We start from the raw sequence: 57,671 nt of genomic DNA, 5'->3' as shown, positions 1-57,671 counted from the left end.
TTCAGTGCAAGAGATTCTAAGATCATTCTTACATGACCACCCTGGCTTTGAGGCACAGGTTGATGTGTATCGGTGCAATATTGCTGAATTGCGCCACACATACTTTCGGGGTTTAAAAACATTTTATCATCCGTATCTATAAAAGCTGTAAAAGGCGTAGCTGCGGCAGCTTGCTGCAACAAGGCCTTGATGCCGGTTTCAGCCCCGTCTCTTCGCCATTCTTCTATGGCGCATTGCAGCATCCACATACCGGTAATGTTTTTCAGCAAAAGTATTGTATCTGCAATACCTCCTTCATTAGTGAGCTCAGACTCCATAGCGCTTCTGGTGAGAACAGGTGCATCAAGATGCACGCCCATCAAAGACCAGGTACCTGAACTCAGGTAAGCTGTTCTGTTGCCCGAACCGTATGTAACGGCTGCTGCGGAAGCCGTATCGTGAGAGCCTACTGCATACACATCTATAGGATAGCAATCCAGTTCCTTACAAAGTACGTCTGACAGCCGTCCGATTTTTGCTCCGGGGAACACCATCTCGCACATGATTGCTGCAGGCACTCCCAAAGCGCTGAATATTTCATGGTCCCAGCTTTTTGTCTGTGCATTCAGCAGCGATGAAGTGGACGCAATGGTATATTCATTTTTCTTTACACCTGTGAGAAAATAGTTGAAAAGATCAGGCATGAATAAAAGATGTGCAGCTTCATTCAGATGCGCATCATTATTAAGCTTCATGCTGAGCAGTTGAAAAGCAGTATTGATCTCCATGATCTGTGTACCGGTGCGGGCATATAGATCTGCTTTATCTATTCTTTTAAAAGCTTCGTCAAGTATGCCTGCCGTACGCTTATCCCTGTAGCAAACGGGGTCTGCGAGCAGCTTTCCATCCCGGCCTATCAGGCCGAAATCCACGCCCCAGGTATCAACTCCGAGAGCTACGATGTCGCTATACTTTTGTGTAGCTTTTTTTATACCTTTTTTTAATTCTTTAAAGAGATAAGTAAAATCCCAACGTAAAGTATTTCCAGAGGTGTATTGTTTATTGGCAAATCGATGGATATCTTCTAACTGCAAAGAACCATTCTCTATATGCCCGATGATCACACGCCCGCTGCCGGCCCCAAAATCTGCTGCCAAATAACGCATAACATAAGATTAATAAACTAAGACATGGTTTTCTTTTCTTTGCCTTTTACGTAGTAATCCAGGTCGTCCACCGCATCCTGGTTAAGCACTTCATAGTCGCCTTTGCTTTGTACGATGATGCGGCAGGCAAATTCAAAAAAAGTTGCTTTTTGAAATGCATCGTCCAGGTCCTTGCCTTTAACAACAATGCCATGATTCAGCAACAGGGCTACGTCATTATCTTTGAGCGCCTCCATTACTTTTTTAGCCAGTTCAGGCGAGCCCGGGCGTGTGTATGCAATCTCTTTGATGCCTACGCAATAACAGGGCACTTCCGCTATCACGTTATAATTCTGCGGCCTGTTTTTCATAGCCGCGATGGTGGTGGCATATAACGGTGAGCAATGGAGCACCACGTTCACATCCGGGTTTTCGCGCAGCACGCCCAGGTGAAATCCGCTTTCCATAGAAGAGCGGATCTCATTTAAAGGCTGGCCTGTTTTAATATCTGCAATGCATATTTGCTCTTTCCTGAGTTTCGGCAGCCAGGAACCGGTGCCAGATACAATCGCCACGTCTTCACTGATGCGCATGGATAAGTTTCCCGAACTGCAAAGCGTTAAGCCGCTACTGCCTACTGCATGCGCTGTTGCCAAAAATTTCTGATAAATCTCTTCGCTAATTTCAATCATAAAATATTATTTATATAAAGGTCCGTAATTTTTACAGGCTCTGTAATCAGCACCTTCGTCGTCCATACCAAAAGCATTCCATGCACTCGGCCTGAAAATATCTTCTTCCCCAACGTTGTGCATACAAACAGGGATACGCAACATGGAAGCCAGCGTAATAAGATCTGCGCCTATGTGGCCATAACTGAAAGAACAGTGATTAGCTCCCCACTTATTCATTACCGAATAAACGTTTTTAAAAGGTGTGGCATCTGTAAGCCTTGGCACAAACCAGGTTGTAGGCCAGGTTTTATCTGTTCTTTCATTCAGTACTTTATGCACATCTTCCGGAAGGTCTATGGTCCAGCCTTCGGCAAGTTGCAATACGGGTCCCAGGCCTTTTGCCAGGTTTACACGCAATATGGTTACCGGCATGCTGCCTTTGGTTAAGAAGTTGGAGGAATATCCCCCTCCTCTGAAATACTCGCGTATAGCCGGATACCAGGTTGTAGCTTCCAGGCAGGCGTGCATCTCTGCATCAGCTATCTCCCAGAAAGGTTTCATAACAGGCTGCCCGTCCCTGGACTGATAGCCGCTGCCATCAAGGCTTGCGGCGCCTGAGTTAAGCAGGTGTATAACGCCATCGGCAGCTACGCCTTCTAATTTTTTACCTGTAACACGCTCTACAGCTTTGGGGCTCCAGTAAGTTCTTACATCTGCAAAAACCTGCGGCGTATGTGTAAGTAAATGTCCGAAAAGCATGGCCACAGCATTCAGGGAATCGTTTTCCGTGGCCAGGATGTATGCCTTGCGAATGCCGTTCCAGTCAAAAGATGAATTGAGTATCGCTTCGGAAAAATCTCCGTTGGGCATAAAATCTGTCCACTGCCGTTGCCCCTGGAAGCCCGCTGCTATTGCGTTGTGGCCGAGCGCTTCCTCTTTGTAGCCGAGCGTTCTTAATCTTGGGTTGCCCACCATCAGGTCGCGCATGATGATGGTCATCTTCACTACAGTTTCCCAATCCTTATCTTTTTCTTCCCTGCTCTTACTATTTCCTACGTTGTTGAAATCGTTGCCTTCTTTGCAATTCGCTTTTGTCCAAGCGAGCGCTTTTTCAAATTCATCTTTATCATAAATTCCCTCCTGCATTCTCCTGATCAGTTCGGTAGAATCAACTGATTCGTTGCGCATACCCAAATATTGCTGGAAGAAGTCTGCGTCTACCATAGAGCCCGCTATGCCCATAGAGACAGAGCCTATGGACAGGTAAGATTTGCCGCGCATAGTTGCCACGGCGATGCCTGCTCTTGCAAAACGAAGTAATTTTTCCTTTACATCTTCAGGTATGGAAGTATCTGAAGCATCCGTTACGTCATTGCCATAAATACCAAAAGCAGGAATACCTTTTTGGGTATGACCGGCCAAAGCTGCTGCCAGGTATACAGCGCCTGGCCGCTCGGTGCCATTGAATCCCCAGATAGCTTTCGGCATATGCGGATCCATATCAATGGTTTCTGTACCATAGCACCAGCATGGCGTTACGGTAATTACTACTCCTACATTTTCTTTTTTAAATTTTTCTGCACAAGCCGCAGCTTCAGCCACACGGCCAATGGTGGTATCGGCAATTACGCATTGTACAGACGCGCCATCTGCATAAGTAAGGTTTGAAGTGAGCAGGTCAGATAAGGATTTTGCCATGTTCATTGTTTGCGCTTCCAATGATTCTCTTACACCTTGCTGGCGGGCGTCAATTGTAGGCCTGATGCCGATCCTGGGATGCGGCCAGGAAAAATTTGTTTGCATAAAGATTTAATTTTTAAATAAATTGATTGAAGTGGTAATTACCGGAATCAGCCTGTGCGCCGTAGTCAAGGCCGTAAAACCATTCCATAAAAACTGCTACTTTAATCATCAGCATATGTCTTATAAAATTAAATATTTAACAGGCAGTTTGATCCTTTCAGTTTCCTACAGAATTTATAACTTATTGGCCATCAACATAGTTAAACGTTAATCCTCGTACAGAAAAACTACGGTAAATTTTTAGTAATTTGCCATGGTTATGCAGAAACCCATTACAATCAAGGATATAGCAAAAGCAGTAAAAGTATCTATCACCACGGTATCTAAAGCTTTGAACAATGATCCTGTGATCAGCCAAAGGACGCGGGAAATGGTACAGGCCTATGCAAAGGAGCATAATTATGAAAAAAACCGCGCAGCGGTAGGATTTAAAACAGGAAAGCATTATACCATTGGGGTGATTCTTCCTGAAATTTCCGAAGTGTTTTATTCTTTGGCTATCAGCGGCATCGGGCAGGAAGCGATCAACAGCGGGTATAATGTAATCTTCTCTGAAAGCCACAACAACATGACTGAAGAGCAGAAGATCGTATCAATGCTCAGCAAAAGCAGTATAGACGGTCTTATCATTTGCCTTACAAAAGTATCGGGCTATTCTATCAAAGACCTTATGAGGCTGCAAAGATCTGGCCTGCCGGTTGTTTTTTTCGACCGTGTACCCAAAGACGATATGTTCTATACTGTTTCTGTTGATCTCTTCCACGCGTCCATGGAGATCATTGATTATTTGTGGGCACAAGGCCATAAGAATATCGCTCTCATCAAGGGGCCGCAATCTTTGTATACCAGCGTAGAAAGAATGAAAGGCTTTATGGAAGGGCTTCACAAAAAAAGAATTAAAGCCAACGGAATGCTGTTTGCTACAACTGACCTGACCATTGAAAGCACCAGGAAGGCCATGCAGGAAATTCTTTCACAGGAAGTAAAACCCACGGCTGTGGTCGCTTTCAACGATTATGTAGCTCTGGATGCCATACAATATATTAAAGAAGAAACACCGCTTGAGATCAACAAAGACATTTGTTTTGTAAGCTATGGCAACCTGCCTTTTACCAATTATATTGAAAATTTAAAGCCTGTAGCTTCCATTGAACAGTTTCCAGTTGAGCAGGGACGGCTGGCCACACGTATGCTCATCGATATTTTGAATAAAAAGGAAATTCCTGAAAAGAAAATTCTTATTAAAGGAAAACTCATCAATCATCTGTTATAAACCAGCGCATGCCGGCTGACAGCTTATTAAATTTCCTGTTTCTGCATCCAGTAAGCCGGCACACGGTTTATGTTCACTTATGCCGGTTTCTTTTTAATAAATAATTTATGCAGCTCTGCCAGCAACAACGGCACCAGCCCGAGCCCGATGGCCATCAGCCAGCCTTTGCTATCGAGCATCTGCAGTTTGAAAGCATCGCGCATAAATGGAATAAGCATCACCAATAGCTGCAAGCCAATGCCCGCCACGATTGCACCGATGAGCACTTTATTGCTGAATACGCCGATCTTTACAATTAACTTGGTACGGCTGCGGATAGCAAGTGCATAAAACAGTTGTGAACAGACTAACACCATGAAAGCCATAGTGCGTGCGTATTCCAGCACGTCAGCAGGAACATCGGCATCATGCGGGGCATAGCCGTGCTCGTAATAGCCGTACCAATAAGCCACAATTGTGAGGCCACCGATAAGTAAGCCCCCCAGGATAGCCTGTAAACCTGCACCGTTAGCGAAGAAGCTTTCCTTCGGCGGGCGGGGCTTATCCTTCATCACATCCGGGTCTCCGGGATCCATACCCAAAGCAATGGCAGGCAATGAATCTGTGATGAGGTTTATCCACAATAATTGAGTAGCTATCAAAGGCGCCTGCCAGCCGATAAGCAAAGACACAAACATGGCAATTACTTCGCCAAGATTACAGGTGAGCAGGAAGATTACGGACTTTTTAATATTGTTATAAATGTTCCTGCCCTGTTCTATTGCCTTTACAATGGTGGAGAAATTATCGTCTGTCAATATCATGTCGGCAGCGCCTTTGGCCACATCCGTACCGGTGATGCCCATCGCTACGCCAATATCAGCTGCATTGAGTGATGGCGCATCGTTGACGCCGTCGCCGGTCATGGATACAATGTTGCCATTGGCTTTCAGGCCGCGAACAATTTTTACTTTATGTTCCGGGGATACACGTGCGTAGATTCTATAGTCTTTTACTTTTTCTGCCAGTTCGGCTTCAGGTATTTTGTCGAACTCCTTTCCGGTGATAGCTGTGTTGATATCATCTGCAATACCCAGATCTTTACCGATGGCAAAAGCCGTATTTTTGTGATCGCCTGTGATCATAATAGTTGTAATACCCGCGCTTTTTGCCAAAGCTATGGATGGTTTTACTTCTTCCCGCGGCGGATCAATCATGCCCACAAAGCCCACGAATGTAAGGTCTCTCTCCAGCTCATCGCTTTCCTGGTAGCTGCCGGCTTCTCTGTAAGCCAGCCCCAATGTTCTGAGCGCTTCATCAGACATTTTGCCTGCCTCCGCCTTTATTTGCTTTTTGTAATCTTCGGTCATCGGCACATGCTCTCCGTTAACCAGGTAATGTGTAGAAATATCCAGCAGGCTACCGATAGCTCCTTTAGTAAATACCCGGTATTTATTGCCGTTTTTTACCAGTGTGGACATGAGTTTCCTGTCTGAATCAAATGCCAGCTCGTTTTCGCGGCTATATTGCTCATTTAATTGCTTCCTGTCAATCTGTAAAGTATCGCCCATTGCGAGCAAGGCTATTTCTGTGGGATCGCCGGTACCTTTGCCGTCTTCGTAAGTGGCATCTGAAGCCAGTATCATGCCGGTGGTTAATAACGCTGCTGTATTACTGACACGGTCACTATGCCGGTCAATTTTTACCACGCCTTCGGAAGTAAAATATTTTACAACAGTCATTTTATTTTGAGTAAGCGTACCGGTCTTGTCGGAGCAAATAATATTTACCGAACCCAGGGTTTCAACAGCAGGCAATCTTTTAATAATAGCATTTCTTTTAGACATCTGCGTAACACCGATGGATAGCACCACAGCTACAATAGCCGCAAGGCCTTCGGGAATGGACGCTACGGCCAGCGATACGGAGGTCAGGAACATCTCAGCAAGATCCCTGCCCTGTACCCACGATAAAATAAAGATCAGCACACATATGCCAATAGCAATGAACCCAAGCGTTTTGCCCAATTCATCCAACCGTTTTTCCAGCGGCGTTTTCTCCTGGGCTTCATTTTCAATGATATCGGCAATTTTGCCAATCTCTGTATTCATACCGGTTTCCACTGCTACGCCAGTCCCTCTGCCATAAGTGACCATGGTAGACATAAAAGCCATATTCTCACGGTCGCCGAGCGGTGTTTCAGGATCTTCAGCTACTGCATGCGCTTTTTTTTCAGCGGGCACAGATTCGCCTGTTAAAGCAGATTCTTCAATCTGCAGGTTGGCATCTTCAATCAGCCGCAAGTCAGCACCAACAAATCTTCCTGTCTCTAAAATAATAATATCACCTGGTACAATGTTGTCTGCTTCTACTTCTACTACCTGTCCGTTGCGACGCAGCAGGCTTTTAGGCGAGCTCATTTTTTGCAAAGCTTCAATGGCTTTATTGGCTTTCAGTTCCTGGTATACACCCAACACCGCATTGATAATGATCACAGCCAGGATGATAACCGCATCAATATACTCTGATAAAAATATCGTGATGATCACGGCAGCCATGAGCACATAAATGAGCCAATCGTTCATTTGCTCTAAAAACATCCTGATAACGGATTTTCTTTGCTGAGCTTTGAGTTTATTGTGCCCGTATATCTCCAAACGCTTTGATACCTCAGCATCAGACAAACCGGTTGCTGCATCTACATTCAATTCCTGCAATACATTTTCTATATTTTTGTTGAACCACATAGCGTGTAAAAATTTTAAGTGATATATGCAAATGTAATGAAAGGAACACTGCACAAGGCGGTTTCCATAATTTTAGAATAAAATTATATCCTGTTGATTAACAGAGGTGTTATGCTAATATTCTTTAGGCAAAACCTTGCCAAGCAGCACGTTGAGCGCGCTTTGCGCCAGTGCTTTCATTTCATCTTCTCCGGGCATTACTACTATTGGCGCTATAAAGCTGATCATCCGGCTGATGTATGCTACAATCTTTTCGTCATATGCCACGCCGCCAGTAATGATCACTGCATCAACCTTGCCGTGCAAAACGGTGGCGGCTGCGCCTATAGATTTACCGATGTTGTATGCCATAGCATCTAAAAGTAAGGCTGCGTGTGCATCTCCGTTGTCTGCTTTATCGCGCACATCCTGTATACGTGTAGTACCTTCATGAGCCACTATACCACCTTTGCCTGTGATCTTGCTGCGCATTTCATCGAGTGAATACTTTCCCGAAAAACATAAATCTATCAGATCTCCGCAAGGCAGCGTACCGGCGCGTTCCGGCGCGAATGGGCCGGTTCCGTTGAGCCCGTTGTTTACATCAATCACCTTTCCATTTTTATGTGTTCCTACCGTGATGCCGCCACCCAAATGTGCTACGATCAGGTTAAGGTCTTCATATCTCTTGCCGATACTTTCAGCATAGTTCCTGGAAACAGACTTCTGGTTAAGTGCATGAAAAATGCTGGCATTGGGCAGTTCAGGCAATCCGGAGATCCTGGCTACATCCTGCAGCTCATCTACTACCGGCGGATCAGCGATATATGCTTCTGCGCAGCCCGAAGCTTTAGCAATATCATTGGCGAGTATACCTCCGAGGTTGCTTGCATGCTGGCCTTTTGTACCGAGGTGCAGATCGCGCAACAGTGCGGATGAAACCTTATAAACGCCGGATTCTATTGGTTTCAGCAAGCCACCTCTGCCGATCACAGCATCAATATCTTGTAAAGCAATGCCCGCTTTGCCGAGTACAGTTAAAATTGTTGTTTTCCTGAAATCGTGTTGATCGGCAATGGACGCAAAAGCTGCAAGTTGATCTTTTGGATGAAAAATATTTTCGGACAGCATACACAATTCACTATCAAAGACTGCAACTTTTGTAGAAGTTGAGCCGGGATTTATCACCAGTATTTTATAATTTTTCAATGATAGATTTAGTTAAATGCGGCTAATAAAATACTGTAATACTTAGAGTCCTCCGAATCGCTCCTGGAAGATAAAACAATAGGCGCTTTGGCTCCGAGCACTACGCTGGCCACCTGGGCTTTTGCAAAAATCACCAGGCTCTTGTAAAGCACGTTGCCAACTTCAATATCGGGCATCAGCAGCAGATCGGTATCTCCTGCCACTTCGCTTTTTATGCCTTTATAATTGGCGCTTTCAATGCTTACGGCATTGTCAAACGCAAGCGGGCCGTCGATTACACATCCTTTGATCTGTTCGCGCTGATTCATTTTAGAAAGCAAGGCAGCGTCCAGGGTTGCCTGCATGTTTTCATTCACCATTTCTATAGCGCCCAATACCGCCACTTTCGGGTTAGGCACACCGATCTTGTGCAGGTACTGTACAGAATTGTTGATAATGCTGATCTTATCCTGCAAATCGGGGGCAATGTTCATAGCCACATCAGTGATAGCAATAAGTTTGTGGTAAGTAGCCACTTCAAACAATGCAAAATGTGATAAGAGCCTGCCTGTACGCAAGCCCCATTCTTTGTTCAGCACACCTACCAGCAGGTCATGCGTAGAAACATGGCCTTTCATTAAAATATCGGCTTTGCCTGAACTCACAAACCGGATGGCTTCAGCCACAGCAGCATCCCTGTCCTCGATATTGACAAAAGCTGCATCTGTAAAATCAAAACCATTCTCACGGATGATGCTGCGTGTTTCTTTTTCAGCACCGATAAACACAGGTGTTATAAGCCCTTCCCTGCATGCCCTGTTGATAGCGCCAAGTGAATAAACATCCTGAGATACCGCCAGCGCCAGCTTTTTGCGGATATTTTTTTCTTTGAGAGATTGGGTGAGCTCCGAAAGCTGTTTGAACATACTTTATTTTTATAAGGCGCAATATAAATTATTTTTTATGTTTTACCCCGAATGCAGCTGCAACTTCTCATAGCCCACGCCTCACGTTTTTCATCTCACATCTTGCATCTCCTTACAACTAACACTAATTGTTAAATACTATACGCTTTTATTCCTTTATTCGTAATTTTACCTGGATAAATATGTTTAATTTAGCAATATGCATACTACATTTTCAAAAGAAGAGATAATAAATATTAGGAAAAGATTTCCGATCTTATCCGAAAAAATATACGGCAAAGACCTGGTATACCTGGATAATACAGCAACCACCCAAAAACCGGCGGATGTGATTGAGGCGCTGGCAGATTACTATAAAAGCTACAACAGCAATGTACACCGCGGCGTACACCATTTAAGCCAGCAGGCCACAGATGCGTATGAAAAAGCGCGTAAAAAAATTCAGCAATTTATAGGAGCTTCATTGCCTGAAGAGGTCATTTTCACAAGCGGCACTACAGAAAGTATAAATCTTGTAGCGCAGACTTTCGCAAAAGATCATCTTAAAAAAGGAGATTCAGTGATGATCTCAGCGATGGAACATCATTCAAACATAGTGCCCTGGCAAATGATCTGCGAAGAAAAAAATGCCAAACTGAAAGTAATACCGGTTACCGAAAATGGGGAACTGTATATGCCGGGCTTTGAAAAATTGTTGGATAAAACTGTAAAAATAATTTCACTGACGTATGTTTCCAATACTTTGGGAACAGTAAACCCGGTAAAACAGATTATTTCAAAAGCGCATGAAAAAAACATACCCGTAATGCTGGATGCAGCCCAGGCAGTACAACACTTCCCGGTAAATGTGCAGGAACTGGATGCAGATTTTATTGCATTCTCCGGGCATAAAATGTACGGCCCTACAGGCATTGGCGTGCTTTACGGAAAAGAAAAATGGCTGAAAAAACTTCCGCCATACAAAGGCGGCGGCGACATGATTAAAACAGTTACTTTTGAAAAAACCACCTACAATGACCTGCCCTATAAATTTGAAGCAGGTACGCCAAATATTGCAGATGCCATAGGCCTGGCCAAAGCTATTGACGTAATCACCGAGATTGGCCTACATAAAATACACCATGCCGAACAGGAATTACTGAAATATGCAACCGGACAGTTAAAAACCATTCCCACACTGCGTATTATCGGTGAAGCCAAAGAAAAAGCTGCCGTTATTTCTTTCCTGCTTGGAAATGCACACCCTTTTGATACCGGGGAAATACTGGACAAGCAGGGGATAGCCGTACGCACAGGGCACCACTGTACCGAACCGCTGATGGACTTCTTTAAAATACCAGGCACCGTACGTGCATCATTTTCTTTTTACAACACGCGCGAAGAGGTAGATGCGCTGGTGAAGGCATTGCGTCGGATTGACAACATGCTGAACTAATTACAGTTTGCCGGGCACTAATTACGCGTATATGACTTTAAAATAGCAATTAATTGGCTATTTTTGCTACATGACAATTGAAGAAAAACAGAAAGAAATTGTGGGTGATTTTGAGTTCCTGGATGATTGGATGGACAAGTACGAAATGATCATTCAAATGGGGAAAGAACTGCCTCCGATGGATGAATCAGACAAAATTGATCAGAACCTGATCAAAGGGTGTCAGTCGAGAGTATGGATAAAATCGAATTATAAAGATGGTATCATTACTTTTTCGGCAGACTCTGATGCATTGATCACCAAAGGGCTGGTAAGCCTGGTTTTAAAAGTGCTTTCAGGCCATTCCCCCAAAGAAATCATGGATGCAGAGCTGCATTTTGTAAATGATATCGGTTTAAGCAGCCACCTTTCTCCCACCCGCTCCAACGGTTTGCTGTCGATGCTGAAGCAGATAAAAAATTATGCTATTGCCTACAACAGCATGGAAAATAAATAACCAGAAATGACCAGTAACGAAACGCTTAGAGATAGAATTGAAGATACCCTGAAAACTATATACGATCCGGAAATACCGGTAAATATTGTGGAACTGGGACTTGTTTATAAAGTAGATATTAAAGAAGATAATGTAGTATTTGTAACCATGACCCTGACTGCACCTGCCTGCCCTGTTGCCGGCGACATTGTTCGCGAAGTGGAAGAAAAAGTGAAAGAAGTTCCCGGAGTAAGCCAGGCGCATATACAGCTTACTTTTGATCCGCCGTGGAACAAAGAAATGATGAGCGATGAAGCCAGGCTGGAACTTGGGTTTATGTGATTGCAGATTGCAGATTACAGATTGCAGATTGCAGATTACAGACTAACAACAAAACTTACTTTGTGCCAATCAGAAATCATAAATCAACTTTACATCACCATTCACTATTCACCATTCACCATTCACTATTCATAAATCTCCATGCCTACCATACCGCTCACGACACAAGAGTTTAAAGAAAAAATATTTGATTATACCACAGAAAAAGACTGGGTGCATCGTGGCCAATTGCCCACCATTATTGATTTCTATGCAGACTGGTGCGGCCCCTGTAAAATGCTTGCGCCGGTACTGGAAGAACTTGCTGAAGAATATAAAGGCAGGGTAATCATTTACAAAGTAGATACAGAGGCAGAAGAAGAACTCTCGGCAGTGTTTGGGATTCGAAGCATTCCCTCCATACTGTTCATACCTGCAGGCGGCGAACCCGCAATGGAACAGGGTGCACTGCCTAAGCACATCTTAAAACAAATAATCGAAGAAGAATTACTCAACTCAAAAGATCAAAATAATGCGGATAAAACCTTTTAGAAATTTAATTTTTACGACCATCTCGTTCTGCCTGTTGAGCTGTGGAAATAATACAACAGCAGAAGACGAAAATGTACATTCATCTACAGAAATGATGCTAAACAGCTTCGCACTGTCTGAAATTTCTCCCGAATTAGACGGGTGTTCCTGCCTTTTCGCGCAAGACAGCAGTGAGTATAACGAAAGTAATTATATCTTTTCTGCAAATTACGACAGTATTGCATTTGCGAAGATAGACGGCGTAATGACCAGGTTGATGCTGAAGAACAAAAAACAAGAGAATAAAAAATCAGAAATGTTATATGAGAATGAAGATTATAAATTACAGGTAGAGCAGTATGAGGGTGAAAAAAGTGGCTATGAAAGTGTGCACTACTCAGGCACTATACATATTTCAGAAAAGCATACAAAAAGAAAAATCAAATCGCCCTTCTTCGGAGAATGTGGATGTTAATTTTAAAACGATAGAATTGTATAAAACTTTCTTTTTTCTCTTTATCCTCATCTTCCTGCTATACATTCCCTTCAGCAGGGAGCCTGATTTTTTTACAGGTAAAACAATTCCGGCGCTTGTGCATAAGTCTGTAGATAACAACGGGCACCGAAAAGTTGCTGCTCATTTCACATTGAATGGAAAAGACAGCTTTTCTTACGATCCCTCTTATCTCTTCAAGAACTTTGAGGATGGTGAGAAAATAAACACTATTTACAATGCAGCAAATCCCAGCGAGGCTGCCGCCTATGCCTTTTGGGGCTATTGGATCGGCTGGAAAGAGCTGCTGGCCTTGCTTACAGGCTATACGGCATTATTCTTAATAGCCGTATTCATTACCAGGAACCCTTCTGACGAAGCTATCAAGGACCTGGAAGAAGCTGCCAGGCCCAAAATGCGGAAGCCGCGTTATGATGTTTAATTTTTTTTTCTGAGAAACAGCAGTATTTTATATTTGCACCTTTCCAGAAAAACAGCCGATGAAAACCCTTACTGTTATTGCACTTTTAGTGATCTCCAATCTTGTGATGACTATTGCCTGGTATTGGCACATAAAACCGGGGAATGCACATTTTGCGTTGTGGAAGATAATACTCATCAGTTGGGCGCTGGCCTTTGTAGAGTATTGTTTGGCGGTTCCGGCCAATCACTTTGGCAGCCAATGGGGTATTAAACCTTTCCAGCTAAAGATCATGCAGGAAGTGATCACACTGCTTGTGTTTGCCGCTTTTGCAGTTTTTTACCTGAAAGAAGGGTTTAAATTAAATTACCTTATCAGTTTTCTTTTTATTCTCGGTGCGGTTTATTTTGCGTTTAAGAAATAATTGCTTGTTATGTTTTTGTAACTCTCTAAGTTCTTCAGGCCTTAGCATTCTTCTTTTTGCGGACTTTAGGAGAAAATTAAAACAGGCTTCACGCAGAGGACGCTAAGTGTCAAGGTTGAGAGCGCATAGATTAGTTTAATAGATTAGCTTAACTAAAACTCCATCTTCCTGTACTTACCGTCGCTCTCTTTGCGGGCGTGGCGTGGAAATAATAGTTGACGCTTTACGCAGAGAGCGCAGATTAATATAGAAAAATTCGATATTAGAGCTACTCTCAAAACAACCTCCCCTGCACTACACCCGGCTTCCTGAAATTTGTTGTATCAAGCACCGGTACATTTTTATTCATTCCATACATTTCACCATACTTCCTGTATTGCTGGGCTATGATGTCGGCAATGTGCCCCTCGCCGCGCATACGTACGCCCCAACGGGTGTCGTTGACTTTGCCGCCATGGCTTTCTTCAATAAAATGCCATACTTTGTCTGCCCTGTCAGGCATATTCTTATAAAGCCAGTCGTGAAACAAAACCTTGATAGCCCCGTTTAGCCTGATAAAAGTGTAAGCAGTAAAGGTGGCACCCGCTTCGGCAGAAGCTTTCATGATCCGGTGAATCTCGTGATCATTCAACCCGGGTATCATGGGGCCGAGCATAACACCAACAGGTACGCCGGCTTTTGCGAGCTCCTCCATCGCATATAAACGCTGAGAAGCTGTAGCCGTACGCGGTTCCATAGAGCGGCGCAGATCTTCGTTGAAACTCGTAACAGATATTAATACACGCGCCAGCTTGCGGCTGGCCATATCCTGCAAAATATCCTTATCGCGTACAATTCCAACGCTTTTGGTAAGCATGCCGATCGGCTGGTTAAACTCGTTGCAAACCTCAAGCAGGCTCCTGGTAAGCCTGAACTTTTTTTCCGCTGGCTGATAGCAATCTGTATTACCGCTGACCATAATAGGCTTGCACTCCCATTTGGGATGTGACAACTGTTTGCGCAAAGCCTCGCCGGCATTCAGTTTCACAACAATTTTTCTTTCAAAATCAAGGCCGGCGCTGTAACCCCAGTATTCATGCACATTTCGCGCATAACAATAAATGCAGCCATGTTCGCAACCTGCATAAGCATTCATGCTGTAAGACATACCCACATCCGGGCTGTCAACTTTGTTTACAATAGTCTTTACCTGTTGTTTTATATATTGCGTTGAAATCTTGGGGTCTTCCCAATCGTCAATCCCATGGTGATGTTCCCTGGTATATATATTTTTCAGAAAGCGGTTGTGCGTATTAAGTTGTGCACCGCGCCCTTTATGGTACTGATCGCTATCGTCTTTTTTTGTAATGGATACCTTGAACGCATCCTGTTGTAAATCTTTTCTCATAATTGCTGTTTTGATTTTTTTTAAAATAGCATTCCCTGCACTACATTGGTCTTTTTATTTTTGAAAGTAAAATGTTCCACCCTATGGTATTTCCCTCCCTTTTCCCTGCGCAATAAAAGCATGGATTGTGCTGTAAATTTTGCATAGAAGTGAAGATTGCTCATATACTTCCACGCCTGTTCATACTGCTCATTTGTTAAGCCTTTACAAATCGTGAGATGAGGTTCTGAAATGAAATAAGGCTTGTGATCATTATCCGGCTTCAGCATTCTATGTGTTGCCTGCCGCACTTCTCTCACCAGCTCCAATACCTGCGCTCTAGAGGTTACATTTACATAAATGGTGTGCGATGGAAAACAACCAAAGTTGCACAGCTCAACATTTATACTGTCCTGCTTATCTGCTGCATTGCGCACGCGCGACAGTATACGGCTTTCAGCAGTTTTGTACTGCGTAAAAGTACACAAGTTTATGTGCGGCATGTTCAGTGCATTTGGAGCTTTATAGCGCTGATGAAAATCTTTTTTTACCTGCATCAGCTTTTCAGTAACACTTTCGCTGAGTTCAATGATCAACAAGTATTCATATAGGCCCTGATACGACATATCTGTTATTTTGGTATTACAAAGCTAATATTTTTAGTATTATTATTGCTAATTATTTTAGTATTTATAAGTAAATATCTGTTAAAATCATTGCGCGATGCTGTTAGGCAGTTTCAGTAAATTGTGTAATTTTGCAGATTAATTTCAATAATGACCAAAACTGGAAAAATAGAGCTGATGTCTCCTGCCGGAGATTTTGCCTGCCTGCAGGCTGCCATTGACAACGGTGCTGATTCAGTGTATTTTGGAGTGGAGCAGCTAAATATGCGTGCCCGTTCCAGCATTAATTTCACACTCGAAGACCTGGATGAAATAGCAAGACGTTGCAATGAAAAAGGCGTGCGAACTTATCTCACCCTGAATACCATTATTTACGATCATGATCTTTCTATCATAAAAAAATTACTGGACAAAGCAAAACAAGCAGGCCTGACTGCGGTAATAGCTATGGACCAGGCTGTGATCGCTTATGCAAGGCAGATTGGCGTTGAAGTGCATATTTCCACTCAGATAAATATTACCAATATTGAGACGGTTAAGTTTTATGCACTCTTTGCAGACACCATGGTTTTAAGCCGCGAGCTGAGCCTGACGCAGGTAAAGAAAATAACCGAACAAATAGAAAAAGAACAGGTAAAAGGGCCCAACGGAGCACTTGTGGAAATTGAAATATTCGGCCACGGTGCACTGTGCATGGCTGTTTCAGGAAAATGTTACCTGAGCCTGCATTCGCATAATTCATCTGCCAACAGGGGCGCCTGCAAGCAGAACTGCCGCAAAAAATATACGGTCATAGACCAGGAAACCGGTTTTGAAATTGAGCTGGATAATGAATACATGATGTCACCCAAAGATCTGTGTACCATTCCGTTTTTAGACCAAGTAATCAACGCCGGTGTAAAAGTTTTAAAGATAGAAGGACGCGGGCGTGCACCCGAATATGTGGCAACAGTTACCAGGTGCTACCGCGAAGCTATAGACAGCATTGCGGACGGCACTTACTCAAATGAGAAAGTAGTTGAATGGATGAAACAGCTGGAAACTGTTTACAACCGCGGCTTCTGGAGCGGTTACTACCTTGGGCAGGAATTGGGTGAATGGTCGCCAAACCCGGGCAATAATGCTACTCAGAAGAAACTCTACATTGGATCTACACAGCACTATTATCCAAAAAATGAAATCGGGCAGTTTGAGATTGAAGTGTACGATATAAAAGTCGGGGATAAAATACTGGTTCAAGGTCCTACTACGGGTTCACAGGAACTGGAAATTTCCTCTATGATGGTGAATGATGTAGATGCACAGGTTGCCAGCAAAGGAGATATAGTAACCATGCCGCTACCGTTCAAAACCAGGCCATCGGATAAGCTATATAAAATAGTCAAGAATTAAACCGGAACATATACCCCTCGGCAATACATGGTCATCATTACTTTACAGAGAGATAAATGTATCGGTTGCAATTACTGCGCAGAGTTTGCTCCCGATTATTTCCGCATGTCCAAAGCTGACGGCAAATCAGTTTTATTGAAGTCGGCAGAGAAGAAAGGTTTCTTTACTTTTAAAACGCCCAACCCTGAAGCGCTGGAACCTTGCACTAAAGCGGCTACGGCATGTCCTGTGAAAATTATCTCTGTAAAAAATATTTAAACACCTCGCCCCTGCCTCCCCAGAGGAAAAAATCAGCGGAACAGCATAGCTTACAGGCTGCTCTTTGCGATCTTTGTATAAGCTTTCCGCGCTTGACGTGCAGGCATCATTTACATTGACGCCTGTAAATAAAAACAATCAACTCATTTCACACAGAGGTCGCCAAGCCGTGGGAAAGAATAAGATTGCTGCTAAACCTTCGGTGTGCCGTGGTTTCGCAATAAGCAACTCTTTAACAGCATGTTTGTGAGCGAGGTATGAGCGAAGCATCTCCCAAGCCTTTGGCCCGAGAAGCAGGAAAACACACACCGTCTTACAAAAAGAGGAACGAATAAGCAATAGCTTTCGGGCGTGCGGGCAGCCAGAGTTTTTTGGTTCTTTTACGGCAATGGCACAAAAGAAGATTCCTTTCACGCAAAGGTATGCGCTAAGAAGATGTATGATGCCGGATGAAAACACTGACACGGCACAATTCTTTTCACGCAAAAGCTTACCCAAATAACAACGCTATTCGACATTTGCAATGTCGAATACGCTATCCGGAGATTTGAAATCTCCCGATACGGCTCGTGCTTGCAAATCGTGAAGAGCAAGGTTAATCACCAAGAATGGGTCTATTTTCAAGAACTGTTACAGACTAGCATTACGGGCACAAGCGGACGCTTGCGCCAGTGTAGAGTTGTCAGGTGAAAACACCTGATACGGCCCAAAGGCTTTCGCAACTCCGTATTTCTTCGAAGAGGATATTAAACTGTAACCTCAACTTCTTACTTTTTCACTGCTAAGTTCTCACATTTCACAATTCAGCATTCACAAACCTAAAATCAAGGACTGCTTCTAAACTACGTTGCGCTAAGTTTATCGCAAAGACGAACCATCAACAACAAACATTTATGAACAAGTAAATGATCTAACCTTTCGCCAGCTCTTTTATCTGGTCGGATGTGTAAATATATTGCCCGGTGTTATGCAACAATGAACTCTTAAGCATAGCAAGCGCTATGTCTGTTGCCCGTATGCTTCTATATTTTTGCAACCTACCCAAAAGCAAAGGATCAATTATTTTAAACAGCGCTTTAGAAAAGTCTTCTGCCCATCTTTTCTCCTGCCTTTCGCCTGTAATTAAAGAAGGACGGTAAATGCAAGTAGTATCTATGCCTACTTCCAATACATCTTTCTCTACACGGCCCTTAAGCTTTGTATAAAAATTGCGGCTGTGAATGTCAGCTCCCAAAGAAGACACAATGTGGAATTGCTTTACACCATTCTCCTTTCCTGCTCTTGCGAACCATAAAGGATAGAAATGATCGATGCGGTAATAATCTGTATATCAGGTGTTTTCTTCCTCGTAGTGCCTAAACAGGAAAATATCACTTCCGTATTTACCTCCTGGTTAAGTGATGCAATATCTGCAAAATCAGTTACTATCTTTTCGAGTTTTTCATGCTCAATTGCAACAGGTTTGCGGATAAAAATTTTTACGCGTGTATAATGCTCATCGTTCAGGAGCAGTCGCAATAAACTGCTTCCTACAAGCCCTGTACTTCCTAATATAATTGCTGTTGCCGGCATTGTATCATAATTTATTTATATAATTCTACCCTTTAAAAGTCAAAAACGAATTAGCCTGGGCGGTGCAGGTTACTACCAAATCATTTATACAAACATGCGCCGGTAAAGTGGCACAGTAATATGTTATATCCGCAATATCCTTTGCATGCAGGGGTTCATAACCCTCATACACCTCATCGCTTTTAAGTTGATCGCCTTTAAAGCGCACATTTGAAAACTCAGTGTCAGCCGCACCGGGATGTATCGCTGTAACTTTTATACGGTGCTGCAAAAGTTCCATCCGCAACGATTGTGAAAGACTGTTCACAGCATGTTTGGTAGCATTATACACATTGCCCATCGGATATACATCTTTACCGGCAATAGAGCCCATGTTTATAATATGGCCCTGATTTCTGTTAATTAAGTACGGCACAACTGCTTTGGTCACATAAAGCAATCCTTTTACATTGGTATCAATCATGGTGTCCCAATCATCCAGGTCACAATCGTTGAAGTTGTTGCGCCCTAATGCAAGGCCGGCGTTGTTTACAAGTACGTCAATGTTTTGCCATGCTGCAGGCAGTGAACTTAAATTCGCCGTAACTTCTTCGTTTTTTCTTACATCAAAATTTAAAGGAAGCACCTGTACACTGAATTTTTGTTTCAGCTCTTGGGCAAGCTGGTCCAGCCTGTCTTTACGCCGTCCGGTGATAATACAGCTCCAAGCTTCTGCAGCAAATTTCTCAGCAATAGCTTTTCCAAACCCTGAAGTAGCTCCCGTAATCAATATTATTTTCTGCATGAGATAATCATTAAATAAAAAATAAAATTACCAATAGAAAGATAGATTAACAAAATTGAATTTTAACTTCGTATTCATTCTGCTGTCTAAAGCTCACTGATAGGGCGGTTTACAGCAAATGCCCCTGAGTTTATATTAAACAATACTTTTCTTATGAAACATATACTTTCCTTGATCATAGCAGTTTTATTAGCAACCTTTACTTTTGGGCAGGAGACAACCGGCACAGCGCCTTACGAACAAAGCCAAACCATACCATCTATAAATTTACTGACTACAGACAGCGCCTGGTACAATTTGCGCACCAACAATGTTGAAAAAAATGTAGCTGTTATTTATTTCAGCCATGATTGCAAACATTGCCAGTCTGAAGCAAAAGAAATTGCTGCAAATACAGACAAGCTTAAGGATGTACAACTGCTGTGGATATCTTCCATGAGCTCTATTGACGAAATAAAAGATTTCCGCCAGCAATACGGACTTACAGGCAGCAATATTACTTTTCTCAAAGATCCTAACTTTTCCATTGCGCTCTTTTACGATGTAAAAACACTTCCTTTCATAGCTCTATACGACAAAGCAGGGCAAACCAGGAAACTCTACAGGAAAGCTGTTACTGCTGAAGGTATTCTTGCAGCCTTTCAATAAAAAAATTCTTCTTTAAGCAAACAATACTACATTTGCCAGCCAAGTGCCATTTATCGCTATGCAAAACAAGAAGAAAATAGATATCATTGAGTTGGCTAAGATTCTCAATTTGTCCAAGTCCACGATATCACGCGCTTTCCGCAACAGCAGCGATATTAATAAGCATACCAGGCAAAGGATTCTGGATAAAGCGCAGGAACTAAATTACCATCCCAATATTTACGCAAGCAGCCTGCGCAAAAGAAAGAGCAAAACCATTGCTATCATTATTCCTGAACTTGCCAACAATTTTTTCTCGAAGGCCGTAAACGGTATTGAAAACATCGCACGCAGCAACAACTTTCATTCGCTGATCTATTTTACCGACAGCCAGGTAAAAAAAGAAATTGAAATTACAAAAAACCTGCTGAATGGCAGAGTGGAAGGTGTGATCATATCTGCAACCGGCGAAGGCACAGAACCGCTACACATAAAAAGCCTGCAACGAAACACACCTGTTGTATTTTTCGACCGTGTATACGATGAGATCATTGCGCCTAAAGTTGTTACAGACGATTATGAAAGCAGCTTTAAAGCTACTGAACTGTTGCTGAAAAATGGCTGTAAACGTACGGCATTCTTCGTGATCAATAAAAATATTTCTATAGGCAAACAAAGAATGAAGGGCTACCTGGATGCGCTGAAAGCCAATGGATGTAAGCATAACGATAAATTAATACTTAATTGCTGCAATCATTTCCAAGAGAATTATAAAATGATCAGCAAGTTTTTAAAGAAAGAAAAACCTGATGGTATCTTCGCTTCCGTAGAAAGGCTGGCCACTTGTACATACTCGGTTTGTAAAGACAAGAATATTTCCATACCTGCCGATATAAAACTGATCTGCTACTCCAGTATTGACATTGCAGACCTGCTTGCTCCATCGTTATCAACAGTTACTCAACCTGCTTACGATATGGGCGCTAAGGCTGCCGAACTGCTGTTTAAACAGATCAACGAGCAGCAGATCTCTGATGAAAAAGTAACTTTAACATCAAGAATTGATGAAAGAGCATCATCTCAATAATACCGGCTTGGATACAGAAAACTCAAACAACTGTGCTTAACAATAAATTTATCCAAAGCCGGGAATTGATCTACGTTCTATCTGCAAGGCTGCATTATTATAATCAATGCAACTATCTTAAGTTACAATCAAAGAAAACACCGGGGAGACAGAAAGAATCAACATGCTTTTCGTATTGCAGTTGATTGCAAATCCAGCATGAACTAAACTTTAAATTTACACCATAATGGAGGGTTTTGTTAGTTTACCCAAAAATTAATTTGTACTTTTGCGCTCGAATTTAAAGACATACAATTTAATATGGCAACTAAAAAAGTCTCCAGGATAGCGGTTTTAACTTCCGGCGGCGACGCTCCGGGCATGAATGCGGCTATACGTGCAGTAGTAAGGACAGCAATTTTCAACAAGATTGAGGTTTATGGTATCGTTCGCGGCTACAGCGGCATGATTGAAGATGATATTTATAAGATGGATTCCAAATCCGTTGCAAACATTATTCAAAGAGGCGGCACCATTTTAAAGTCTGCCAGGAGCGACGAATTTAAAACACCTGCAGGCAGAAAAAAAGCATTCAACAACTTAAAGAAAAAAGAAATTGACGGCTTAGTGGTTATCGGTGGCGACGGAAGTTTTACGGGAGCTTTGAAATTATCCGAGGAGCACGGCATACCTGTTATAGGCCTGCCGGGCACAATAGACAAAGATTGCTATGGCACAGACTCTACCATTGGTTTTGATACAGCGGTGAATACTGCCGTTGAAAATATTGATAAGATAAGAGATACAGCAGACGCACACGACAGGCTTTTTATTGTAGAAGTCATGGGCAGGGATGCAGGCTACATTGCTTTGAACGCCGGCATTGCAACAGGCGCAGAAACCATTCTTCTGCCCGAAACAAAGACAGATATAGAAAGTGTGATCATTGGTTTAAAAAGAAAAGAAAGAAGAAAAAAACTGGTAAACCTGATCGTTGTAGCAGAAGGCGATGAGTTGGGCGGCGCATCTGAAGTAGCCAAGGTGGTAAAAGAAAGATTGCCTAAAATTGATACACGCGTTACTATCTTAGGCCATATTCAAAGAGGCGGCTCACCTTCCTGCTGCGACAGGCTCATAGCCAGCAGAATGGGCTACCATGCTGTAGTTGCACTGAATGAGGGCAAAAGAAATGTGATGATCGGCATTCAGAATGGCAATATCGTACACGTACCGCTTGAAGATGCCATTTCTAAAAAGAACCAGGGCATAGACCAGGAACTATTGAAAATATCACATATCCTTTCGATATAGCCAGGACAATGCTAATGCAAGTTTATGGCTGCTTTTTACTAAATTAAAAACATATACCATAGTATAAACTAACTGTTTGTGGCACAAGAAAAAAAATGTTATGAATAAGTATCTGGTCTCAGGATAGACCAACCGAGGATGAATACTAATCTAAAGAAATGGTTATTCCATGTGGCAAACAGAAAAAATTAAATATACACAGATGAAATAGCCATAAGCAAAATTACAACCAACTGTTAATGAATAAAGGTTATTCCATGCGACAACTGGAAAACAAATAAATACACACAGATGAAATAGCCATAAGCAAAATTACATACCAACTGTTAATGAATAAAGGTTATTCCATGCAACAACTGGAAAACAAATAAATACACACAGATGAAATAGCCATAAGCAAAATTGCATACCAACCGCAAATGAATAAAGGCTATTCCATGTGGCCATAAAGAAAAATAAAAATATACACACATGAAATAACCATAAAGATTAAGAATCTATACCAACCGGGAATGAGTATTGAATCTAAAAGCTGGTTATTCCATGTGGCAACTAAAAAACAAATAAATATACACACATGAAATAACCATAAAGATTAGCAATCTTTACCAACCGAGGATGATAATAAAGATTAAGGTTTTGGTTATTCCGTGTGGCAAACAGAAAAATTAAATATTAACACATGAAAGAATACGTAGAAAAATATTATTATAAAGAGCCGGAAAATACCAAGCCGCTTTTCGACATTCCTAAAACTAAGATCGTAGCTACCGTAGGCCCTGCCTGTGATACCTACGACAAGCTGCTGGAACTGGTTAAAACAGGCGTAAATGTATTCCGTCTCAACTTCTCTCATGGAGATCATGCGAGCAAGCTGGATATCATTAACCATATCAGGCTGATAAATAAAGAACACAACACCTTCATCACCATCCTGGCGGATCTGCAAGGGCCCAAGCTGAGAGTAGGCGATCTGGAAAACGGCCACCTGAACATTGTGCCGGGTGATGAACTGGTATTTAATTCCAGAGAAAAAGTTGTTGGCACTAAGCAAAAAATTTATGTCTCCTACCCAGACCTGCACAAAGATGTAAGGGTTGGCGAAAAGATATTGCTCGACGATGGTAAAATTGAAGTGCTGGTAACTGAAGTGAACCACAAGACCGGCGATGTAAAAGTGCGTGTTAACTTCGGCGGCACATTGCTTCCTAAAAAAGGTGTAAACCTGCCTGACACCAACATTTCCCTGCCTGCAATGACCGAGAAAGATATAGAAGACCTGGACTTCATCACCGAACATAAATTAGACTGGGTGGCTTTGTCTTTCGTAAGAAATCCCAATGATATCATGGAGCTGAGGCAGCGGATCCGGAAAAAGAAGTCTAAGACAAAAGTGATGGCTAAGATTGAAATGCCCTCAGCATTAAAATATCTTGATGAGATCATAGCAGAGTCTGATGCCATCATGGTGGCAAGAGGCGATCTCGGCGTAGAGCTTCCTATTGAGAAAGTACCTATGACGCAGAGGCGTATCATCAGGCAGTGCCTCATAGCATCTAAACCTGTGATCGTAGCTACACAAATGATGGAGAGCATGATGGAAAGAACGCGCCCCAATAGAAGCGAGATCACAGACGTGGCCAATGCAGTCTTGGAAGGAACAGACGCTGTAATGCTGAGTGGCGAAACTGCCATGGGTAACCACCCCGCGCTGGTTGTGGAAACCATGAGAAACATTATCCTTGAAGTTGAAAATACTGAATATTACTACAACAGGCCTGAGTCTCATGAAGACAGGGTAATCAGCGATGCACTTTGTTACAGCGCCTGCAATATTGCATCTGAAATTCATGCAAAGGCAATCATTGGTATGACGCAAAGCGGGTACACAGCTTTCTGCCTAAGCAGCTTCCGTCCCAAACGCCCCTTGTTCATATTCACCAAGACAGAATCCTTGGTTACACAGCTTGGCCTTAGCTGGGGTGTAAAAGCTTTTTATTATAATGATGAGGAAGGGCTTGACGAGATCATTGAAGATCAGCTGACTATTTTAAAAAGGCATAAGTTTATCAAGAACGGCGATATTGTTGTAAACACAGGATCTACGCCGGTCGCAAAACATTTGCCCACCAACATGATCAAAATTACCAGGGTTGAATAAGACGCTGGCTATAAACATAAAAAAAACCGGAAATAAAATTTCCGGTTTTTTTTATGTATGTCGTAAAAGCTTATTTTACAGAAGCTACCAAAGCTTTGAAAGTTTCCGGCTCATTCATAGCCATATCAGCTAATACTTTGCGGTTGATTTCTATACCTGCTTTGTTTAATTTATCCATGAAAACACTGTAAGTAATACCCTCTGCACGCACACCTGCATTGATACGTGCAATCCAAAGCTGGCGGTATTCTCTCTTTTTCAGTTTACGGCCTACATAGCTGTAGGTCATACCTTTTTCAACAATGTTTTTGGCTACGGTATACACGTTTTTACGTTTGCCGTAAAAACCTTTGGCCTGTTTTAATATATTTTTCCTTCTTGCTTTGGCAGCAACGGAGTTTTTTGAACGTGGCATAATTTAAATATTTTTAGATCAGCACCGGCTGATGATTAACAATAGGTGATTATTTTAAACGTAATAAACGTAAAACGAAAGGTTTGTGAGAAGGAGAAACTTTTCCCAGGATATTCAAAGCTCTTTTGCGTTTTTTTGATTTCTTGGTTAAGATGTGACGTTTAAACGGTTTTTGGTGCATGATCTCACCGCTGGCGGTAACTCTGAAGCGCTTCTTTGCACTGGAGTTTGTTTTTACTTTTGGCATTTTAAATAATCTTTTAAGATTACACCCTGCTGGTGTTCCCGGAACCTCCCGGAAAACTTGTTTTGACCTTACGGGTAAAATTGGTTTGCAAAATTACGTCTTTTTTTATTATTTATAAAATTTTACAGCAAACTCTTTGATGTTCTTCCCGGCTGATCTTCGAGGTTTAGGGATCTCAGATTTGAATGGTGAATGGTGAAATGTGAGAGGTAAGAGGTTGTGTCGCTGATATAAGTTGTGGCCAGATGTTTAATATTCCTCCGCTTCGAGGAAGTACGGAGTTGTGTAAACCTTATGCCGTGTCAGGTGTTTTCACCTGACAGCTCTACACTTGCGCAAGCGTCCGCTTGTGCCCGTAATGCTATTCTGTAACAGTTCTTGAAAAAATAGAGATCATTCTTGGTGATTAATCTTTGTGCCGTGCCAGGTGTTTCACCTGACAACTCTACTCTGGCGCAAGCGTCCGCTTGTGACCGTAATGCTAGTCTGTAACAGTTCTTGAAAAAATAGAGCCATTCTTGGTGATTAACCTTTGCGCCTTGTCAAGTGTTTTCTTGACTGGCGCAAGCATCCGCTTGTGTCCGTAATGCTATTCTGTAACAGTCTTGAAACAAAATAGAGCCCATTCTTGGTGATTAACCTTTGTGCCGTGTCAGGTGTTTTCACCTGACATCTCTTGACTGCCGCAAGCATCCGCTTGTGACCGTAATGCTATTCTGTAACAGTTTTTGAAAAATAGAGTTCATTCTTGGTGATTAACCTTTGTGCCGTGTCAGGTGTTTTCACCTGACATCTCTTGACTGGCGCAAGCATCCGCTTGTGTCCGTAATGCTATTCTGTAACAGTCTTGAAACAAAATAGAGCCCATTCTTGGTGATTAACTTTTTTATGCCGTGTCAGGTGTTTTCACCTGACATCTCTTGACTGGCGCAAGCATCCGCTTGTGCCCGTAATGCTATCCTGTAACAGTTCTTGAAAAATAGAGCTCATTCTTGGTGATTAACCTTTGTGCCATGTCAGGTATTTTCACCTGACAGCTCTACACTGGCGCAAGCGTCCGCTTGTGCCCGTAATGCTATTCTGTAACAGTTCTTGAAAAAATAGAGACATTCTTGGTGATTAACTTTGCTCTTTATTATTTGCAAGCACGAGGCCTATCGGGAGATTTCAAATCTCCGGATAGCCTATTCGACATTGCAAATGTCGAATAGCGCCAGGAAATATAATATATTTTGATGCCGTGTCAGGTGTTTTCACCTGACAGCCCCTACACTGGCGCAAGCGTCCGCTTGTGCCCGTAATGCTATTGTGTAACAGTTCTTGGAAAAAATAGAACCATTCTTGGTGATTAATCTTGCTCCTCATGATTTGCAAGCACGAGGCCTATCGGGAGATTTCAAATCTCCGGATAGCCTATTCGACATTGCAAATGTCGAATAGCGTTGGCAAATAAAATATATTTTGATGCCGTATCAGGTATTTTCCTCTGACAACTCTACACTGGCGCAAGCGTCCGCTTGTGCCCGTAATGCTACTCTGTAACAGTTCTTAAAAAAATAGAGCCATTCTTGGTGATTAACCTTTGCGCCTTATCAAGTGTTCACCTTTTCCCATTGCCGCAAAAGAATCAAAACAGTGTAGTCTGCCTGAAGAGGTGACCTACGCGTGGGCGCTAACGGGAAGCAATTTGCATGACAAACAATTGCTTTGCTGTAATCACGCTAAGAAAACATACTTCTTCGGGCGAATCAGTCACCTTCCGTGCACTACTTGCTGTCACTGACAGGCGGCGCCCGATTCAAGCAGTGCTCTAAGTGCAACTTTGCCGTATAATGAGTGAAGTGGTGCTCCGGTCTCTGCAAGAAGCAAGGCAGGGATGACGTGAGATTGCAGCCAATAAAACTTTCTTTTGCTTTTAGCATTTAACTGTTTATTTTTGGCTGACTATGAAAACCGGTTTTGTAAATATTTTTGGTAAACCAAATGCTGGAAAGAGCACCCTGCTGAATGCGTTGCTGGGAGAAAAACTGGCCATAATTTCGCCCAAAGTACAAACAACAAGGCACCGTATAAAAGGTTTCCTGAATGCCAAAGACCAGTACCAGATAGTTTTTTCCGACACACCGGGCATTATTGAGCCAAAGTACAAACTGCACGAACGCATGATGCAGTCCGTAAAAAGCGCCCTGGAAGATGCAGACGTAGCATTGCTGATGGTAGACGTAAATGACAACTGGGAAGAAAACAATCAAATATTTGAAGCGCTCAGGCTGAAAGTGCCGTGTATTGTGGTTTTGAACAAAGTTGACAAGAGCAACAAGCAAAAGGTTGAGGAAGCCAAAGCCTATTTTTCAAATAAACCATATTGCAAAAAACTGGTAGTGATCTCCGCCTTACAGCAGGGCAACCTGCATGAACTGTTGGATGCTATCCTGGAACTGCTTCCAGAAGGTTTTCCGTTTTACAACGAAGAAGACCTTACTGACCTGCCCACCAAATTTTTTGTAGGAGAAATCATACGCGAAAAAATATTCGAACTCTTCGGCGATGAGATACCCTACCATACCGCTGTAATGGTCAATGCTTTTAAAGAGAAGACAACGCTCATAAAAATCCAGGCCGATATAATTGTACAACGGGAAACCCAGAAAGGAATTTTAATCGGCGAGGGCGGCAAAATGATAAAAAAAATAGGAACTTTGGCGAGAGAAGACATTGAGAAATTTTTGGATAGTAAAGTATTCCTGGAGCTGTTTATAAAAGTGCGCCCTAAGTGGCGAGACAATGATGCACAGTTAAGAGAGTACGGCTATTTTTAATGCAGATACAAATTATAAATTGCAGATTGCAAATCACATCAGGCTAAATTAAATAAATGAGTTTTACAGTAGCGATAGTAGGAAGGCCCAACGTAGGGAAAAGCACATTCTTCAACCGGTTGCTGCAGCAACGCAAAGCCATCGTAGACGACGTCAGCGGCGTTACACGCGACCGGCAGTACGGTGTTACAGACTGGAACGGAAAATACTTCAACGTGATAGATACCGGCGGCTTTGTGGCAGACAGCGATGATGTGTTTGAAAAAGAAATTGCCAAGCAGGTAGTCATTGCTATTGACGAGGCAGACGCTGTAATATTCATGACTGATGCCGCAACAGGCGTTACCGACCTGGATACATCCATGGCAAATATGCTGCGCAAAATAAAAAAGCCGGTGTTCATGGCTGTAAACAAGGTAGATAACAATAACCGTATGCTGGAAGCTTCGGAGTTTTACACTTTCGGCTTTGAAAATGTATTTTTTATCAGCAGCATGACGGGCAGCGGCAGCGGCGAACTGCTGGATGCCATTACTGAACTTATACCTCAGGAGACAGAACCGGAAGAAAACGAATTACCCAAAATTGCCATCATCGGGCAGCCTAATGTGGGCAAATCTTCTCTGCTCAACGCACTTACCAACCAGGAAAGAACAATCGTAAGTGACATTGCAGGCACTACCAGAGATACGATCCATACGCATTACAAGCTTTTCCAAAAAGAATTTATACTGATAGACACAGCGGGGATCCGTAAGAAAAACAAAGAAAAAGACGACCTGGAATTTTACTCGGTAATCCGTGCGATCAAAGCAATGGATGAGGCCGATGTATGCATGCTGCTGATTGATGCCGAAAAAGGTATTACGGCCCAGGACATCAACATCTATTCACTGGCAGCAAGAAAAGGTAAAGGATTGGTGGTGCTGGTAAACAAATGGGACCTGATAGAAAATAAGGAAACCAACACTTCCCGGGATTATGAAAAAGACTTAAAGAAAAGACTGGCGCCGTTTAATGATGTGCCGGTAATCTTTATTTCGGCACTCGAAAAAACAAGGATATTCAAAGGTATAGAAACGGCGCTGCAAGTATATGAGAACAAACAAAAAAAGATTCCTACCAGCCGCCTGAACGAAGTAATGCTCAAAGCCATTGAAGCTTACCAAGCACCGGTTGTGCGCGGTAATACGGTAAAGATCAAGTTTGTAACCCAACTGCCTACGCACGTGCCCTCGTTTGCTTTCTTTACCAACTATCCGGACGATATAAAAATGCCTTATAAAAATTACCTGGAAAATCAGCTGCGCACAAAGTTTGACTTTACGGGCGTGCCGGTGAGAATATTCTTCAGGAAAAAATAAACCATAGTTTACTATCACCAACCATTACATACAAAGATGTTCAAAAATTTTGACTGGAAAAGAGATGTGTTGCCGCATGCAATTGCCATCGCTGTTTTTTTAATACTTGCCGTAATTTTTTGTTATCCTGCACTCAGCGGCCAGGTGCTCTCCCAGCCCGATATCATTCACTGGAAAGGAATGGCACAGGATGCCTTTAATTACAAAGCGCAACATGGCCACTTCCCGCTTTGGAACACGCACCTGTTCAGCGGTACACCTAACTACCAGACAGCAGTACTCAGCGCGGAATTTATTCCCGACTTTGTCAAAATGCTTACTTTAGGCCTGCCCAACCCGGCGTCTTTTTTCTTCCTGGCATCTGTATGTTTCTACATCCTCACTGTAGTTTTTAAATTCAATAACATCATCAGGATACTTACCAGCATTGCGTTTGCATACTGCACGTACAACCCGGTAATTTCAGTTGCAGGACATGAAACAAAATTTCTGGCCATTGCGCTGATGCCTGCATTGCTGGCCGGTATATTGCTGCTTTTTAAAAGAAAATACATCATTGGCTTTGCGGTTACTGCTTTTTTTGCCACGCTGGAAATGCGCGCCAACCACATTCAGATCACCTATTATCTTTTACTGGTAATACTGGTCATGACGGTAGCCTACATCATTCACTGGATACAGACAGGACAATATAAACATATGATCCTTGCGCTTGGGCTTTCACTGGTAGCAGGCGGCATCGGCATTGGTAACATGGCCACCGTGCTTTTATCTACCGCGGAATACGCTAAATACACCATGCGCGGCGGCAAGGCGCTGGAAATAAACCGGGAAACCGGCGCTGCTAAAGAAATAGCACATACCAAAGGATTAGACAACTCTTATGCATTCATGTGGAGCATGTACAAAACAGAGCCCCTGCAGATGATGATGCCTGCTGCATTTGGCGGAAGCTCATCCAACACGTTTGCAGAAAATGAAAAGTTTGCAGAAAAGCTTTCCAACACGGGCATACCTCCCCAGGGCGTGAGCCAGCTTACACAAATGCTGCCGCAATACTGGGGCGGGCTGGAAAGCACATCCGGGCCGGTATATATTGGCACCATCATAGCGCTGCTTGCCCTTATTGGCTTTGTTGTTGCCAGAAAACACCGCTGGTGGATACTGGCTGCTACCGCACTGGGCATTATACTTTCCTGGGGAAAATACTTTGGCCTGAATGATACCTTATTCAACCTACTGCCGCTGTACAACAAATTCCGTGCGCCGTCCATGGCGTTGGTAATACCACAGTTATTGCTGCCGTTGATGGCCGGCATCAGCTTGCAAACATTGTTTTTTAATAAAGAAACAGATGCAAGAGCCTTTATTCAGAAAAATTTCAAAACAATTTCCTATACTTTGGGCGCCACTGTATTGTTCCTGTTGCTGGTATACCTGGTAAATGATTACAGCTCTATGCTGGATGATCAATTAAGACAGATGTTTGCCAACCCGCAAGCCGGCGGCGAAGCGCTGGGATCCGCAGTGATCAACGCTTTGAAGAGTGAAAGGAAAGCTATGTTCTTTAGCGGTATTCTAAGGGTGGTACTTTTCTCAGCGCTGATACTCGGCGTGCTTTATTTATTTATGAAAGATAAATTAAAGGCCTCGGTTTTATTGATCCTGCTTACACTAACCAATACCATTGATCTGGTTGCTGCAGGTAAAAAATACATGGGCGCTGAAAACTTCATGACACCCGAAGACCTGGAAACGCAGGCATTTGCGCCAAAGCCTTATGATCAGCAGATACTGCAGGACAAGGACCCGCATTTCCGTATACTCAATCTCGCCAATGGAGATCCTTTCCAGGATGCCATCACTTCTTATCATCACCGCTCTATTGGTGGTTATCACCCGGCAAAACTAAGCATTTACCAGGATCTCATACAGGGACAATTATCCACGGCCATCAATCCCGGCGTGCTCAATATGCTCGATACCAAATACATTGTAGGCCAGGATGGCAATATCATCACCAACCCTGAGGCATTAGGCGCTGCATGGTTTGTAAAACACGTGCAGTTTGTACCCAACGCTGCAGCCGAAATGAATGCGCTTAATAAATTTAACCCGGCGGATACAGCCTTTGTACAGGAGTCGTTCAAAGCTGCAACCGGCGCTGCGCCAGCGTTTGACAGCGGGGCAACTATACAGCTTAGCAGCTATAGCAACGACGAGATCAGGTACAAAACATCCGCAAAAACAAACCAGTTTGCCGTACTGAGCGAAGTGTACTACCCTGCCGGGTGGAACGCATACATAGACGGCAAAAAAACGGATTATGTAAAGGTAAACTATGTGCTGCGCGGCATTGCAGTGCCTGCGGGAGAACACGAAATATTGTTTAAATTTGAACCGCAGTCTATAAAAACAGGCAACATGCTGGTAGTGATCTGTAATGTACTCCTGTTACTGGTGATGGCTGCAGCAGTTGTTTATATTTTCCTGCGGCAAAAGAAACAAAGCGCAAACCCTGTATGATCAACTTATTAACCATAGCGCCCTATAACTTTCTGCCTGCCCATACCGGCGGGCAAAAAGCTATGTTCTTGTTGTATAAATACATTGCACGCAAAGTAAACATTACCTGTGTTTCAACACAAACAAACGACCTTTCAAAGGCTCCCTTTGAAGTGCTGCCGCTTTTTTCTGACTCACCACTACGCTACATCAACCCTTTATACTTTTTTAAACTGAAAAAGCTGATCAGGAAAAGAGATATTTCACACGTATCTATCGAACACCCGTACATGGGTATGCTGGGACTGATGCTGAAAAACATGTGTGAAGTAAAATTGATCGTACGCTCGCACAACATTGAAGCCGTACGTTTTAAAAGCCTGAACAAATGGTGGTGGCCGCTATTGCAGTGGTATGAAAGATATGTACACCGCCGTGCAGACCACAGCTTTTTTATCACAGAAGAAGACAGGCTGTATGCCGTAGAACATTATAAACTTGCTGAAAACAAAACTTCAGTGCTAACCTATGGATCTGAAATAGCACAGTCCATGAGCATAGAAGAGAAAAAAGAGGAAGTAAAAAAAATAAAAGCAGCCTACAAGGTACCGCAGGAGATGCCCTTGCTGCTGTTCAACGGTTCTTTTAATTATGAGCCTAACCTGAATGCACTGCAATTGTTGCTGAATAAAATTCTGCCCCTTCTGCTGGAAAAAACCACAAACTTCCACCTCTTGGTTTGCGGCAAGAACATTCCTGAAAGTATTATGAACACTGCATTTCCCCAGACTACCATTGCCGGTTTTGTAGATGATATAGATGCTGTATTCAAAGGCTCCGATATTTTTTTAAACCCGGTGTGGCAGGGCGGCGGCATTAAAACAAAACTGGTGGAAGCGCTGTGCTACAGCTGCTCTGCTGTATCCTTTGAAAATGGCGCTATCGGCATACCCGAAAATATTGTGGACGGGAAGATCAGCATTGTGGATGATGAAGATTCCGGCGCATTTGCGGATGCTGTTATACACCAGGCCTCAACCACAGACCATGTGGTACCACATAAATTTTATTTTCATTTTGCGTGGGAAAACATAGCCCAGCGCTTTGTTGATAAGATCAATACAATGGATTAACCGTTTTTAAAATACTTGCATACAAAAGGTATGCAGTTTGCTGCCAGCTGAAAAAACGCCTGCGATCTTTTCCCTTTTCAATCAAACTCTTCCTCATCGCTCCATCATTTGCCAGTAATGCCATAGCGGTTGCAATCTCTGTTATATTGAAAGGATCAACAATAATAGCTGCATCCCCCGCCACTTCGGGCATTGAGGTCACATTACTGCAAACCACAGGCACTTCTGCCTGGAAGGCTTCAACTATCGGCAGCCCAAAACCTTCAAACGTTGGCACGAAGGTGAGTGCAGTAGCTGCGCCCAATAGATAAATTAGTTCTTCGTCGCTTACTCTGCCGGTAAAAATGATGTCTGTCCTATGTGAAACTCTTTTTAAAATATCATCAAACATTTTATCATCCCAAAGGATACTTCCCGCCAGAATGAGCTTATGTGTTGCCGACTGATTTTTTTCTCTGAAAACATCAAAAGCCTCTATAAGCCGCAACAGGTTTTTGCGCGGATGCATAGAGCCTATAAAAAAGAAATAAGGTTGTGATGCGCTGTATTTTGAACGTGCAGCATCAATTTCCAGCTGCGATAGCGGACGGAACTTTTCTTTTATACCGCAAAAAACTACATCAATTTTATTTTCAGGAACAGCATACCTGCGCACGATGTCATTCTTTGTAAACGTAGAAACAGTAGATATCCGTGTAGCTTTTGAAGCGAATAACGGAAAGAACCTGCGGTAGTACATCCTGTTTCTCCACGGCAGATCATGAGGATAATGTTCAAAATTCAGATCGTGTATCACGGGTATCTGTTTCACCTTTGAACCGAGGCTGAGAAAGCCCTCTATACCAATAAACACATCAGGCTTGTGTGCAGATAAAAAATATTTAACTACAGTTTCCATGTAAAAAATATACAATAAAGGATGCCGGTAGGGCGGCAGTATCCTGTGTATTTTTGTATTGGGAAAATCGAAATAATTCTCTGTAAAATTCTTATCACACAGCAACAAAAATTCATCTTCCGGATGCGATTGCGCCAGCCATTGTACAGTTTGTATGCAAAAATTTCCAATGCCGTCTACATTTTTATTGCGCAGAATCCAACAGTTAATCGCTATTTTCATTTTTTACTATTAGCATTTCTTTCAAATAAGAGGTAAACATAACCGTTTTGGAGAGAATACCTTTATTCAATGCTTTGAGAGGAATTCTCCATTGTAACTCAAACATTCTTTTGACAGCAACAGGAATTTTTTCTTTTGCGTGTGCCTCAAATTCCTTCCAATTTCTTATTTGCAAATTCCGCAACAAACGCCAGTAATAGTCATATACAACAATATTTGCAAGAATTTTTTTACCCAGTTTATTCAATAAATAAATGTTTTCAGGTATTTCCACACTGCGGTTTCTAAACACCTGGCTGGTTATCTGATGCTCGCCTAAACCAATATTGATAAGCGGTTCATTTAAATATATAAACCTTGTTTGCTTTAATATCCTGATATAAAATTCAAAATCCACAACCCATTTAATTTTTTCATCGTACCAGCTCTCTAAATTATTCCTGATGAGTGTAGTACTGGGATGTCCGATATAATTTTTTCTGAAAAGAATCAGCGGATTTTTTCTTAAAAGGTTTTCCGTAACCTTATCCAACCTCTCTATTTTAAAACAATGGTCATGTTTATACAACGTATACGCAGAAAATATAAAACCTGTAGTAGCCGTTAAAGCCGCATCTGCAAAAGCTTTCAGGCTCTCAGCATGGGCAAACCAATCATCGTGATGCATGATTTTGATCCATTTACCTCTGGCATGCCTGATGGCATTGTTCCAATTGGCAGGAGATCCCAAAGGAGAAATGTTTTTAATGTAAGTCAGCTGAAATTTTCCCGTGTAATTTTTGCATAACACGTCTGCACTTGTATCAGGAGTATCATCCGATACGATCACCTCAAAGTCTTTAAAAGATTGAGCCATTACTGAATCTAATAATCTTTTCAATAAAGTGATATTTTTATATGCGGGTATACAAATAGAGATAAGAGGCTGCATAATTAGTTTTTGAAAGCAAAAATATTCAGTTGCAGGTCATATTGCGCATTGCGGGATTTGTCTGAAAAAGGGCGTGGATAAACATTATTGGCTTCTTTGATATACCATTTAAATTTGTTCTTTTCAAGAATTGAAAATATAGTATTCAGTTCATACATTTTATCATAGAAACCGTGGAACTCTAAGAAAAAATGATCTACGTTTTGCAAAGAGTCAGCTGCATCTGTCAATACTTCATATTCCGCGCCTTCTATGTCCATCTTAAGAAAATCTACTTTTGTATGCAGCAGATCTTTCAACCGTTGGGTTTCTACACGCACCACAGAAGTATTGGAGTGGTTATCTGCATTTTTTAAAATTGTACTGGACATATCATTGGTTTGCACAAATTCAATACTGGCGTTATCTTTCCATATTGCTTTGTTTACTAAAGTAATATCTTTAAGTGTATGCCATGAATCAACATTCTCTTTCGCAATAGCAAAATTCTTTGCATCCGGTTCAAATACCAGTACCTTGGATTCAGGATAATACATTTTAAAAAACAATGCACTTAAACCAATGTAACCTCCGCAATCTATGATATAGGGTTGCTGTGTTTTTGGCTTAAATAAATACAGTTCATCAACAAAAATTTCTTTTATGGCATGGAGAAACTCATGCGGATCGTAAAAAGCTACGTGAATATGTTCTTTGTACTTATGAATATACTTTCTTTTAGGCGCTTTCTGATAAAACTTACCCTGCAACCAACTTATATTAAACTTTGTATAAGGAGCTGAATAAAGTTTTTTGGCCCTGTTAAAAAAAGCCGCAGAAAGACCGTGCAGTAAAGACTGGTTTAGCGGAAAATACTTTTGCATCAATAATAATTTACTACCTTGCAAGGTATAATAAATTGAAAAACTTTCCATGCAAAATGTTGCCGGCGTAGTGATTTTATACTTTCCCGATGAAACTATTGTAGAAAATATCACTTCTTATTCAGATAAACTTGGCAAGCTATACATTATAGACAACTCCCCTCAAAAAACAAAGCTGGCGCAGGCATTATCTGCTAATCCTGGTATAATGTATGTACACGATGGTGAAAATAAAGGTATTGCAAAAAGGCTTAATGATGCAGCTAAATTAGCCATAAACGATGGTTTTGAATGGTTGCTGACAATGGATCAGGATTCTTACTTTGATAAAAAGAACATTGATAAATATTTTAATTACGTAAGCAATTATAAACATAAAAGCATGACTGCTATGTTTGGTGTAGAGTTTGAAACTCAAAAAACAGCGCCTGAAAAACCTGAGGAAGTGAGTTACCTGATCACTTCAGGAAGTATGCTGAACCTGCGTCTTTTTCACGAGGTGGGACAATTCGACGAACAATTATTTATTGATGAAGTTGATCTTGAATATTGCTTCCGTGCTATCACCAAAGGATTCAGCATAATAAAATTACCTTTCATATTTTTAACACACCATCTCGGCGAGGAAGACACTTATATATCCCTCAAAAACCTGAAAAAAACACGGCGTGCATTGCATTCATCACTGCGGATTTATTATATGGTACGCAACTACCTTTACGTACGAGAGAAATATCCTCAACAGTTTCTCAGCGAAGATAAAGAAAGACGGATCACATTACTGAACCGCATTAAAAACAAGCTATTATACGGCAATGAAAAAGTGGCAACAATCAGCATGATCTTTAGAGCTTTACGGGATTTTAAAGCAAAAAGAATGGGGAAAAAAGAAGGCGGCTAATCCCAACCGGAATTTTTTATTTTTTCCTTCCCGAAAGCAAATTCCTAACAAATTTATAGAAAGGTTGCTTATGTCCGTAGTCAATAAACTTCTGCCTGTCTACAGTTTCATGCCCTTTATAAATAGCATAAGGTTTTTCTATACGCTTCTTGATATACAATACTATTGAATCATAAAAATGTATGCCCCATACAGAAGAGGTGATCTTTGTTTTCATTGCTTTCTCATCTTTTGATAACGCATACCAACCGTGTAATTCATCGATATGATTCTTACAAAACTCAATAAAAGTTTTAGATTTTTTCAAGCCGCCGCCATATTCCGGAAAATAAGATGTATGCGTATCTTCACAGGCATATATTCCATTTTCTTTTACATGGTCAAACATTACATTGAAAGTAACAATTTGCTGCCTCATTGTATGTCCGCCATCATCCAGAAGAATATCTATGGGCGGCAATTCCTTTTTTACTTTTTTTAAGAACTCAACATCTTCCTGCGATCCGGTAAATATTTTTGTATTTGCTGTTTCAAATTTTTTACAGTCCGGATCTATATCAATGGCATATATTTTTGCCTGCGGGCCAAAATATTCTCGCCAAAGTTTGAGCGATCCACCGTGTGAAATTCCAATCTCCAGGAAAACTATTTCTTGTCCCCTGTATTTTGAAAAATGAGAATCGTATATATCAATATAGTTACTCCATTTATGTAATAAAGGGCCATCGTAACCTTCTACAATTTCGCGTATAGTTTTCATTAATAAGAGATTATCTGTTGCATGTGTATATTTATATTGTTTATCAGTCGACACATGAAATAAACACCTTTTAGATTCAATACTCATTTCCGGGCTGTGAATGCTTAATATTCTATGGTTACTTCATACTGCAAATATATTTTTAAAATTAAAATTATTGATCAGTTGCTGCTCTCGAGTAATTCGCGCCTGTATTTATCCAGTATAGATGATTTTCTTATAAAGCCCAGCAATACATTTTTAGAATCTGTGATAGGCAATACAGAGTTGGTGTTCTCAGAAATCTCAAACATGTGCAATGCAGAATCTATATCGTCTTTAAGGGTGAGTGCTTTCTCTTTTTGCATCAGGTCTTCGGCAGTTAGCTTCTCCCTGTCGCCCGTTCTTTCCAGCAGAATATATTTAAAATTCTTCAGCCTTATCAGGCCTTTCAGCACACCGTTATCATCAACCACTGCATATACATCCTTATCGGATTCTGCGATCTTTTTAATGATGGTATCCAGCTTATCGGTGGTTAAAAACCTCGGGTAGTCATCCTGTATCAGCAGCCGCAACTCCAGCCGGCTCATCAGGTAAGCATCACGGTCTGTCACGTCAATATGCTTGTCTTTAGACAGGCGCTTCATTTCATAAGACAATGATTCGAACGATTTCACCACGAAGAAGCTGATGGCAGAAACGATCATTAAAGGAATGAACAAAGAATAACCATTGGTAACTTCTGCGCTCAAAAATATAGCGGTAAGCGGGGCAAAGAAAACGCCGCTGAGCATGCCTGCCATGCCCGCTACCAGGAAGTTGGCCATAGGAATATCGTGAAAGCCTATCATCTGGCAAAACCTGCCGAAGATAAAGCCGAGCATACCGCCGATAAACAAAGCAGGTGCAAAACTACCGCCGTTGCCGCCTGCGAACAAGGTGAAGCCGCTGGCAAATATTTTTAAAATCATTACCGCTATCAGGTAAAATAAAATTATCCACTGATTGTCTGTAAACCTGATCAGTATGGACCTTCCATCGATATTGCCGGTTTCTGCAATGGCCTTTAAAGTAAGGTAGCCCTCGCCATACAATTGCGGGAAGAAAAAGATAAGTACCGATAAGGCCAGCGAGCCGATCAGCCACTTGCGTTTCCTGCTATGAAAGCCTTCAAATAAATTTTGCATCCATTGAAATGATTTCAGATGCAACAGTGCAAGCAGACCTGAGAACAAGCCGATGCCTACATAGAAAATTACGTTGTTGTAATCAAATGATTTGATATCGGTAAACGACAATAATATTTCATCGCCCAGGATAATATTCGACATAATGGCTCCCGTGGCTGCAGAGATCAATAAGGGTATGAATGATGCCGTTGATATTTCTATGAATAAAACTTCCAGCGCAAACAGCACGCCCGCAACAGGCGCGCTGAAGGCAGTACCGATACCCGATGCTACACCGCATGCTATCAGCAATGTTTTATCTTTGTAAGACAAAAGAACGCTCCTGCCATAGTTGGAACCGATCGCAGCGCCGGTGGCTACAATCGGAGACTCAAGACCGAGTGAGCCGCCCAGGCCAACAGTGATGCCACTGGTAAGCACATGTGAGTAAGTCTGGCTGAGCGGCAGGTTAGACGATTGCTTGGCAATGGAATAAACGATTTTATCATTGCCTTTTAAAAAATTATTCTTAAATACCCTGTATACCAGCAAAGCTGAAATACCGATGCCCACTACAGGCAGCAAGGACTGGTACCAGAGAATGTTCCCGATTTTCCAGTATTCAAATACATACTTTTCTATCCTGAACACAAACAGCTTTAAAATAATAGCAGCAAGCCCTACCAGCAAGCCTACAGCCACACAGGAAAACAACATAAACTGCTGGTGGGTAAGCCTGCGCTTTAAGAATAAAACACTCATTCTTAAGCTGCCTAAAATATATTTTATACCGTTCTTCACTGGTGCATTTTAATTAATCAAAGCCGCCGTTTCTTTCAGGTGCGCGAACTTCCGGCACTACATGAGGTTTGCCTGTACGCTCATTTATGGGCAATGTTTCAAATGCATGGGGCGTTCTTTCGGGATCTTCGCTCGCCATGTAAGCAAGTATAGCTACCAGTATTACATTCTTCTTTACTTCATCAAAAACGATCTTGTCGTAGGTATCCCTGTTGGTATGCCAGGTATACGTACCGTAGTTCCAGCTATTGGAACCCAGCATGAATGCAGGCGCAGAAGCTGCTACGAATGCCGCATGGTCGCTGCCGCCACCGCCCGGAATACCGGGAAAAGTAGTTTGGATGTGGCTCCTGATAGAATCAGGAACCGGCTCCAGCCAGCGGTTGAAATATGCAGAGGCGTTTTTAAAACCCTGGCCTGAAATGAACGAAATGCGGCCGGTACCATTGTCCTGGTTAAATACTGCCTGGATATTTTTTACAATCTCCGGATGGTCTGCCACAAAGGCTCTTGAACCGTTCAGGCCCTGCTCTTCACTGTTCCAGTGACCGGCAATGATGGTGCGTTTGGGATTGGGATAATATTTTTTCAGCAACCGCATTACTTCCATCATAAGGATAGTGCCGGTACCGTTGTCCGTAGCGCCTGTAGCCCCGTCCCACGAGTCAAGATGCGCTGAAAGCACAATATATTCTTCTGGTTTGGTACTCCCCTTGAGTGTGGCGATGGTATTGTATACAGGAGCTGTGCCCAACTCTTTGGAGTCTGCCTTTAAAGATATGGTTGGCGTATTGCCCGACTGTGTAAGCCTGTAAAGCAGGCCATAATCTTCCAGGGCAATATCTACAACAGGAATATTTTTTGTGTAAGCTGAAAATATTTTATTAACGCCGTAGCCGCGCGACCAGTACATAGACAATAAGCCAAAAGCGCCCGATCTGTCAAGCATGCGAAAGAATGCAGAGCGGCCTGTCTGCAACAACCTCTGCTGTGCATGTGCATTTCTTGTGCTGTCAATTGCACTGATCCTTTTATAATTATCTTTGAAACCAAATTCATCCCATGTAGCGAAAGGAATGCCTGTAGCGGGTTCCGGAGATATTAAAACAAACTTTCCCCTGGCCTTGGGCAACCACTTTACCAATGATGCCGAATCGGTAACTGATTCCGGGATCACAATCGTCTGGCCGGTTAATGTTTTGCCGTTTGTTGAAGGGCTCCAGGCCAGCTGCATGCCTTCCAGTGTTTTTACACGCGGAGCAATCATATCAATATGGGTGATTCCTCTTTGCCAGGAACGCCAGGTACCGTACTGTTGGTTTGCAGCTGGAATGCCAAGGGCTGCATATTTTTTTATAACCCAGTCATTGGCCTGCTTTATCTGTGGTGTGCCTACCAGGCGCGGGCCGATAACGTCTACAAGCTCATGGGCTAAAGATTCCAGTTTAGAGTTGGCATTCACTTCCTGCACAATGTTGTTGACAAAAGTTTCACGGGTTTGTGAAAATGTGTTCAGTGAAATGAAAGCAACAGCCAGAAAAGAGAGGGTCCTTCTCATAAGTTATGATTTATTGGTTTGGTTTTGCTACAATCTTTGTTTCATGGCTTCGTACAAAGAAATACCGCAAGCCACCGATACATTGAATGAATCGAAATTATTTTTCATCGGAATAGAAAAATGCTCATCAGCGGATTTCGAAATAAAGGACTGGATGCCTTTGCCCTCATCACCCATCACAATGCAACACGGCTCCTGCAATGGCAGTTCAAATATTTTCTTACGCGCATTCATTTCACTTGCAAATATTCTGATGCCGTTCAAATGCAAATCATCTACCGCTTTGGCTAAGCTGCTTACGCGGCAAATATGAATTTGCTCCAATGCACCGGCACTGCTTTTAACAGCCTCTTCATTCAAAGCGCCTACGCCTTTGTCGGGTATAATGATGGCCTGCGCGCCCGTGCATACTGCGCTGCGTGCGATGGCGCCGATATTTCTTACATCGGTAACACCGTCAAGCATCAGCAGCAAAGGCGCTTCGCCTTCGCCCACTATCCAGTCGATCACCTGCTGCAGGTCCTGGTAGATAACGGCAGATTTAAAAGCTACCACACCCTGGTGCAGGATGTTGGTAAGGCTGTTAAGTTTTTCGTTCGGCACATATTGTACGGGTATGTTGAGTGCTTTGGCAAGCCTGCGTATTTCCCCGATAGCATCGCCCGAAGCATTTTTAAACATCAGTATCTTATCGATATTTTCCTGCCTGTTCAGGGCTTCTATTACAGGGTTGCGCCCTGCAATCATATTTTTTTTTGATTGGTAGGAATTTGTTGATTTTTTTATGAACGCCATATTAATTCTTTGCTTCTTTGATCGCTTTCATTACACTGCCAAATTCCTGCAAAATGGTTCTGGCCTTCTCGTAATCATCTATTTTCAATTCCTTCATCAGCATTTTAGTACCTCTGTCTACCAGCTTTTCATTGGTCAGTTGCATATTCACCATTTTATTATCCTTTACTCTTCCCAGGCGTATCATGGTTGAGGTGGTGATCATGTTGAGCACCAGCTTCTGGGCTGTGCCGCTTTTTAACCTTGAGCTTCCCGTAACAAATTCCGGCCCTACCACTACTTCAATAGGATAGTCTGCCACGCGGGCTAACGGAGAGTTTTCGTTGCTGGTAACACAACCGGTAATGATGCCCTGCTCTTTACATTTTTCCAATGCACCGATCACGTAAGGGGTAGTGCCGCTTGCAGCGATGCCCACAACCACATCCTGGTCGGTAGGGTTGTATTGCTGCAGGTCTTCCCATCCTTGTTCTTTGCTGTCTTCTGCCCGCTCTACTGCATTGGTTATAGCCTCTTTACCTCCGGCAATAATGCCGTTTACAAGGTCGGGGCTTGCGCCAAACGTGGGCGGTATCTCGCTTGCGTCCAGTATGCCAAGCCTGCCGCTGGTGCCCGCGCCGATGTAAAACAATCTTCCCCCGTTGCTTAATTTCTCTACGACCACTTCAACAAGTTTCTCAATCTGTGGTATAGCCTGCTCAACAATTACAGGAACAGATTTGTCTTCGTTATTCATGTTTACCAGCAATTCGTGCACCGGCATTTTTTCAAGGTGCCTGTATTTGGAGTCCTGTTCCGTAGTTTTTACAAAGTTTGTAGGCATAATAATCTCCTTATATTTTTTCAATAAAATTTTTCAGAATAAGTTCACCGGCATCAGCGCTTTTTTCGGGATGAAACTGTACGCCATAAAAATTATCTTTCTGCAAAGCTGTGCTGTATTCCCGGATATAGTTTGCTTTTGCAATGGTATGGGTGCCAACCGAAGCATAATAACCATGCACCAGGTATATAAAGCTGTTTTCCTTCATGCCGGCGAAAAGATCTGATTTAAGATCATAAACAGTGTTCCACCCTATCTGGGGAACCTTTAGCTGCGGCGATTGAAATTTCATTACCTCTTCATCAAAGATCCCCAGGCATGGTGTATCCCCTTCTTCGCTGCGCCTACACATGAGCTGCATGCCCAGACAGATGCCGAGTATGGGTTGTTTTAGATTTACAATCACTTCGTCAAGCCCCCGCTCTTTCAGATACTCCATGGCGCTGCCTGCTTGCCCCACGCCCGGTAAAATTACCTTGTCTGCCTGGTTTATTTCTTCGGGATCGGCCGTTACCACTGCATTATAGCCGATTCTCTGGAGCGCATATAAAACAGACTGCACATTGCCGGCATTGTATTTTACGATTGTGATTTTCATTTAAGCTGCAAAGTTATCTCTAAATTCGGATATTTACTTATGCGGTTACCATTTTGAGGAAAGTTTGCGTGTTTTCCTCAATGCTGTTATCTCCCTGCAACGCACGGATGTATGCACTGCCGATAATGGCGCCGTTGGCATGCTCACAAACCTTGCGGAAGGTAGCTTTGTCTTTTACCCCGAAGCCCGCAAGCACCGGGTTTTTTAAATTATAGGATCGAAGTTTTTGCAAATAATCACTTACGGTATCAAAATCCTTATTGCCACCGGTAGTGGAAGATGAAGTAACGGCATACAAAAATCCTGAAGTAAGCTCATCTAATTTCCTTACACGTTCTTCTGATGTTTCGGGCGTTACGAGGAAAATAAAATCAAGCCCGTGTTTTTTTGTATGAATGCTGTATTCATTTTCAAACTCGTATGCAGGCAGGTCAGGAATAATGAGGCCGTCAACTCCTACTTCTGCGGCTTTGGCACAAAACTGTTCAAAGCCGTATTGCAATACCGGGTTTAAATATCCCATGAGCACTACCGGTATATGTATTTCCTTCCTGAAGTTTTTAAGCTGTTCAAACAGTTTCTGAATGGTCATGCCATTTTTCAAAGCCACGTCGTCACTATGTTGTATTACCGGTCCGTCTGCAACAGGATCGCTGTAAGGCATGCCCAGTTCAATGATGTCTGCGCCGTTTTCCTGCAGGGCTTTCATTATGGGTACAGTACTATCCGGTTTGGGGTAGCCGGCAGTACAATAAATGTTGAGTACGTTATTACATTTAGTTTCAAACAATTTAAGTATACGTGACATTTCTCTGATCAATTAAATAAATTTATGCATTCTTTGTATATACGTTTCCATATCTTTATCTCCTCTGCCACTGAGGCACACTACAACTACATCCTTTTTGGTAAGGTTCATTTTCTCCAGCACTGCAAGAGCATGCGCGCTTTCCAATGCAGGAATGATGCCCTCGATCTTTGTAAGATTGTATGCTGCCTTCAGCGACTCATCGTCGGTGGCATGCAGATAAGTAGCCCTGCCAGAATCAAACAGGTAAGCATGCATGGGGCCAATACCGGGATAATCCAACCCTGCTGAAATGCTGTGCGGCTCTATTACCTGGCCGTCATCTGTCTGCATTACCAGGCTTTTGCTTGCATGCAGCACACCTACCTTGCCAAGCCTGGTCGTAGCCGCTGTACTGCCTGTATCTACGCCTAAGCCTGCCGCCTCCACGGCTACCAGATTCACTTCTCTTTCATTAAGAAAATGATAGAATGCTCCTGCTGCATTGCTGCCGCCGCCCACACAGGCGAGCACATGAGTAGGCAGCTCCGAGCCTGTTTTTTCTTTGAGCTGCCAACGGATCTCTTCACTGATGATGCTCTGAAAACGGGTAACCATATCCGGAAAAGGATGGGGCCCCACGACACTACCGATTACGTAATGGGTATCGGACGGATTATTGATCCAATGCCGCAAAGCCTCATTGGTAGCATCTTTCAGCGTTTTGCTGCCACTCATAGCAGGTATTACCTCTGCTCCCAGCATCTTCATCCTGGCTACGTTAGGCGCCTGCCTGGCAATGTCCACCTCGCCCATGTACACAATACATTCCAGCCCTTTTAAAGCACAGGCTGTAGCTGTGGCTACGCCATGCTGGCCTGCTCCGGTCTCTGCAATGATCTTTTTCTTGCCAAGCCTTTCTGCCAGCAATACCTGTCCAAGCGCATTGTTTATCTTATGTGCACCGGTATGGTTCAGATCTTCCCTTTTCAGGTAAATATTTGTATGGTATTGTGCGCTTAACCGCTCTGCGTAATACAGTGGCGACGGGCGTCCTACGTAATCTTTCAGCAGCAGTTGAAACTCAGCCTTAAAAGACGCATCGTTCATAATTTCCAGGTAGCGCGACTTTAATTCTTCAATATTCCTGTTGAGCATTTCGGGAATGTAGGCTCCGCCGAATTCTCCGTAATAGCCTTTTTCATCAACCTCTATTCTTTGCATAAATCTTTTTTATTTTTTTACCTACCAGTCAAAAGGATCGTAATAATAGTAGCTTTGTTGCCTTTGAGCCATTTGCTCGAAAACGTTGCTGACAGACATTCTCAGCCAGTCGTAAACCGCTTTGAGCGAGTATGAGCTTTCGCCCGTATTGTCGTTGAAAACCTGTTTAGAACCATCCGCATAATGCACTTCCAGCATTGAGGTGAATGTATCATCGTTCATAACAATAGACGCATCTTTGCTTTTTTCGTACCTGCGCAGGGTAGCCACCACATCCAGGAAATCACCCATCATGTCTTTGGCGATCTTTGCATTGTGTACCGCTGGTTTTTTCCCATTCTGAGCATCTTCAGTGATCACCATATCTGAATTTCTTTCCCGCTGGTTCACAAGCGTTACCTGTATATTGCCTTTGGGGAAATATTGTTCCGTATAAACAACCCTGGCAATAGTGGCAGGATCCACTAACTTCTTATAATCTACCAGCATCTGTATTTCAGGATGAAACATTACCGTATCTACCCTTAAGGGAACGCCTTCCACTTTTTTATACAAATCGTTTGTCCACTTAGCTATCTCCAGGTAATTTTTTCCATCTGTCTCAAGCACATTAAAGTAAGTAGGAACCGGTGAATTGTATTTTATATGCGGGAAATTGTTGTAGTTATCTGCCAGGAAAATGAACAGACGGTAATGTTGCGAGTAGCCCGCTTTTTTACTGAGGTAACCGCTGATAACAAGATCATCTTTTTTATCCCCGTTCAGATCCAGCTTAGCCCATTTGCGGTATTTGTATCTGCCCAGAAGATCGTTTTTCTGCTGTTCGCTGAAATTGTAAAAATTGATCCACTCGGTACCGTCAATCAATTTAAAATCATTGAAATTGCTTTTGGTATTGGTGCCTATAACATGCTTTCTGAAGAATTGCATCGCAGCGCTGTCAGAATTGATCCTGTCGATTTCTGTTTGTGCAGAAACCGGCACCGTGCAGGCAACCGCAGCCACAAGCAACAGGCATTTGATCTTCACAGAGATGGAAATGTAAGAATGATTTATGCTTAGTTTCATTTTTTATAGCTTTTTAAATCCACAATAAAACGCTCTACCTGGCGTACATCTTTATTGCCGGGGCTCAATTCAAATTTACTATTTATATCAACAGCAATTAATTTTTTCGAGACAATTTCTTCAGCAAATGAGTTGATGGCTTCAGCATCATCTACCCCTATTCCACCGCTTAAAAAATAAGGATTGGGTATATCAATATCCACCAAAGTACTCCAGTCAAATTTTTCTCCCGAGCCGCCAAACTGGACTGTTTTGGTGTCAAAGAGGAAGTAATCGCTCACATTGGCATATTTATTCACCTTCCACAAAATATTATCATCTTTCAGCATCCTGAATGTTTTCACCACCGGGTAGTGATTAGATATATTGGCGCAATAAGAAGGCGTTTCATCGCCGTGTAATTGCACCATGTCCAGGTCGCACTCATCGGCTATACGCAGCACTTCATTCTCGTCTTCATTTACAAACACACCGATGCGCTGAATATCTACGTTAAGATCCCTGATATCAAATGTTGACAAATGATTTAAAACATATCTTGGAGATGCCCTGTAAAAAATAAAGCCTACATAATCTGCCCCTGCTTTCTCTACTCCGTAAATCTGTTCAAGTTGTGTCATTCCACACACCTTAACTTTCATGCTGCTTTTGTTTTAATTGTTCTACATACTCTTTAAAAGCCAGGCCCGGATTCTGATGCTTCATAAAGTTTTCACCGATCAGAAATCCTTGGAAACCTTTATTGCGCAAAGCTATCACTACATCCGCATTATCTATGCCACTTTCTGCGATACAGATTTTGCCTGCGGGCAGTTTCTGCATCAACCGCACAGAATGTTCCACATCTACTTCAAATGTTTTCAGGTTGCGGTTGTTAATTCCTACAAAATCCACCTCATCACAAATATGCTGCAGCTCTGCTTCTGCGTGCAACTCCAGCAAGACTTCCAAAGACAATTTCTTTGCAAATTTAGCTAATTCTTTTACTCTTTGCGGCGGAAGGCAGGCTGCGATCAATAATACTACATCAGCGCCTATGGCTTTTGCTTCCAAAAGCTGGTATTCATCTATAATAAATTCTTTGCGGAGTATAGGTATATTGTTTTTCCTTGCGGCAATAAGATCCTTATCGGAGCCGCCAAAAAAATCCCGGTCGGTTAATACGGAAAGGCAGCTTGCGCCGTATTTTGTATAGGCTGCTGTTACCTCTTCTACATCTGCTTCCTGGTTGATCCAGCCTTTGCTGGGCGACTTGCGTTTAAACTCTGCGATGATGCCGGTACTTCCTTCGCGCTGAAGGTTTTCTTTGAGGGAAATGGTATCACGGCTAAAGAATTCACTTGCGCTCAAAACCGCTTCGGGAGACTGTTTACGGGCTTGTGCTACCTCAAGTCTTTTCTGTTGAACAATCTTATCCAGGATATTTTTTATCATTTGTTCATCGCTATTAAAGTATTAAAACATTGTCTGGCCTTTCCGGAATCGAGGCTGTCTACGGCCGCATAGTAAGCATCGTCGTAATCTTTATAATTGCCTGTGCAGTGCAATGCCGTAGCGGCGTTGGCCAGTACCACCGCATTTTGCGGCCAGGTGCCGTTTCCCTCAATAACATTGCTGAAAATTTCGGCAGCGGATTCCAGTGTCTTGCCTCCGAAAATATCGTCTTCCGTAACCCTTCGCCTGCCCAGTTGTTCGGGCGTAGCTATTCTTTCACCACTGTTTGAAATAATCTTTGTATCTCCTGTAAGTGAAATCTCATCATAGCCGTCAAGGCTGTAAACGATATGGAAAGCCCTGCCGCTTTGCTGTAAAAAATAAGTATAGATCCTTGCCATCTCCAGGCTGTAAACGCCCAATAACTGGTAATCGGGCCGTGCTGGATTGACCAATGGCCCGAGCATATTGAAAAATGTCCGTAAGCCAAGACTCTTCCTGATGGGACCTACGTTTTTCAATGCAGGGTGAAAAACAGGGGCATGCAGGAAACAGATGTTGGCCTGCTCCAGTTCTTTTTTTAACTGCTGCTGATCTGATTTGAATTGATAGCCCATCAGCTCCATTACATTCGAAGCGCCACTTACGGTGGAAGCGCCATAGTTTCCCTGCTTGGCAACCTTCTGACCTGTGCCCGCAACGATGAAAGAAGCCAAGGTAGAAATATTAAAAGTGTCTTTTCCATCGCCGCCTGTGCCAACAATATCAATAGTTTTGTGATCAGAAAAATCTACTTTCACACAAAGATCCATAAGAGCTTCCGTAAAGCCTGCAAGCTCTTCAATAGTAATGGTACGCATCAGGTACACCGTGACAAAGGCCGTTACTTCCGCATCACTGTACCTGCCGTTAGAGATGTTGATCAATATCTCTTTAGCCTGTTCTTTGGATAAAGTTTTATAGTCAAATAAGTATTGTAATGTTTTCTTCATCTGTTAATATTTAATTTTTTCTGTTCGCCACACGGAATAACCAGCTTTTTAGATTCAATACTCATTCCCGGTTGGTATAGATTCCTAATCTTTATGACTATTTCATGTGTATATTTATTTGTTTTTTCAGTTGCCACATGGAATAACCAGCTTTTTAGATTCAATACTCATTCCCGGTTGGTATAGATTCTTAATCTTTATGGTTATTTCATCTGTCTCTTTGTTTTTACTGATTGATTCCGGTGGCTATTTAAAATAATTGTGATTATACATTTGACCACGTTTGATAATATAAGACTTAGAGTTGCAGCCAGTTTCTTAAAATCGTTTCACCGTCAGGCGTTAATATACTTTCGGGATGAAACTGTACACCCTTCACATCATATGTTGTATGTTCTAGCGCCATGATCATACCTGCTTCGTCTCTGGCAGTTACCTGCAATGTTTCCGGAAAACTTTCTTCACTCACCACCCAGCTGTGATAACGCCCCACCGGGAAAGCTTCAGGCAGGCCATTAAACAGCGCGCTCCTGTGTCGGGTTTGTATACAGCTTGTGGCCACACCATGATGCACGTCTGCAATGTTCTCAAGCTTTGCGCCAAACGATTCCCCGATGGCCTGTTCCCCCAAACATACGCCCAGTATGGATTTGGAAGGTGCATATTCCCTGATCAGCGGCAACAACAAACCTGATCCGGAAGGAAGCCCCGGACCGGGGGAAAGGATAATCTTATCATATTTTTTCACATCCTCCAATGCAATTCTGTCATTGCGGTATACATCAACCTTCTTACCCGCTATTCTTTCAACGATTTGGACAAGATTGTATGTAAACGAATCGTAATTGTCAAAAACTAATATTTCCATTATATATTTTTTACCTTATAGCCTGATGATTAAAAGACAAATTAAATCTCCTCTGCAATTAACAAGGCCTGTTTTAGCGCGCCCAGCTTATGATGCACTTCCTGCACCTCGTCTCCAGGATTAGATTTGGCCACAATGCCGCCGCCGGCCTGGTAATACAATGCATTGTTCTTACTCAGGAAACTGCGGATGATAATGGCGTGGTTTATAGAACCGTCAAATCCCGTAAAGCCAATGGTGCCGCCGTATGCGCCGCGCGAATCATTTTCAAATTCATCAATCAGTTGCATGGCTTTATATTTGGGTGCGCCGCTTAAGGTGCCTGCAGGAAATGTGTTGGCCAGCATACGGAAAGGATTGGTATTTTGCTGCACATCGCCCTTTACTTCACTTACAATATGCATTACATGCGAGTAGTTGTGTACTTCGCGGAAATAATTTACCCGTACATTTTCACACAAACGGCTGAGGTCGTTTCTCGCAAGATCTACCAGCATGGTATGCTCTGCATTCTCTTTGGGATCCTGCAATAACTTTTCTGCCAGTACTTTATCTTTTATTACATCGCCCGTGCGGCCGGAAGTGCCGGCAATAGGATGTATGATGGCTTCGCCCGCTTTGATCACCAGTTGCGATTCAGGGCTTGAACCCATTATTTTATAATCAGAATAATCAAAATAAAATAAGTAAGGCGAAGGATTTACACTGCGTAATGCCCTGTACACGTTAAAATCGTCGCCTCTGAATTCCTGCTTAAATCTTCTGCCCAGAACCATCTGGAATACATCACCGCGCAAACAGCTTTGTATGCCTTTTTCAATCATGGCAATATGTTCTTCTTCTGTTTTGTTTACGGTTTCCACGCCTGTGAGTTTAAACGGAAACGATGGCACATCCTTGCTTCTGATAAGTGTTTCCACCTCTTCCATTTCGCTTTCCACGCCGCCGATGATGTTTTCACAGAGATACATTTCATTTTTAAAATGATTGATCACGATCACGTACTGATAAAGCCTGTAGCGCATCAGCGGTATGTCTACTTCGTTCGAGCGTTTATAAGAAGGCAGTTTTATCGTATCAAAAAACTGTACTGCATTGTAAGAGGCATAGCCAAACAATCCCTGCGCCTGCCCGGCAACAGTGTCTGCACATTTTTCAACTTCGTATTGCTGCATGTAATGCCACAACATTTCGGGTACATCCTGTACATCTTTTATGTCTGTCATCACCGGCTTCTGTCCGGGATATTTAAATTCTATCTGCTGCAGGTCGCGCACCTCTATACCGCCAATGGCATTGATGCCGATAATAGACCTGCCGTTTTCAGCAGAATTGTGGTTAACACTTTCGAGCAGTACCGTATCCCTGAAGCGGTCGCGCAGGCGCAGGTATATGCCTACAGGCGTGTAGATGTCTGCCAGGATTTTTTTACAATTGGTTTCTAACTTTACTTTTTTCATTTCATGCTGCATTAAACACTAATTACCAGGTAACAAAAAAGGCCTCAACATTTGCCGAGACCTTCTGAATATTTTTATTATGTTTACTGGAGTTACAATCACAGGATTATTCAAACAGACCCGACTTAGAGCTTGTTTGCCACCACCACAGATTGTTGCTATTGTTAAACATGCAGCAAATGTAAATAGTAATTTTTATTATTCAAAAAAAATAATTTTTAAGCTTAGTTGCTCGTTTTTTAGTCATAACTTAAAGATTAGTTATTAATACCTTATCAGTACAACATTTACAATATAATTACACAATCATTCTATGGTATGGATACGAAGATTGATGGAAGCTCCTGCCTGTCTGATAATTTTCTGATTCTACGGAAAAAATCAATCCCTATAAAAACTTTATACGCCTGCCTGTTACTGATATCATCGCATTTTTCAAATGCACAGGCAACCTTTCGGAAAATTGAGAGGTGAGCATCAATCAAAGTTTACCAAGAAACATTTAAAAAGGTTGTTGATAAATATAATTATTACAAAGCTGCTGAGACTTTTACTTTCGTGAGCAACAAAGACGCACTGCGTGATTGTATCAAAGCGCAGCCCGAGTAAGGAACCTGAGATGCATTGTATGTTTTTACTTGAAGAAATTGCCTGGGGTTGATATTTTTTACTTCTCACTTTTCACCATTTCATCATTGGCAAATCACAAATCACAATTTGTATTCAACAAACTCACATTGGGCTAAAAAACTTTGATCTGCTTCAGCGCCTATGCCCGGCAAATCGGGTGTTTGCAGCAACATGCCTTTATATGTGACGCCATTGATAACAGGATCTGCCAGGTGTCCTAATAGACAGGAGTCAAAATCATGATAAGCAATATTGTCGCAAGCCAGCGCCAGGTGTACGTTTGCAGACAAAGCTATCCGGCTTTCCAGCATGCCGCCGAGCATGTTCGGAATATTATTTCGTTTACAGATTTCATGGATTTTCAGCGCCTCAGCAATGCCGCCGGATTTAGCAAGTTTTATATTGATGCTATCAGTAGCCATGTGCCTGATAAGCCTTTCCGCATCCCTGTGTGTATATACGCTCTCATCTGCCATAACCGGTATTGCTGTTTGCTGTATGAGTTCAGGGAGATAATCATCATCGTAGGTGCGCATGGGCTGTTCGCAAAACTCAATATCAAATTTTTCTATGCCCTGCAAAAGTTTTACAGCATCTGCAGGCGTATATCCCTGGTTGGCATCTACCCTGATCTTTGTATTGTTGCCAACGGCCTGCCTAATGGCCTGTATGCGCAGTATATCTTCTTCTGCGTTTTTGCCTAACTTCACTTTGATAATGTTTACATGCCTGTTGGCAACAAAATCATGCGCTGTTGCGCGCATATTGTCAATGCTGTCAATACCAATGGTAAGGTCACTTTCGGGTTCAAAATAGGTGCCGCCTAAAAACTTATAAAGCGGAAGGCCTTTGGCTTTGGCCGAAATATCATACAGGCACATATCAAAAGCGCTCTTGATAGTGTAGTTACCTGCAATGTAAGCATGTAATTGCGCATTTCTGTCCTCAATGTTCAAAGGATCTTTACCGACCCACAGCTCTGCAAACTTTTCTGCAAGCACAAAGCAGGTATCCTGTGTTTCACCCACGATCACAGGGAAAGCGCTGCATTCGCCTACACCTTTCAAACCCGCATCAGTAAACACTTCTATATAGGTGTTCTGTGCATAATCCATTACACCCGTTGCGATCACGAAAGGCACCATAGGTATGGAAAAACGGTAAATTTTTACAGCAGTTATTTGCATGCGGCAGTTTAATTTTTATACTTTTGTGGCACAATGTGCCTGGCTAATATATCAAAAATAATATTTTGAAAGCAGATTGAAGCAGGCACAGATTAAAATTAAGCCTGCGCAATATCTGATAATAACATAGCATGAAGAAATTAAGTATGGATGAACTCAACCGTTTGTCGGTGGAAGCGTTTAAGGAAGCAAAAAAAAACAAAGTGATCGCAGTACTTGATAATGTCAGGAGCATGCACAACGTGGGCAGTGTATTCCGTACCGCCGACAGCTTCCTGATCACTGCTGTTATGCTCTGCGGCTACACCCCGCAACCCCCGCACAGGGATATTCATAAAACGGCATTAGGAGCTACAGAAACCGTTGATTGGATGTACTTTGAAAATACAGCAGATGCTGTAACGGCATTAAAACAAAAAGGCTATAAAGTTTACGGCATAGAGCAGGTTGATACCAGCGAGAAGCTTGATGGGCGCACGTTTTCAGGCGATGAGCAAATAGCCGTGGTCTTCGGCAACGAGGTTCATGGCGTGGCGCATGAAGTGCTGGAGATCTGCGATGGTATTGTTGAAATTCCACAGGAAGGCACTAAGCATTCACTGAATATTTCTATCGCTGCCGGTATAGTTCTGTGGGAGGCATTTAAACAACTGAAAAAGCCGGAATACAAAGTGCTTCCGGCGGGTTGATCATACAATACAGCCCTGCAAAGCCAGGCAGACTATACATTTTATTCAACAACAAACACAATAGCCTGCTTATGCCTGGAGCTCACTTTGGTGTTGTTCTGGATTCCTGGCTCCCAGTCTCCGCTGGCTTTGATCACCCTTACAGCCTCTGCTGCCGTGCCGTAGCCCGGGTCATTCAAGGCTTTCACGTCACTTACTTTCCCGTTTTTTGCAACCGTAAAACCTACTACTACTCTGTAAGTTCCCGGAGGTGCGCCGTTCTCAACGGGCAGGTCTGCGTTGAGGCTGCGCTTTAAAAAGTTATCCCAATCGCCTCGGTAGCTTGCTTTTACCTGCACATCAATAAAAATTTCTTCTTCTATTTTTTTGGAAGTTACGGAAGCTGCTATGTGCTCAAAAGTATTGCCTCCTTCGCCTTTGATCTGTACGGGAGGCGCTACTGCATTGGTTTCCAGGCCATCCTGTGTAAAGGCCGCGATCCTCGCATTGGACAGGTCTTGCTGGCTTTTTACAGTTTCCTTCACCATCCTGTCATCTACGATCTTCAGCGTGGAAAATTGTGTGGTCTTTAATTTAATGGTCTGAGGTTTTACTTTTTCCACTGGTTGTAAGGGCATGACAACCTGCGATTTTGTTTCACTGACTGATTGCAGGTCGATCTCCCGGGTTATAAACGTTTTTGTTGTGGAATCTTTATCCTGCTTCAACTGCAACAAAAGACTGAATGCCGCAGCGATCATTAGCATGCCGGTTATGGCGTAAGTAATATGTTTGCGGTAGCTGCGCCTGAGATCATAAGCGCCATAGGCTTTGTTTCTGTTCTCAAAAATAATATCAAGAAAATCAGATTGCAGAATTTTACTCTTTTCCATAAAATGCGTTTTAAGTGTTTACAATAATTGGTTATTTATTTTGTGGTACGAGCAGCGCACAAGGTTTTCAAGATGAGCGCCAAAGGTTGCTTCCTTGTGTGCTATATCATTGTGTACTTCCGTTTTAAGCATGAATAGCACAAGAGATTCCGCCATTTATAATAAGCTTATTTCCTTGTATCTTGTGCAATCTTCCTATACAGTGAGTTTTAATCAAAACGCAAAAAAACTTTCAAAATGCCGACAATTATTTACTTATGCACCTTCTATAACCATTGTGTATATTGTGTTTCAAGCCCATTTGAAAAAATGAGACAAAGATTTTACATCCACGATCAACGCATGCTGTTGTGTGGTATCACTTACCTGATCTTTAAATAATAAAATACTATGTAAACCTGTTCATTAATAAGATTCAGAAAGCCGGTTATTTCCATAAAATGTAAGCACCTATTTTTTAATATCAACTGCCACTAATTATTTATTAAGTATTTTTAGGGCTATTTAAAAAAACAACTTTATGCAGAAATTATTGGTCTTTGCTGTTTTATTTTTTCTATCCTTCCAAATCAGTGCACAAACCATCAATACCATGCTGGAGCGCAGCATAGCTGCTTTGCTGAATGATTCGCAGATGAAAAATGCTTCTATAAGCTTTTATGTAGCTGACGCTGCCTCAGGCGCAATGGTTTATCATAAAAACGGCTATACCGCCTTGGCGCCGGCCAGTACTTTAAAAAGCTTTACAGCCATTGCAGCTCTGGAGATACTGGGCAAGGATTACCGGTATAAAACAAGCATACAGCATACCGGGAAAGTAGAAGACGGCATACTCAAAGGCGACCTGATATTCAGAGGCAGCGGTGATCCCAGTTTGGGAAGCTGGCGCTATGAAGGCTATAAACAGGAGCATGTAAAAACAACTTTTCTGGAAGCTGTTGCTGCGGCCGGCATACGTGCGATTGACGGAAATATTATTGCAGACAACTCAGCTTTTGAATTACAACCTTTGCCCGGCGGCTGGCCGTGGGATGACATCGGCAATTATTACGGCGCCGGCCCGTGGGGCCTCAACTGGAATGAAAACCAGTTCGATATGCATATCCGTCCCGGCAAAAAAGAAGGTGATGAAGTAAGCATTATCAAGACCGTGCCGGAGATACAAAACGTAACGATCATAAATAATTTCAAGACAACAAAAAGTGAGGATACGCGCCTGTTTTTTGCGCCCTATTCTAAAGTGGCTTTTACAGAAGGTAGTGTGCCTGCGGGCAAAACAGTAGTCATTGCTTCCGGATCCATGCCCGATCCGCCGCGGCAGTTTTTGTATGCCGTGAAAAGCTGGCTGAAAGAAAAAAATATTTATACCACAGGGGAGTACCTCACAGCCTTTGATTTTTTATCCGGCGGAAAGGCTTTGCCGCGGAACGCTACAGAGATCGGCTATTTTCAATCTCCTTCCATGGATAAAATGGAGTATTGGTTCATGAGAAAGAGCATTAATATTTATGGAGAAGCATTTGCCAAAACCATAGCGCTCGAAGAAAAAGGCCATGGTAATACGCAGGATGGAGTTGACGTTATAAAAAAGTTCTGGAAAGAAAAAGGTATTGATCTAAGTGAATTTAAAATGATTGATGGCAGCGGCCTGTCACCGCAAAATGCAGTAACCGCACACGCAGAAGTACAGGCTTTACTTTACGCTCAGAACCGGGAATACTACAAAGCATTCTATGAATCCATGCCAGTGTATAACGATATGAAAATGAAAAGCGGCACCATTGCCAGATGCAAAGCATTTGCCGGATACCACACGTCTGCTACAGGCAATAACTATGTATTCTCTATCATTATCAATAATTATGAAGGAAGTTCGTATGGCATTGTTCCCAAAATGTATAAGCTGCTCGATAACCTCAAAAAATATTAGATATGCAAAAACTTGTAGTACTTACAGGCGCCGGCATCAGCGCAGAGAGTGGTGTGGCCACGTTTCGGGATTCAAATGGTTTGTGGTGCAACCATCGCGTGGAAGAAGTAGCCACACCGGAAGCCTGGTATAAGGATAAACAACTGGTACTTGATTTCTACAATGCACGCAGAAGGCAGTTGCAAGAAGTAGCACCAAATGATGCGCACAAAATACTGGCAGAACTTGAAAAAGATTTTGAGGTAACGATCATTACCCAAAATGTAGATGACCTGCACGAGAGAGCCGGCTCTGCAAACATCATTCACCTGCATGGAGAACTGAAGAAAGCCAGGAGCGAAAAGAATGAATCAATTGTGCTGAACTGGGAAGGTGATATGCAATTAGGAGATAAAGCAAGCGACGGAAGCCAGCTAAGGCCGCATATTGTATGGTTTGGCGAAGCCGTGCCTATGATAGAAAAAGCAATGGCAGTGACAACTACCGCTGACATTTTCCTTATTGTGGGCACATCGCTGCAAGTGTATCCTGCAGCGGGCTTAATGAATTTTGTGAGGCCCGGCACCCCTGTATATTTAATAGACCCTAACCCTCCTGCCGTAAAGTTTCCAAGGGAGTTTTATATTCCCATGGGTGCATCGGAAGGAATGAAGGTGTTCCGTGAAAAGATAAAAAACTATAAGTGCTAAACGTGTTGGAGCGCCTGGTTTATATCGTCTAAAATATCATCAACATATTCCAATCCAACCGACAAGCGAATCAATCCCGGAGTGATGCCCACAGACAACCG

The 57,671-nt window shown here is 42.5% G+C and carries 55 protein-coding genes (1 of these 55 running past the window's edge); 22 read left to right on the top strand and 33 right to left on the bottom strand.

Annotated features, from left to right (window positions below; translation table 11 throughout):
• The 3 genes in view from OD355_RS10770 to fucI are tightly spaced (at most 17 nt apart) and all read right to left on the bottom strand, a layout consistent with a single transcriptional unit that may run on beyond the window.
• A protein-coding gene (locus tag OD355_RS10770) for a rhamnulokinase (protein WP_263038485.1) crosses the window boundary here: on the bottom strand, window positions 1–1,145 show its 5' portion. 322 nt of this gene lie to the left of the window's left edge; 1,145 of the gene's 1,467 nt are visible here — the first part of the coding sequence; the start codon lies at window positions 1,143–1,145; its stop codon lies beyond the left edge, outside the window.
• A 17-nt stretch (window positions 1,146–1,162) separates the two neighbouring features.
• The gene (locus OD355_RS10765; RefSeq protein WP_263038484.1) at window positions 1,163–1,816 is read right to left on the bottom strand and encodes a class II aldolase/adducin family protein; all 654 of its coding nucleotides are present in this window, start codon (window positions 1,814–1,816) and stop codon (window positions 1,163–1,165) included.
• Between the two features lie 6 nt (window positions 1,817–1,822).
• Window positions 1,823–3,601 carry an L-fucose isomerase gene (fucI, locus tag OD355_RS10760; protein WP_263038483.1) on the bottom strand — a complete coding sequence of 593 codons (1,779 nt, stop codon included), beginning with the start codon at window positions 3,599–3,601 and terminating at the stop codon, window positions 1,823–1,825.
• Between the two features lie 259 nt (window positions 3,602–3,860).
• Here fucI and OD355_RS10755 point away from each other — a divergent pair, with 259 nt between their 5' ends.
• Window positions 3,861–4,874 carry a LacI family DNA-binding transcriptional regulator gene (locus OD355_RS10755; protein ID WP_263038482.1) on the top strand — a complete coding sequence of 338 codons (1,014 nt, stop codon included), beginning with the start codon at window positions 3,861–3,863 and terminating at the stop codon, window positions 4,872–4,874.
• Between the two features lie 77 nt (window positions 4,875–4,951).
• Here the strand turns inward: OD355_RS10755 and OD355_RS10750 are convergent, their stop codons facing one another.
• The 3 genes from OD355_RS10750 to OD355_RS10740 all read right to left on the bottom strand — a co-directional run bounded on the left by OD355_RS10750 (window position 4,952) and on the right by OD355_RS10740 (window position 9,693).
• A complete protein-coding gene (locus tag OD355_RS10750; RefSeq protein WP_263038481.1) occupies window positions 4,952–7,600 on the bottom strand; it encodes a cation-translocating P-type ATPase in 2,649 nt (882 codons plus the stop codon).
• 114 nt (window positions 7,601–7,714) lie between these two features.
• On the bottom strand, window positions 7,715–8,788 hold the full coding sequence (buk, locus tag OD355_RS10745) for a butyrate kinase (RefSeq protein ID WP_263038480.1): 1,074 nt from the start codon (window positions 8,786–8,788) through the stop codon (window positions 7,715–7,717).
• Between the two features lie 8 nt (window positions 8,789–8,796).
• Window positions 8,797–9,693, bottom strand: coding sequence for a bifunctional enoyl-CoA hydratase/phosphate acetyltransferase (locus OD355_RS10740; protein WP_263038479.1), 897 nt, complete (start codon window positions 9,691–9,693; stop codon window positions 8,797–8,799).
• Window positions 9,694–9,892: 199 nt separating this feature from the next.
• Between OD355_RS10740 and OD355_RS10735 the strand changes: the two genes are divergently transcribed.
• From OD355_RS10735 to OD355_RS10705, 7 genes are all read left to right on the top strand, one after another.
• Window positions 9,893–11,128 (top strand): aminotransferase class V-fold PLP-dependent enzyme, encoded by a 1,236-nt coding sequence (locus OD355_RS10735; protein ID WP_263038478.1) that lies wholly within the window; start codon window positions 9,893–9,895, stop codon window positions 11,126–11,128.
• Window positions 11,129–11,198: 70 nt separating this feature from the next.
• Window positions 11,199–11,624 carry a SufE family protein gene (locus tag OD355_RS10730; RefSeq protein WP_263038477.1) on the top strand — a complete coding sequence of 142 codons (426 nt, stop codon included), beginning with the start codon at window positions 11,199–11,201 and terminating at the stop codon, window positions 11,622–11,624.
• Window positions 11,625–11,630: 6 nt separating this feature from the next.
• A complete protein-coding gene (locus tag OD355_RS10725; protein ID WP_263038476.1) occupies window positions 11,631–11,945 on the top strand; it encodes a DUF59 domain-containing protein in 315 nt (104 codons plus the stop codon).
• Between the two features lie 141 nt (window positions 11,946–12,086).
• On the top strand, window positions 12,087–12,476 hold the full coding sequence (gene trxA, locus OD355_RS10720) for a thioredoxin (RefSeq protein WP_263038475.1): 390 nt from the start codon (window positions 12,087–12,089) through the stop codon (window positions 12,474–12,476).
• The gene (locus tag OD355_RS10715; RefSeq protein ID WP_263038474.1) at window positions 12,457–12,930 is read left to right on the top strand and encodes a hypothetical protein; all 474 of its coding nucleotides are present in this window, start codon (window positions 12,457–12,459) and stop codon (window positions 12,928–12,930) included. Before trxA ends, OD355_RS10715 begins: the two co-directional genes overlap by 20 nt.
• A gap of 16 nt (window positions 12,931–12,946) precedes the next feature.
• On the top strand, window positions 12,947–13,390 hold the full coding sequence (locus OD355_RS10710) for a hypothetical protein (protein WP_263038473.1): 444 nt from the start codon (window positions 12,947–12,949) through the stop codon (window positions 13,388–13,390).
• 58 nt (window positions 13,391–13,448) lie between these two features.
• On the top strand, window positions 13,449–13,793 hold the full coding sequence (locus tag OD355_RS10705) for a DMT family protein (RefSeq protein WP_263038472.1): 345 nt from the start codon (window positions 13,449–13,451) through the stop codon (window positions 13,791–13,793).
• Window positions 13,794–14,067: 274 nt separating this feature from the next.
• Here the strand turns inward: OD355_RS10705 and OD355_RS10700 are convergent, their stop codons facing one another.
• Entirely contained in the window at window positions 14,068–15,180 is a 1,113-nt protein-coding gene (locus tag OD355_RS10700; protein ID WP_263038471.1) for a PA0069 family radical SAM protein, read from the bottom strand.
• Window positions 15,181–15,200: 20 nt separating this feature from the next.
• Window positions 15,201–15,785, bottom strand: a complete 585-nt coding sequence (locus tag OD355_RS10695) for a 2'-5' RNA ligase family protein (RefSeq protein WP_263038470.1) — start codon at window positions 15,783–15,785, stop codon at window positions 15,201–15,203.
• Window positions 15,786–15,935: 150 nt separating this feature from the next.
• On the opposite strand from OD355_RS10695, the gene OD355_RS10690 reads away from it, so the two are divergent.
• Both OD355_RS10690 and OD355_RS10685 read left to right on the top strand, forming a co-directional pair.
• Window positions 15,936–17,177: a peptidase U32 family protein gene (locus tag OD355_RS10690; RefSeq protein WP_263038469.1), complete on the top strand. Its 1,242-nt coding sequence runs from the start codon at window positions 15,936–15,938 to the stop codon at window positions 17,175–17,177.
• A gap of 27 nt (window positions 17,178–17,204) precedes the next feature.
• The gene (locus OD355_RS10685) at window positions 17,205–17,435 is read left to right on the top strand and encodes a ferredoxin (protein WP_263038468.1); all 231 of its coding nucleotides are present in this window, start codon (window positions 17,205–17,207) and stop codon (window positions 17,433–17,435) included.
• Window positions 17,436–18,345: 910 nt separating this feature from the next.
• Here the strand turns inward: OD355_RS10685 and OD355_RS10680 are convergent.
• From OD355_RS10680 to OD355_RS10670, 3 genes are read right to left on the bottom strand one after another with little or no spacing between them, the layout of a single operon-like run.
• The gene (locus OD355_RS10680; RefSeq protein WP_263038467.1) at window positions 18,346–18,678 is read right to left on the bottom strand and encodes a Rossmann-fold NAD(P)-binding domain-containing protein; all 333 of its coding nucleotides are present in this window, start codon (window positions 18,676–18,678) and stop codon (window positions 18,346–18,348) included.
• 14 nt (window positions 18,679–18,692) lie between these two features.
• Window positions 18,693–19,007: an NAD(P)H-binding protein gene (locus OD355_RS10675; RefSeq protein WP_263038466.1), complete on the bottom strand. Its 315-nt coding sequence runs from the start codon at window positions 19,005–19,007 to the stop codon at window positions 18,693–18,695.
• A 25-nt stretch (window positions 19,008–19,032) separates the two neighbouring features.
• On the bottom strand, window positions 19,033–19,791 hold the full coding sequence (locus OD355_RS10670) for an SDR family NAD(P)-dependent oxidoreductase (RefSeq protein ID WP_263038465.1): 759 nt from the start codon (window positions 19,789–19,791) through the stop codon (window positions 19,033–19,035).
• Between the two features lie 153 nt (window positions 19,792–19,944).
• Between OD355_RS10670 and OD355_RS10665 the strand changes: the two genes are divergently transcribed.
• The 4 genes from OD355_RS10665 (at window position 19,945) to pyk (ending at window position 24,956) form a co-directional block, all read left to right on the top strand.
• Window positions 19,945–20,439, top strand: coding sequence for a TlpA family protein disulfide reductase (locus tag OD355_RS10665; RefSeq protein WP_263038464.1), 495 nt, complete (start codon window positions 19,945–19,947; stop codon window positions 20,437–20,439).
• Window positions 20,440–20,497: 58 nt separating this feature from the next.
• Window positions 20,498–21,505: a LacI family DNA-binding transcriptional regulator gene (locus OD355_RS10660; protein ID WP_263038463.1), complete on the top strand. Its 1,008-nt coding sequence runs from the start codon at window positions 20,498–20,500 to the stop codon at window positions 21,503–21,505.
• 300 nt (window positions 21,506–21,805) lie between these two features.
• A complete protein-coding gene (pfkA, locus tag OD355_RS10655) occupies window positions 21,806–22,795 on the top strand; it encodes a 6-phosphofructokinase (protein WP_263038462.1) in 990 nt (329 codons plus the stop codon).
• 682 nt (window positions 22,796–23,477) lie between these two features.
• Entirely contained in the window at window positions 23,478–24,956 is a 1,479-nt protein-coding gene (gene pyk, locus OD355_RS10650; RefSeq protein ID WP_263038461.1) for a pyruvate kinase, read from the top strand.
• Window positions 24,957–25,026: 70 nt separating this feature from the next.
• On the opposite strand, the gene rplT is transcribed toward pyk, so the two are convergent.
• Window positions 25,027–25,371 (bottom strand): 50S ribosomal protein L20, encoded by a 345-nt coding sequence (rplT, locus tag OD355_RS10645; RefSeq protein ID WP_263038460.1) that lies wholly within the window; start codon window positions 25,369–25,371, stop codon window positions 25,027–25,029.
• Window positions 25,372–25,420: 49 nt separating this feature from the next.
• The gene (gene rpmI, locus OD355_RS10640; RefSeq protein ID WP_263038459.1) at window positions 25,421–25,618 is read right to left on the bottom strand and encodes a 50S ribosomal protein L35; all 198 of its coding nucleotides are present in this window, start codon (window positions 25,616–25,618) and stop codon (window positions 25,421–25,423) included.
• 1,946 nt (window positions 25,619–27,564) lie between these two features.
• Here rpmI and era point away from each other — a divergent pair.
• From era to OD355_RS10620, 4 genes are read left to right on the top strand one after another with little or no spacing between them, the layout of a single operon-like run.
• Complete coding sequence (era, locus tag OD355_RS10635; RefSeq protein ID WP_263038458.1) at window positions 27,565–28,437, top strand: GTPase Era; 873 nt, start codon at window positions 27,565–27,567, stop codon at window positions 28,435–28,437.
• Window positions 28,438–28,493: 56 nt separating this feature from the next.
• Window positions 28,494–29,801, top strand: a complete 1,308-nt coding sequence (gene der, locus OD355_RS10630) for a ribosome biogenesis GTPase Der (protein ID WP_263038457.1) — start codon at window positions 28,494–28,496, stop codon at window positions 29,799–29,801.
• A 36-nt stretch (window positions 29,802–29,837) separates the two neighbouring features.
• Window positions 29,838–32,327 (top strand): YfhO family protein, encoded by a 2,490-nt coding sequence (locus tag OD355_RS10625; protein ID WP_263038456.1) that lies wholly within the window; start codon window positions 29,838–29,840, stop codon window positions 32,325–32,327.
• Window positions 32,324–33,439, top strand: a complete 1,116-nt coding sequence (locus OD355_RS10620; RefSeq protein ID WP_263038455.1) for a glycosyltransferase — start codon at window positions 32,324–32,326, stop codon at window positions 33,437–33,439. Before OD355_RS10625 ends, OD355_RS10620 begins: the two co-directional genes overlap by 4 nt.
• Here the strand turns inward: OD355_RS10620 and OD355_RS10615 are convergent.
• Genes OD355_RS10615 through OD355_RS10605 form a run of 3 tightly spaced genes read right to left on the bottom strand, consistent with a single transcriptional unit; the run spans window position 33,423 to window position 36,353 of the window.
• A complete protein-coding gene (locus OD355_RS10615) occupies window positions 33,423–34,559 on the bottom strand; it encodes a glycosyltransferase family 4 protein (protein WP_263038454.1) in 1,137 nt (378 codons plus the stop codon). The two genes, OD355_RS10620 and OD355_RS10615, sit on opposite strands and share 17 nt — an antisense overlap.
• On the bottom strand, window positions 34,543–35,490 hold the full coding sequence (locus OD355_RS10610) for a glycosyltransferase family 2 protein (protein ID WP_263038453.1): 948 nt from the start codon (window positions 35,488–35,490) through the stop codon (window positions 34,543–34,545). Before OD355_RS10610 ends, OD355_RS10615 begins: the two co-directional genes overlap by 17 nt.
• A 2-nt stretch (window positions 35,491–35,492) precedes the next feature.
• Window positions 35,493–36,353: an FkbM family methyltransferase gene (locus OD355_RS10605; RefSeq protein WP_263038452.1), complete on the bottom strand. Its 861-nt coding sequence runs from the start codon at window positions 36,351–36,353 to the stop codon at window positions 35,493–35,495.
• Window positions 36,354–36,402: 49 nt separating this feature from the next.
• Between OD355_RS10605 and OD355_RS10600 the strand changes: the two genes are divergently transcribed.
• A complete protein-coding gene (locus OD355_RS10600; protein ID WP_263038451.1) occupies window positions 36,403–37,254 on the top strand; it encodes a glycosyltransferase in 852 nt (283 codons plus the stop codon).
• Between the two features lie 16 nt (window positions 37,255–37,270).
• On the opposite strand, the gene OD355_RS10595 is transcribed toward OD355_RS10600, so the two are convergent.
• The 15 genes from OD355_RS10595 to OD355_RS10525 form a co-directional block, all read right to left on the bottom strand.
• Entirely contained in the window at window positions 37,271–38,014 is a 744-nt protein-coding gene (locus OD355_RS10595; RefSeq protein ID WP_263038450.1) for a class I SAM-dependent methyltransferase, read from the bottom strand.
• Window positions 38,015–38,175: 161 nt separating this feature from the next.
• On the bottom strand, window positions 38,176–39,966 hold the full coding sequence (locus tag OD355_RS10590) for a chloride channel protein (protein ID WP_263038449.1): 1,791 nt from the start codon (window positions 39,964–39,966) through the stop codon (window positions 38,176–38,178).
• A 13-nt stretch (window positions 39,967–39,979) separates the two neighbouring features.
• Window positions 39,980–41,524, bottom strand: a complete 1,545-nt coding sequence (locus OD355_RS10585; protein ID WP_263038448.1) for a M28 family peptidase — start codon at window positions 41,522–41,524, stop codon at window positions 39,980–39,982.
• Between the two features lie 27 nt (window positions 41,525–41,551).
• Complete coding sequence (rlmB, locus tag OD355_RS10580; RefSeq protein WP_263038447.1) at window positions 41,552–42,319, bottom strand: 23S rRNA (guanosine(2251)-2'-O)-methyltransferase RlmB; 768 nt, start codon at window positions 42,317–42,319, stop codon at window positions 41,552–41,554.
• A 1-nt stretch (window position 42,320) separates the two neighbouring features.
• A complete protein-coding gene (gene murQ, locus OD355_RS10575; protein ID WP_263038446.1) occupies window positions 42,321–43,142 on the bottom strand; it encodes an N-acetylmuramic acid 6-phosphate etherase in 822 nt (273 codons plus the stop codon).
• Between the two features lie 10 nt (window positions 43,143–43,152).
• A complete protein-coding gene (hisH, locus tag OD355_RS10570; protein WP_263038445.1) occupies window positions 43,153–43,740 on the bottom strand; it encodes an imidazole glycerol phosphate synthase subunit HisH in 588 nt (195 codons plus the stop codon).
• 37 nt (window positions 43,741–43,777) lie between these two features.
• Complete coding sequence (trpA, locus tag OD355_RS10565; protein WP_263038444.1) at window positions 43,778–44,548, bottom strand: tryptophan synthase subunit alpha; 771 nt, start codon at window positions 44,546–44,548, stop codon at window positions 43,778–43,780.
• Window positions 44,549–44,560: 12 nt separating this feature from the next.
• Window positions 44,561–45,751, bottom strand: a complete 1,191-nt coding sequence (trpB, locus tag OD355_RS10560) for a tryptophan synthase subunit beta (protein ID WP_263038443.1) — start codon at window positions 45,749–45,751, stop codon at window positions 44,561–44,563.
• 21 nt (window positions 45,752–45,772) lie between these two features.
• Complete coding sequence (locus tag OD355_RS10555) at window positions 45,773–46,819, bottom strand: hypothetical protein (RefSeq protein WP_263038442.1); 1,047 nt, start codon at window positions 46,817–46,819, stop codon at window positions 45,773–45,775.
• Window positions 46,816–47,439, bottom strand: coding sequence for a phosphoribosylanthranilate isomerase (locus OD355_RS10550; RefSeq protein WP_263038441.1), 624 nt, complete (start codon window positions 47,437–47,439; stop codon window positions 46,816–46,818). The genes OD355_RS10555 and OD355_RS10550 overlap by 4 nt, the downstream gene beginning before the upstream one ends.
• Before the next feature lie 10 nt (window positions 47,440–47,449).
• The gene (gene trpC / locus OD355_RS10545; RefSeq protein ID WP_263038440.1) at window positions 47,450–48,253 is read right to left on the bottom strand and encodes an indole-3-glycerol phosphate synthase TrpC; all 804 of its coding nucleotides are present in this window, start codon (window positions 48,251–48,253) and stop codon (window positions 47,450–47,452) included.
• Window positions 48,250–49,245, bottom strand: a complete 996-nt coding sequence (gene trpD / locus OD355_RS10540) for an anthranilate phosphoribosyltransferase (protein ID WP_263038439.1) — start codon at window positions 49,243–49,245, stop codon at window positions 48,250–48,252. The genes trpC and trpD overlap by 4 nt, the downstream gene beginning before the upstream one ends.
• Before the next feature lie 298 nt (window positions 49,246–49,543).
• A complete protein-coding gene (locus tag OD355_RS10535) occupies window positions 49,544–50,113 on the bottom strand; it encodes an anthranilate synthase component II (protein WP_263038438.1) in 570 nt (189 codons plus the stop codon).
• A gap of 41 nt (window positions 50,114–50,154) precedes the next feature.
• Window positions 50,155–51,573 carry an anthranilate synthase component I family protein gene (locus OD355_RS10530; protein ID WP_263038437.1) on the bottom strand — a complete coding sequence of 473 codons (1,419 nt, stop codon included), beginning with the start codon at window positions 51,571–51,573 and terminating at the stop codon, window positions 50,155–50,157.
• A 710-nt stretch (window positions 51,574–52,283) separates the two neighbouring features.
• The gene (locus OD355_RS10525) at window positions 52,284–53,390 is read right to left on the bottom strand and encodes a mandelate racemase/muconate lactonizing enzyme family protein (RefSeq protein WP_263038436.1); all 1,107 of its coding nucleotides are present in this window, start codon (window positions 53,388–53,390) and stop codon (window positions 52,284–52,286) included.
• Window positions 53,391–53,521: 131 nt separating this feature from the next.
• Between OD355_RS10525 and OD355_RS10520 the strand changes: the two genes are divergently transcribed.
• Window positions 53,522–54,079, top strand: a complete 558-nt coding sequence (locus OD355_RS10520; RefSeq protein WP_263038435.1) for an RNA methyltransferase — start codon at window positions 53,522–53,524, stop codon at window positions 54,077–54,079.
• Window positions 54,080–54,120: 41 nt separating this feature from the next.
• On the opposite strand, the gene OD355_RS10515 is transcribed toward OD355_RS10520, so the two are convergent.
• Complete coding sequence (locus tag OD355_RS10515; protein ID WP_263038434.1) at window positions 54,121–54,951, bottom strand: energy transducer TonB; 831 nt, start codon at window positions 54,949–54,951, stop codon at window positions 54,121–54,123.
• A gap of 520 nt (window positions 54,952–55,471) precedes the next feature.
• Between OD355_RS10515 and dacB the strand changes: the two genes are divergently transcribed.
• Both dacB and OD355_RS10505 read left to right on the top strand, forming a co-directional pair.
• Window positions 55,472–56,881: a D-alanyl-D-alanine carboxypeptidase/D-alanyl-D-alanine endopeptidase gene (gene dacB, locus OD355_RS10510; RefSeq protein ID WP_263038433.1), complete on the top strand. Its 1,410-nt coding sequence runs from the start codon at window positions 55,472–55,474 to the stop codon at window positions 56,879–56,881.
• 2 nt (window positions 56,882–56,883) lie between these two features.
• On the top strand, window positions 56,884–57,570 hold the full coding sequence (locus OD355_RS10505; RefSeq protein ID WP_263038432.1) for an SIR2 family NAD-dependent protein deacylase: 687 nt from the start codon (window positions 56,884–56,886) through the stop codon (window positions 57,568–57,570).
• On the opposite strand, the gene OD355_RS10500 is transcribed toward OD355_RS10505, so the two are convergent.
• Window positions 57,567–57,662: a PLP-dependent transferase gene (locus OD355_RS10500; RefSeq protein ID WP_317619116.1), complete on the bottom strand. Its 96-nt coding sequence runs from the start codon at window positions 57,660–57,662 to the stop codon at window positions 57,567–57,569. The genes OD355_RS10505 and OD355_RS10500 overlap by 4 nt on opposite strands.
• Window positions 57,663–57,671 lie beyond the last annotated feature (9 nt).

Origin of the sequence: Haoranjiania flava, from assembly GCF_025631005.1 — a bacterium.
Classification (GTDB): Bacteria; Bacteroidota; Bacteroidia; order Chitinophagales; family Chitinophagaceae; genus Haoranjiania; species Haoranjiania flava.
Note: the sequence above shows the minus strand (reverse complement) of the source record. Positions and strands in the feature narration are given on the sequence as shown.

Excerpts from the sequence above, each read along its gene's own strand:
- OD355_RS10730 (WP_263038477.1), top strand. The coding sequence starts at position 11,199 with ATGACAATTGAAGAAAAACAGAAAGAAATTGTGGGTGATTTTGAGTTC.
- pfkA (WP_263038462.1), top strand. The coding sequence starts at position 21,806 with ATGGCAACTAAAAAAGTCTCCAGGATAGCGGTTTTAACTTCCGGCGGC.
- OD355_RS10595 (WP_263038450.1), bottom strand. The coding sequence starts at position 38,014 with ATGAAAACTATACGCGAAATTGTAGAAGGTTACGATGGCCCTTTATTA.
- rlmB (WP_263038447.1), bottom strand. The coding sequence starts at position 42,319 with ATGGCGTTCATAAAAAAATCAACAAATTCCTACCAATCAAAAAAAAAT.
- OD355_RS10505 (WP_263038432.1), top strand. The coding sequence starts at position 56,884 with ATGCAAAAACTTGTAGTACTTACAGGCGCCGGCATCAGCGCAGAGAGT.
- OD355_RS10725 (WP_263038476.1), top strand. The coding sequence starts at position 11,631 with ATGACCAGTAACGAAACGCTTAGAGATAGAATTGAAGATACCCTGAAA.
- trpD (WP_263038439.1), bottom strand. The coding sequence starts at position 49,245 with ATGAAGAAAACATTACAATACTTATTTGACTATAAAACTTTATCCAAA.
- murQ (WP_263038446.1), bottom strand. The coding sequence starts at position 43,142 with ATGCCTACAAACTTTGTAAAAACTACGGAACAGGACTCCAAATACAGG.
- fucI (WP_263038483.1), bottom strand. The coding sequence starts at position 3,601 with ATGCAAACAAATTTTTCCTGGCCGCATCCCAGGATCGGCATCAGGCCT.
- OD355_RS10740 (WP_263038479.1), bottom strand. The coding sequence starts at position 9,693 with ATGTTCAAACAGCTTTCGGAGCTCACCCAATCTCTCAAAGAAAAAAAT.
- rplT (WP_263038460.1), bottom strand. The coding sequence starts at position 25,371 with ATGCCACGTTCAAAAAACTCCGTTGCTGCCAAAGCAAGAAGGAAAAAT.
- trpC (WP_263038440.1), bottom strand. The coding sequence starts at position 48,253 with ATGATAAAAAATATCCTGGATAAGATTGTTCAACAGAAAAGACTTGAG.
- era (WP_263038458.1), top strand. The coding sequence starts at position 27,565 with ATGAAAACCGGTTTTGTAAATATTTTTGGTAAACCAAATGCTGGAAAG.
- OD355_RS10675 (WP_263038466.1), bottom strand. The coding sequence starts at position 19,007 with ATGCCGGCAACAGCAATTATATTAGGAAGTACAGGGCTTGTAGGAAGC.
- OD355_RS10530 (WP_263038437.1), bottom strand. The coding sequence starts at position 51,573 with ATGAAAAAAGTAAAGTTAGAAACCAATTGTAAAAAAATCCTGGCAGAC.
- OD355_RS10700 (WP_263038471.1), bottom strand. The coding sequence starts at position 15,180 with ATGAGAAAAGATTTACAACAGGATGCGTTCAAGGTATCCATTACAAAA.
- OD355_RS10550 (WP_263038441.1), bottom strand. The coding sequence starts at position 47,439 with ATGACACAACTTGAACAGATTTACGGAGTAGAGAAAGCAGGGGCAGAT.
- OD355_RS10525 (WP_263038436.1), bottom strand. The coding sequence starts at position 53,390 with ATGCAAATAACTGCTGTAAAAATTTACCGTTTTTCCATACCTATGGTG.
- OD355_RS10765 (WP_263038484.1), bottom strand. The coding sequence starts at position 1,816 with ATGATTGAAATTAGCGAAGAGATTTATCAGAAATTTTTGGCAACAGCG.
- OD355_RS10660 (WP_263038463.1), top strand. The coding sequence starts at position 20,498 with ATGCAAAACAAGAAGAAAATAGATATCATTGAGTTGGCTAAGATTCTC.
- OD355_RS10685 (WP_263038468.1), top strand. The coding sequence starts at position 17,205 with ATGGTCATCATTACTTTACAGAGAGATAAATGTATCGGTTGCAATTAC.
- OD355_RS10715 (WP_263038474.1), top strand. The coding sequence starts at position 12,457 with ATGCGGATAAAACCTTTTAGAAATTTAATTTTTACGACCATCTCGTTC.
- OD355_RS10615 (WP_263038454.1), bottom strand. The coding sequence starts at position 34,559 with ATGAAAATAGCGATTAACTGTTGGATTCTGCGCAATAAAAATGTAGAC.
- OD355_RS10735 (WP_263038478.1), top strand. The coding sequence starts at position 9,893 with ATGCATACTACATTTTCAAAAGAAGAGATAATAAATATTAGGAAAAGA.
- rpmI (WP_263038459.1), bottom strand. The coding sequence starts at position 25,618 with ATGCCAAAAGTAAAAACAAACTCCAGTGCAAAGAAGCGCTTCAGAGTT.
- hisH (WP_263038445.1), bottom strand. The coding sequence starts at position 43,740 with ATGAAAATCACAATCGTAAAATACAATGCCGGCAATGTGCAGTCTGTT.
- OD355_RS10750 (WP_263038481.1), bottom strand. The coding sequence starts at position 7,600 with ATGTGGTTCAACAAAAATATAGAAAATGTATTGCAGGAATTGAATGTA.
- OD355_RS10755 (WP_263038482.1), top strand. The coding sequence starts at position 3,861 with ATGCAGAAACCCATTACAATCAAGGATATAGCAAAAGCAGTAAAAGTA.
- trpA (WP_263038444.1), bottom strand. The coding sequence starts at position 44,548 with ATGTCACGTATACTTAAATTGTTTGAAACTAAATGTAATAACGTACTC.
- OD355_RS10520 (WP_263038435.1), top strand. The coding sequence starts at position 53,522 with ATGAAGAAATTAAGTATGGATGAACTCAACCGTTTGTCGGTGGAAGCG.
- OD355_RS10625 (WP_263038456.1), top strand. The coding sequence starts at position 29,838 with ATGTTCAAAAATTTTGACTGGAAAAGAGATGTGTTGCCGCATGCAATT.
- OD355_RS10605 (WP_263038452.1), bottom strand. The coding sequence starts at position 36,353 with ATGCAAAAGTATTTTCCGCTAAACCAGTCTTTACTGCACGGTCTTTCT.
- OD355_RS10610 (WP_263038453.1), bottom strand. The coding sequence starts at position 35,490 with ATGCAGCCTCTTATCTCTATTTGTATACCCGCATATAAAAATATCACT.
- trpB (WP_263038443.1), bottom strand. The coding sequence starts at position 45,751 with ATGCAAAGAATAGAGGTTGATGAAAAAGGCTATTACGGAGAATTCGGC.
- OD355_RS10585 (WP_263038448.1), bottom strand. The coding sequence starts at position 41,524 with ATGAGAAGGACCCTCTCTTTTCTGGCTGTTGCTTTCATTTCACTGAAC.
- OD355_RS10535 (WP_263038438.1), bottom strand. The coding sequence starts at position 50,113 with ATGGAAATATTAGTTTTTGACAATTACGATTCGTTTACATACAATCTT.
- OD355_RS10665 (WP_263038464.1), top strand. The coding sequence starts at position 19,945 with ATGAAACATATACTTTCCTTGATCATAGCAGTTTTATTAGCAACCTTT.
- trxA (WP_263038475.1), top strand. The coding sequence starts at position 12,087 with ATGCCTACCATACCGCTCACGACACAAGAGTTTAAAGAAAAAATATTT.
- der (WP_263038457.1), top strand. The coding sequence starts at position 28,494 with ATGAGTTTTACAGTAGCGATAGTAGGAAGGCCCAACGTAGGGAAAAGC.
- OD355_RS10705 (WP_263038472.1), top strand. The coding sequence starts at position 13,449 with ATGAAAACCCTTACTGTTATTGCACTTTTAGTGATCTCCAATCTTGTG.
- OD355_RS10670 (WP_263038465.1), bottom strand. The coding sequence starts at position 19,791 with ATGCAGAAAATAATATTGATTACGGGAGCTACTTCAGGGTTTGGAAAA.
- dacB (WP_263038433.1), top strand. The coding sequence starts at position 55,472 with ATGCAGAAATTATTGGTCTTTGCTGTTTTATTTTTTCTATCCTTCCAA.
- OD355_RS10600 (WP_263038451.1), top strand. The coding sequence starts at position 36,403 with ATGCAAAATGTTGCCGGCGTAGTGATTTTATACTTTCCCGATGAAACT.
- OD355_RS10555 (WP_263038442.1), bottom strand. The coding sequence starts at position 46,819 with ATGAAACTAAGCATAAATCATTCTTACATTTCCATCTCTGTGAAGATC.
- OD355_RS10690 (WP_263038469.1), top strand. The coding sequence starts at position 15,936 with ATGACCAAAACTGGAAAAATAGAGCTGATGTCTCCTGCCGGAGATTTT.
- OD355_RS10515 (WP_263038434.1), bottom strand. The coding sequence starts at position 54,951 with ATGGAAAAGAGTAAAATTCTGCAATCTGATTTTCTTGATATTATTTTT.
- OD355_RS10695 (WP_263038470.1), bottom strand. The coding sequence starts at position 15,785 with ATGTCGTATCAGGGCCTATATGAATACTTGTTGATCATTGAACTCAGC.
- pyk (WP_263038461.1), top strand. The coding sequence starts at position 23,478 with ATGAAAGAATACGTAGAAAAATATTATTATAAAGAGCCGGAAAATACC.
- OD355_RS10620 (WP_263038455.1), top strand. The coding sequence starts at position 32,324 with ATGATCAACTTATTAACCATAGCGCCCTATAACTTTCTGCCTGCCCAT.